At 69.7% G+C, this 42,630-nt stretch carries 40 protein-coding genes and 1 pseudogene (1 of these 41 cut by a window edge); 17 read left to right on the top strand and 24 right to left on the bottom strand.

What is annotated here, in order from left to right; translation table 11 throughout:
* The 3 genes in view from JW364_RS11495 to JW364_RS11505 are tightly spaced (at most 31 nt apart) and all read right to left on the bottom strand, a layout consistent with a single transcriptional unit that may run on beyond the window.
* Window positions 1-1,081, bottom strand: partial view of a hypothetical protein gene (locus tag JW364_RS11495; protein WP_205333595.1) — the 5' portion only. Its footprint begins 302 nt before the window's first position; only the first 1,081 of its 1,383 coding nucleotides appear in the window; the start codon lies at window positions 1,079-1,081; its stop codon lies beyond the left edge, outside the window.
* Window positions 1,082-1,112: 31 nt separating this feature from the next.
* Complete coding sequence (locus tag JW364_RS11500; protein ID WP_205333596.1) at window positions 1,113-2,582, bottom strand: hypothetical protein; 1,470 nt, start codon at window positions 2,580-2,582, stop codon at window positions 1,113-1,115.
* Window positions 2,579-3,931, bottom strand: a complete 1,353-nt coding sequence (locus JW364_RS11505) for a glycosyltransferase (protein ID WP_307814773.1) — start codon at window positions 3,929-3,931, stop codon at window positions 2,579-2,581. The genes JW364_RS11500 and JW364_RS11505 overlap by 4 nt, the downstream gene beginning before the upstream one ends.
* A gap of 179 nt (window positions 3,932-4,110) precedes the next feature.
* Between JW364_RS11505 and JW364_RS11510 the strand changes: the two genes are divergently transcribed.
* The gene (locus tag JW364_RS11510; RefSeq protein WP_242696985.1) at window positions 4,111-5,442 is read left to right on the top strand and encodes a glycosyltransferase; all 1,332 of its coding nucleotides are present in this window, start codon (window positions 4,111-4,113) and stop codon (window positions 5,440-5,442) included.
* Between the two features lie 28 nt (window positions 5,443-5,470).
* Here the strand turns inward: JW364_RS11510 and JW364_RS11515 are convergent, their stop codons facing one another.
* The 3 genes from JW364_RS11515 to JW364_RS11525 are packed head-to-tail and all read right to left on the bottom strand — an operon-like array spanning window position 5,471 to window position 8,217.
* Entirely contained in the window at window positions 5,471-6,349 is an 879-nt protein-coding gene (locus JW364_RS11515) for a glycosyltransferase family 2 protein (RefSeq protein WP_165630240.1), read from the bottom strand.
* 39 nt (window positions 6,350-6,388) lie between these two features.
* Window positions 6,389-7,219, bottom strand: a complete 831-nt coding sequence (locus JW364_RS11520) for an ABC transporter permease (RefSeq protein WP_159370558.1) — start codon at window positions 7,217-7,219, stop codon at window positions 6,389-6,391.
* Window positions 7,216-8,217, bottom strand: a complete 1,002-nt coding sequence (locus tag JW364_RS11525) for an ATP-binding cassette domain-containing protein (protein ID WP_165630241.1) — start codon at window positions 8,215-8,217, stop codon at window positions 7,216-7,218. Before JW364_RS11525 ends, JW364_RS11520 begins: the two co-directional genes overlap by 4 nt.
* A 600-nt stretch (window positions 8,218-8,817) precedes the next feature.
* On the opposite strand from JW364_RS11525, the gene JW364_RS11530 reads away from it, so the two are divergent.
* From JW364_RS11530 to JW364_RS11540, 3 genes are read left to right on the top strand one after another with little or no spacing between them, the layout of a single operon-like run.
* Window positions 8,818-10,275 (top strand): condensation domain-containing protein, encoded by a 1,458-nt coding sequence (locus tag JW364_RS11530; RefSeq protein WP_165630242.1) that lies wholly within the window; start codon window positions 8,818-8,820, stop codon window positions 10,273-10,275.
* Window positions 10,276-10,291: 16 nt separating this feature from the next.
* Complete coding sequence (locus JW364_RS11535) at window positions 10,292-11,788, top strand: condensation domain-containing protein (protein ID WP_205333598.1); 1,497 nt, start codon at window positions 10,292-10,294, stop codon at window positions 11,786-11,788.
* 6 nt (window positions 11,789-11,794) lie between these two features.
* The gene (locus JW364_RS11540) at window positions 11,795-13,213 is read left to right on the top strand and encodes a condensation domain-containing protein (RefSeq protein WP_137810060.1); all 1,419 of its coding nucleotides are present in this window, start codon (window positions 11,795-11,797) and stop codon (window positions 13,211-13,213) included.
* A gap of 130 nt (window positions 13,214-13,343) precedes the next feature.
* Here the strand turns inward: JW364_RS11540 and JW364_RS11545 are convergent, their stop codons facing one another.
* On the bottom strand, window positions 13,344-13,928 hold the full coding sequence (locus tag JW364_RS11545; protein WP_240198985.1) for a TetR/AcrR family transcriptional regulator: 585 nt from the start codon (window positions 13,926-13,928) through the stop codon (window positions 13,344-13,346).
* Window positions 13,929-14,119: 191 nt separating this feature from the next.
* Between JW364_RS11545 and JW364_RS11550 the strand changes: the two genes are divergently transcribed.
* Both JW364_RS11550 and JW364_RS11555 read left to right on the top strand, forming a co-directional pair.
* On the top strand, window positions 14,120-15,682 hold the full coding sequence (locus JW364_RS11550) for an NAD(P)/FAD-dependent oxidoreductase (protein WP_137810059.1): 1,563 nt from the start codon (window positions 14,120-14,122) through the stop codon (window positions 15,680-15,682).
* A gap of 26 nt (window positions 15,683-15,708) precedes the next feature.
* Complete coding sequence (locus JW364_RS11555) at window positions 15,709-16,536, top strand: SDR family oxidoreductase (protein ID WP_137810058.1); 828 nt, start codon at window positions 15,709-15,711, stop codon at window positions 16,534-16,536.
* Window positions 16,537-16,868: 332 nt separating this feature from the next.
* On the opposite strand, the gene JW364_RS11560 is transcribed toward JW364_RS11555, so the two are convergent.
* Complete coding sequence (locus JW364_RS11560; RefSeq protein WP_137810057.1) at window positions 16,869-17,819, bottom strand: glycine betaine ABC transporter substrate-binding protein; 951 nt, start codon at window positions 17,817-17,819, stop codon at window positions 16,869-16,871.
* A gap of 58 nt (window positions 17,820-17,877) precedes the next feature.
* Complete coding sequence (locus JW364_RS11565) at window positions 17,878-18,498, bottom strand: MarC family protein (RefSeq protein WP_058252719.1); 621 nt, start codon at window positions 18,496-18,498, stop codon at window positions 17,878-17,880.
* A gap of 42 nt (window positions 18,499-18,540) precedes the next feature.
* Here JW364_RS11565 and JW364_RS11570 point away from each other — a divergent pair, with 42 nt between their 5' ends.
* The 3 genes from JW364_RS11570 to JW364_RS11580 all read left to right on the top strand — a co-directional run bounded on the left by JW364_RS11570 (window position 18,541) and on the right by JW364_RS11580 (window position 21,510).
* Window positions 18,541-19,626 carry a magnesium and cobalt transport protein CorA gene (locus tag JW364_RS11570; RefSeq protein WP_058252770.1) on the top strand — a complete coding sequence of 362 codons (1,086 nt, stop codon included), beginning with the start codon at window positions 18,541-18,543 and terminating at the stop codon, window positions 19,624-19,626.
* A 46-nt stretch (window positions 19,627-19,672) separates the two neighbouring features.
* Window positions 19,673-20,332, top strand: a complete 660-nt coding sequence (locus JW364_RS11575; protein WP_065632810.1) for an endonuclease — start codon at window positions 19,673-19,675, stop codon at window positions 20,330-20,332.
* A gap of 140 nt (window positions 20,333-20,472) precedes the next feature.
* Window positions 20,473-21,510, top strand: coding sequence for an iron-containing redox enzyme family protein (locus JW364_RS11580; protein WP_137810086.1), 1,038 nt, complete (start codon window positions 20,473-20,475; stop codon window positions 21,508-21,510).
* A 39-nt stretch (window positions 21,511-21,549) separates the two neighbouring features.
* Here the strand turns inward: JW364_RS11580 and JW364_RS11585 are convergent, their stop codons facing one another.
* From JW364_RS11585 to JW364_RS11595, 3 genes are all read right to left on the bottom strand, one after another.
* Window positions 21,550-21,753 carry a CDGSH iron-sulfur domain-containing protein gene (locus JW364_RS11585; protein ID WP_058252716.1) on the bottom strand — a complete coding sequence of 68 codons (204 nt, stop codon included), beginning with the start codon at window positions 21,751-21,753 and terminating at the stop codon, window positions 21,550-21,552.
* Window positions 21,750-22,466, bottom strand: a complete 717-nt coding sequence (locus tag JW364_RS11590; RefSeq protein ID WP_137810056.1) for a HemK2/MTQ2 family protein methyltransferase — start codon at window positions 22,464-22,466, stop codon at window positions 21,750-21,752. Before JW364_RS11590 ends, JW364_RS11585 begins: the two co-directional genes overlap by 4 nt.
* A gap of 159 nt (window positions 22,467-22,625) precedes the next feature.
* A complete protein-coding gene (locus JW364_RS11595) occupies window positions 22,626-23,219 on the bottom strand; it encodes a suppressor of fused domain protein (protein WP_068969931.1) in 594 nt (197 codons plus the stop codon).
* A 58-nt stretch (window positions 23,220-23,277) separates the two neighbouring features.
* On the opposite strand from JW364_RS11595, the gene JW364_RS11600 reads away from it, so the two are divergent.
* A complete protein-coding gene (locus JW364_RS11600; protein WP_068969932.1) occupies window positions 23,278-23,967 on the top strand; it encodes a metallophosphoesterase in 690 nt (229 codons plus the stop codon).
* Window positions 23,957-24,814 carry a hypothetical protein gene (locus tag JW364_RS11605; RefSeq protein WP_055475023.1) on the top strand — a complete coding sequence of 286 codons (858 nt, stop codon included), beginning with the start codon at window positions 23,957-23,959 and terminating at the stop codon, window positions 24,812-24,814. The genes JW364_RS11600 and JW364_RS11605 overlap by 11 nt, the downstream gene beginning before the upstream one ends.
* 28 nt (window positions 24,815-24,842) lie before the next feature.
* Here the strand turns inward: JW364_RS11605 and JW364_RS11610 are convergent, their stop codons facing one another.
* The 5 genes from JW364_RS11610 to JW364_RS11630 all read right to left on the bottom strand — a co-directional run bounded on the left by JW364_RS11610 (window position 24,843) and on the right by JW364_RS11630 (window position 30,195).
* The gene (locus JW364_RS11610; protein WP_055475024.1) at window positions 24,843-26,018 is read right to left on the bottom strand and encodes an ABC transporter ATP-binding protein; all 1,176 of its coding nucleotides are present in this window, start codon (window positions 26,016-26,018) and stop codon (window positions 24,843-24,845) included.
* A 3-nt stretch (window positions 26,019-26,021) separates the two neighbouring features.
* On the bottom strand, window positions 26,022-26,852 hold the full coding sequence (locus JW364_RS11615; RefSeq protein ID WP_055475025.1) for a carbohydrate ABC transporter permease: 831 nt from the start codon (window positions 26,850-26,852) through the stop codon (window positions 26,022-26,024).
* 4 nt (window positions 26,853-26,856) lie between these two features.
* A complete protein-coding gene (locus tag JW364_RS11620; protein ID WP_078112022.1) occupies window positions 26,857-28,077 on the bottom strand; it encodes a sugar ABC transporter permease in 1,221 nt (406 codons plus the stop codon).
* Complete coding sequence (locus JW364_RS11625) at window positions 28,074-29,486, bottom strand: extracellular solute-binding protein (protein WP_176455882.1); 1,413 nt, start codon at window positions 29,484-29,486, stop codon at window positions 28,074-28,076. Before JW364_RS11625 ends, JW364_RS11620 begins: the two co-directional genes overlap by 4 nt.
* A 220-nt stretch (window positions 29,487-29,706) precedes the next feature.
* Window positions 29,707-30,195 carry a general stress protein gene (locus JW364_RS11630; RefSeq protein WP_055475026.1) on the bottom strand — a complete coding sequence of 163 codons (489 nt, stop codon included), beginning with the start codon at window positions 30,193-30,195 and terminating at the stop codon, window positions 29,707-29,709.
* Between the two features lie 135 nt (window positions 30,196-30,330).
* Between JW364_RS11630 and JW364_RS11635 the strand changes: the two genes are divergently transcribed.
* The 4 genes from JW364_RS11635 to JW364_RS11650 all read left to right on the top strand — a co-directional run bounded on the left by JW364_RS11635 (window position 30,331) and on the right by JW364_RS11650 (window position 34,762).
* Window positions 30,331-31,677, top strand: coding sequence for a magnesium transporter MgtE N-terminal domain-containing protein (locus tag JW364_RS11635; RefSeq protein WP_058252711.1), 1,347 nt, complete (start codon window positions 30,331-30,333; stop codon window positions 31,675-31,677).
* Window positions 31,674-32,189, top strand: coding sequence for a DUF1003 domain-containing protein (locus JW364_RS11640; RefSeq protein ID WP_055475028.1), 516 nt, complete (start codon window positions 31,674-31,676; stop codon window positions 32,187-32,189). Before JW364_RS11635 ends, JW364_RS11640 begins: the two co-directional genes overlap by 4 nt.
* A gap of 241 nt (window positions 32,190-32,430) precedes the next feature.
* A complete protein-coding gene (locus JW364_RS11645) occupies window positions 32,431-33,558 on the top strand; it encodes a lytic transglycosylase domain-containing protein (protein ID WP_058252710.1) in 1,128 nt (375 codons plus the stop codon).
* A gap of 58 nt (window positions 33,559-33,616) precedes the next feature.
* Window positions 33,617-34,762, top strand: coding sequence for an Mrp/NBP35 family ATP-binding protein (locus JW364_RS11650; protein ID WP_055475030.1), 1,146 nt, complete (start codon window positions 33,617-33,619; stop codon window positions 34,760-34,762).
* Window positions 34,763-34,766: 4 nt separating this feature from the next.
* On the opposite strand, the gene tatB is transcribed toward JW364_RS11650, so the two are convergent.
* From tatB to sigE, 4 genes are all read right to left on the bottom strand, one after another.
* A complete protein-coding gene (tatB, locus tag JW364_RS11655; RefSeq protein WP_058252709.1) occupies window positions 34,767-35,246 on the bottom strand; it encodes a Sec-independent protein translocase protein TatB in 480 nt (159 codons plus the stop codon).
* Between the two features lie 31 nt (window positions 35,247-35,277).
* Window positions 35,278-36,798, bottom strand: coding sequence for a S1C family serine protease (locus JW364_RS11660; RefSeq protein WP_205333599.1), 1,521 nt, complete (start codon window positions 36,796-36,798; stop codon window positions 35,278-35,280).
* Window positions 36,795-37,325 carry a hypothetical protein gene (locus JW364_RS11665; protein WP_055475033.1) on the bottom strand — a complete coding sequence of 177 codons (531 nt, stop codon included), beginning with the start codon at window positions 37,323-37,325 and terminating at the stop codon, window positions 36,795-36,797. The genes JW364_RS11660 and JW364_RS11665 overlap by 4 nt, the downstream gene beginning before the upstream one ends.
* A gap of 234 nt (window positions 37,326-37,559) precedes the next feature.
* Window positions 37,560-38,180, bottom strand: coding sequence for an RNA polymerase sigma factor SigE (sigE, locus tag JW364_RS11670; RefSeq protein WP_055475034.1), 621 nt, complete (start codon window positions 38,178-38,180; stop codon window positions 37,560-37,562).
* 292 nt (window positions 38,181-38,472) lie between these two features.
* Between sigE and JW364_RS11675 the strand changes: the two genes are divergently transcribed.
* Window positions 38,473-39,120 carry an O-methyltransferase gene (locus JW364_RS11675; RefSeq protein WP_055475035.1) on the top strand — a complete coding sequence of 216 codons (648 nt, stop codon included), beginning with the start codon at window positions 38,473-38,475 and terminating at the stop codon, window positions 39,118-39,120.
* 20 nt (window positions 39,121-39,140) lie between these two features.
* On the opposite strand, the gene JW364_RS11680 is transcribed toward JW364_RS11675, so the two are convergent.
* The 3 genes from JW364_RS11680 to rfbD are packed head-to-tail and all read right to left on the bottom strand — an operon-like array spanning window position 39,141 to window position 42,153.
* Complete coding sequence (locus JW364_RS11680; RefSeq protein WP_055475036.1) at window positions 39,141-40,274, bottom strand: sugar phosphate nucleotidyltransferase; 1,134 nt, start codon at window positions 40,272-40,274, stop codon at window positions 39,141-39,143.
* A gap of 44 nt (window positions 40,275-40,318) precedes the next feature.
* A complete protein-coding gene (locus tag JW364_RS11685) occupies window positions 40,319-41,197 on the bottom strand; it encodes a glycosyltransferase family 2 protein (protein WP_171011636.1) in 879 nt (292 codons plus the stop codon).
* Between the two features lie 5 nt (window positions 41,198-41,202).
* On the bottom strand, window positions 41,203-42,153 hold the full coding sequence (gene rfbD / locus JW364_RS11690; protein WP_055475038.1) for a dTDP-4-dehydrorhamnose reductase: 951 nt from the start codon (window positions 42,151-42,153) through the stop codon (window positions 41,203-41,205).
* Between the two features lie 201 nt (window positions 42,154-42,354).
* Between rfbD and JW364_RS11695 the strand changes: the two are divergent.
* Window positions 42,355-42,630, top strand: a pseudogene (locus tag JW364_RS11695) (hypothetical protein); the annotation flags it as partial.

Here is a 42,630-nt window from a genome sequence, read left to right on the forward strand (position 1 = left end):
TCAACCGACCGATGAGTCGTCTCGGCAGGATGCGCACGATCGGCTGCAGGTTGTCGGCGGCCTGATCGGCCCCGGACTCGGCGTAGTCGACGAAGGCCCGTTTGCTCGATGACCGGATGGCGGTGAGGTCGGTGTCCGGCTCGACGCGGTCGGCAAGGCGGATCCACACCCCGCCCGACGCATTGGCGCGGTTGTCGTCGTCGCCGTCCCGCTTGCTGACCGCTATGCACACCTTCATCGGACCGTCGAGCGGGCGACCCGAACGGTGCACGATACCGGCGAGCAAGGCGGTGAACAGGGAGTTGCCGGTGCCGCCGTGCTCGGTGGCGCGCGCCGCCCATTCGGTTGCCGAGACGTCGACCGTCGCCAGCGTGGTGTCCGGCTCGGGCGCGGACCGCGGTCTCGACGGACGCGTGGTGCGCGACGATCCCGGCGCGGATCGGGTGTCGGCGGACCCGGTGTCGGTGCCTCGCGCCGCCCGGGCCTCGCGGATCAGGATTCGCGCTGATCGGGCGGCTGCGCGCACCGACTCGGCGGCGTCGGCGGCGTCGGCGCGGACCGCCTCCCAGGAGTGTCCGCTGACGGGAGCGGGCAGACCGGCGGTGCGGCCCGCCGCGGCGTCGGCCACCAGCCGGTAGAGGCCGTGACCGTCGGTGATCATGTGGGAGGCGAGCAGGGACACCGCGCGCCCGCCGCCGCGGATCCGGGCCGAGTCGAGCTGCCAACCGGTTCCCCGCACGGGATCGAGACGGCTCGCGCGGAGGACGGCGTCGGCCCACTCCCCGACGGCGTCGGCCTCGACGACCGCCACCGGCCCGGGTCGGACCGGCATCGTCGATCGCACCCAGCGGTGCCGGGCGAACGGGACCCGACGGCGCGACACCGCACGATGCAGCGGCCCGGCCGCGAGTCCGGCGCACAACGACTCGATCGCCGCGTCCCCCGGGTCGTCGTCGAAGACCCAGGTGATCTGGATGGGCGCACCCATCCCGAACAGTTCCGCGACGAGCAGGTACGACTCGTCGGGGCCGGTCACGCGGAGTACCTCGGCGGGACGGGTGTCGGTTGCCGTTGCCGTCACGTGTGCTCCTCAGCTTCACGAGGTGTCATGATCACCAGATCTCATGGGGCAGACCCCAGGCCGTCAGTTCCCGGTCGAGCAGGTCCGCGACCACGGCATCGGAGGGAAAACTCGTCTCGTCGCAACCGAGCACGGTGAAGGTCACCTGATCACGGGTGCGGACCAGCCACGACTGGACGCCGTCACCGAAGCGCTGGCCGACCGAGGCGTCGACGCCCTGAGCCATGCCGCGGAATGCGACCTTGCGCGCCGACCGCCCGCCGAGCACCGTTGCCTCCGGGGGGATGTCGCCGAGGTTGGAGATCACCGCGTCGGGGATCCCGTTGCCCGCGCTGACCAGCTTCACGATGACCGCGGGCGGCAGGAACCAGGCCAACGGCCGCAGGTGGATGTGCGGTGCCCGGCGACCCTCCGACAGCCGGACGAAAGCCGCCTTGCACGCCGCCCGGATGCCGCCGAGATCGCCACCGGCGACCGGCTCGTCGGTGAGGTACACCGACACACCGGCGATCGGGTTGGACCGGGTGTCCGCCTCGCTCTCACGACGGTCGACGGGGACCCCGACCTTGATCGGATTCGGCAGCGGCGCATGGCCACTGGAGCGCAGCAAGCCGGTGACCACCGCGATGAACAGCGTGTTCGCGGTGCCGTCGTGCTCGGCGGCGACCCGGTCGAAGTCCGTCGCGGGGACCGTCGCGGTCGCCCAGGTGAAGTCGGCGGCCGGCGACCGTTCGGCTATCGGCGCGCGGACCGGACGCGGGTCGGGTTCGGGGCCACCGGCCTTGCGCTGCTCGAGTGCCGCCCGCACGAGCCCGGCGAGGACCGCGCCGGCCTGCGACCCGGCGTCGGCGAGGTCGCCGATCCGCTGCCGCCGCCACGAGACCGGCGGACGCGTCGTCGCCGCCGGATCGGCCCCGGACGCCCGGTCCGCGTCGCGAGCCAGTGGCACCTCCGACGCCGAGGCGGCCTCGGCGGCCGCCGCGAGCATGCCGCGACCGTCGGTGACGACGTGCAGGGCACAGAGGGACACCACCGTTCCACCCGACGCGGTGGGCGCCGACCGCAGGCGCCAGCACCGCCCGCCCTCGGCGTCGAGGGGAACCGAGGACATCTCGGCGGTCGCCCAGTCGTCGATCTCCGCCTCCGGCACCGGTCGGCTGTCGGCGGCCAGCCCGGGTGCGTCGGGCGCGGCAACCCACCGCGGGCGGGCTCCGACGACATCCGGTACGACGAGCATGCGGTTGAGGCGCCCTCGCGCGAACGCGGCGTTCATCGCGGTCAGCGTCTCGATCGAGACCTCCTCGTCGAACACCCACACGAGCTGGAGCACCACCGACCAGCCGAGTGCCGGCGTGACGAACCAGAACGGGGCGTCCTCGGAGGTCAGGCGCTCGCCTCGGATCGCCGCCCGCTCGTCGCGGAGCCGGGCTGCGAGGCCACGCAGACCCGGTACCCGCCCGGCGTCGGGTTGTTCGGCCATGGGCGACTTCGTCGTCGTCATACGTCCACCTTCGTTGCGCTGTGACTGTGTGGTCCCGGTGGGAGCCGTGGCCCCGTGCTCGAGCTTGTCACCGAACGCTCGATCTCGCGCACGGCGTCCCCGAGCGCCACATCCTCGGCCACCAGGGCGTCGCGGAGCCGTCCGGACCGCTCGGCGGCTGCGGGATCGAGCATCGACGCGACGGCGTCGGTCAACCGGTCCACGTCCAGGTCCCGTCCCGCGCGGGCCATGGGCATCGCCACGCCGACCCCCAGGCGTTCGAGTTCGACGCCCCAGAACGGCTGATCCGCGCCGTACCAGCAGACGACCGACGGCCGGCCCGCGCGCAGAACGGCCGCCGTGGTTCCGGCGCCGCCGTGGTGGACCACCACCGCGCATCGGCCGAAGACCGTGCGGTGATCGACCTGGGACTCGATCCGCACCGCCTCGGATGCGATCTCGGCCCGGACCTCGGCGTCCAGTTCGGTCCAGCCGGCGCACACCAGGACTCGTCGACCGAGCCGCCGACCGAGTTCGGTGACGACGCGCAAGGTGGCCGCCTCTCCCCGCAGCGGCATGCTCCCGAATCCGACATAGATCGGGGCGTCCCCGGCGTCGAGCCAGGACGTGAGCGCGTCGGACCCGGCGACGGGCTGGTCTGCCGGCGATCCGAGGAAACCGACCGTCGGACGACGACGAACCGCGGAGTCGGCGGTCCACCTGCGTTCGTGCTCCACGCCGAACATCGGGTCGTAGGCCTGCAATTCGAGGCCGGGCGCTGCCCGCAGTCGGGCGGCGTAGGACGCCGACGGCTCGGGCGACCCGAGGTGCATGCGCAGCCGGCGCTCTCGCCGTCGGGTGAGGACGGCGAACGCGGCGTCGTAGGCGGCCCATTGCGTCCGGACGGCACGCGGTCCGCCCGGGAGGTGACCGGGCACCGGTGCGACCCGACTGTTACGCCGCACCGGCGCGTGATGAAGGGAGATCAGGGGGACGCCGGCGGACTCGGCGAAGGCGAGAGCGGGCTGTTCGGTGATCAATCCCGTGACGATGACATCGGCACCGTCGACGACCTCGGCCATGTCGGAGACGAGCTGGTCCCACCCGGCGTTCCGGAGCGACAGCAGCACGCGCAGCCGTCGCAGCGGATGACGGCCGGCCTGCTTCCGGGCTCGCGCCACCGACTCGAGGTGGGCCCGGGTGTCCACGCCGAGACGCACGACCTCGAGCCCGGTGATGCCGTCTGCCCAGTCCAGAGCCGGCCCGATCATGTTGGGCGGCACCCCGAGACGTACGTCGTGTCCGCGCCGGGCGAGCGCGCAGGCCAGCACCGTCGCCGGTTGGACGTCCCCGCGGGTTCCGTTGATCACGAACGAGATCCTCATGCCGACCGCCCGGTGATCCTGGTTCCCGGCCGGGTGGTGATCCCGGTCTCCGGCCGCGCGCCGCGGTGGCCGACCGTGTTTAGAATCGGTCCCGATCCGCCACCGCCGGGCACGGGTCGCCCATCCGACCGCACCCAGACGTGAGGGGTTCGACGTTGAGGTTCGTGATCGCAGTCAACGGCAGTCGCGGCGATGCCCAGCCGGCCGTCGCCCTGGCCGCCGAGCTCGTGGGCCGGGGCCATATGGCGACTCTCGCGCTGCCACCCGACCTGGTCGACTTCGGCAGCGGCGCAGGGGTTCCCACAGAGTCGTACGGGTCGAGCACCCGTGCCCTGCTCGACTCGGAGATGGTCCGGGAGGACATGCGGTCGAAGAACCCCCGGACCCGGTTGCGTGCGGTGTCGGCGATGTCGGTGCGGGATGGCCGGGCGATGCAGCAGCGGTTGCTCGAACTCGCCGACGGCGCGGATGCGATCATCGCGAGCAGCGCCGGTCAGGAACGCGCCCACAATGTCTCGGCGGTCCTCGGCATCCCCCACATCCCGTTGCACTACTGCCCCATCCGGCGCAACAGCTCGGTGTCGTTGCTCGCGCACCTGGGCATCGACGCCCCGGCGATCGTCAACGACCTGAGCTGGCGCGTCGCCGAACGCGCCCTGTGGCTCGCCACCCGCTCGGCGGAGACCACGCTGCGGGCCGATCTCGGACTGTCGCCGCTGAACCACCCGTATTCCGAACTCATCGGCCGTACCGGCGTTCCCGAGATCCAGGCCTACGATCCGGCCCTCTTCGACGGACTCGCGACCCAGTGGGGCCGGCGCCGGCCGCTGGTCGGGTTCTTCACCCTTGCGGCCGCGCAACGCGCCGGGGTGGGCGACGCCGGACTCGACGGGGCCTCGGGAGCGGGGACGCTGGCCGACTGGCTCGACGCCGGCGACGCCCCGGTGTACGTCGGCTTCGGCAGCATGCTGCCCGCCGACCCCGACGGTCTGGCCGATGCATTCCGTACCGCAGCGCGGCGACTCGGGATCCGCCTGCTGGTGTCGGGCGGCTGGAGCGGTTTCATGTCGACCGAATCCGGCTCTGCCACATCTGAATCCGAGGCATCGGGACTCACGGATGCGATCCGCGTCGTCGGACACGTCGATCACGACACCGTGCTGCCGCGGTGTCGGGCCGCGGTCCACCACGGCGGCGCGGGTTCGGTGGCCGCCGGGTTGCGTGCCGGCCTGCCGACGCTGATCACGTGGGTCGGCGCCGATCAGCCGATCTGGGGCCGGGCGGTGAGCAAGGCCGCGGTCGGGGCCACGCTGCCGATGGCTCGGGTGACAGCGGAGTCGCTGATCGGCGCCCTCGACACGATCCTGGACACCGAGGTCCGGGGACGGTCCGCCGAGCTCCGCAGTCGACTCATCGCCCCCGACGAGGCCGTACACACGGCGGCCGACATCGTCGAGGACACGGTGCGCGTCACGACGGTGCGCGGCGCCGGCTGATCCCGGAACGCCGACCGACCGCCCGACCCTACGGGAGGACTCGATCGGAACCACCGCCCCGCAACAGGTTTCGCGGGTCGACGCGCCCGGTCCGGGAGTCGTAGGACCGCAACACGACAAGTCGTAGCGCATGCGCGACCGTGATAGCGGGCACGTACACCGCCGCCGAACCCGCTGCCAACCCGAAGCGACGGTGCAGCAGGAACGTTCGCGGCAGGAAACTCATGTAGCGGACGAACGGCACCATGCCGGTCTCCATCCGGCGCGGTGACACCCCGACGGTCAGCGAGCGGAGAAACGCGTTACGGCCCCCGGCGTCACCGACACACAGTCCCATGTCGACGTCTTCGAAGATGTTGCGTCGCATGCTGACACGGTCCCGGATCCGCACCCAGGTCGCACGGCGCAGCACCATGTTCGAGCCGTAAAGGACAGGCACCTCGGACACGGACTTATCGCTCCGCAACTTGTTCAGCGGGTGCAGCCGGGTCTTCCACCGGTCGAACCTGCCGGCGAGCGGCACGTCGTAGGCCTCCCCGCGCCCGCACAGGGCCGCCCAGTCACCGCGGACATCCGCGGTGAAGAACTCCACGATCGTCCGCGCCCAGTCCGGCGGCACCCGGGTGTCGGCGTCGATGCGGGCGATGAGATCACCGGTCGCGGCGTCGAGTCCGGCGTTGCGCGCGTAGACCAACCCCTGTCGTGCTTCGTCGATCACCCGGACACGGGGATCAGCCGAACACCAGGCATCGATCACCGCCCGGCCGCCGTCGGTCGAGTTGTTGTCCACCACCACGATCTCGGTGATCTGGTCGAACTGTGCGGCCAGGCGGGTCAGGCAGTCGCCGATCGTGTCCTCCTCGTCGAAGACCGGGACGACCACCGAGAAGGTGAGCGGCGTGCCCATGATGGCTACTCCTTGCGCTGATCGGTTCGGTGCGGACACTCAGGTCCGCCGCATGTAGGTCCGCAGGGTCACCGGCACCACGACGGCGAGGACGGCCGCCGCGCCCACGAGCGTGTAGGCGATGTCGGTTCCCACGTCCTCGCCCGCGGCCAGTCCGCGCGCTGCCGTGACGAGATGGGACACCGGATTCGCCGACGCACAGGCCTGCATCCATCCGGGCATGGTGTCGATCGGGACGAGGGCGTTCGACACGAAGGTGATCGGCATCAGCACGAGCATCGAGACGCCCTGGACGGTCGACGCCTTGTCGAGCAGGACGCCGAGCAGCGCGAAGATCCAGCTCAGCGAGAATGCCACCACCACGATCAGGACACAGGCGATGGCGACCCCCACGGGGCTCGCCGGCCGGTACCCCATGATCACCCCGACGCAGACCGTGATGGCCGAGGCCACCACGTACCGCAACGTGTTGGCCACCAGGGCGCCGGCCAGCGGCGCGATGCGCGCGATCGGCAGCGATTTGAACCGGTCGAACACCCCGCGATCGAGGTCCTCGCGCAGCTGGACGCCGGTGACCACCGACGCCGCGACACACACCTGAACCAGTACGCCGGGAATGAGCAGCGGCAGGTAGCCCACCACGTTCCCGGCGATCGCGCCGCCGAAGATCGAGGAGAACATGACCGTGAACACGATGGGCAGCACGATGACGTCGAACAGCTGCTGCGGGTTGTGTTTGATCTTCAGCAGGCCACGATGGGTCATGGTGAGTGACTGCATCACCGCGGCGGTCGGCCGAACCCGGTCGTGGGGTTCGGCCGGGGCGTCGCCGGCGGCGAGTGCGCTCGGCTGCAGGGAACCGGTGGTCATGCGCGGGCTCCAGCCGAATCCGCCTGTGCCGCCATCGGTGCCGATCGCGTGGGGTCGCCCCCGTCGGTCAGCGCGAAGAACACCTCGTCGAGGGTCGGGCGCACGACGTTGACCGACGTCAACCCGAGCCCGCGCGCGCGGAGCGCACCGAGGATGTCGGCGAGGGGGTCGATGTCGGACATGGGCAGTACGAGGATGCCCTCGCCGCGCGCGACCGTCGCCTCGCCGTTCGCGGTGAACGGCGCGCACACCTCTGCCGCGGCGATCAGATCGTCCGCATCGGCCAATTCGAGTTTCACACTCATGTCGCCGACTCCGGCTTTCAATTCGTCGGCGGTCCCGTCGGCGACCACCCGGCCGCGATCCATGACCGCGATGTGATCGGCGAGTTCATCGGCCTCGTCGAGATATTGGGTGGTCAGCAGCACGGTCGAACCGCGCGCCACCATCTCACGAACCGTCTGCCACATCTGCGCCCGCGTCCGTGGGTCGAGTCCGGTGGTCGGCTCGTCGAGGAACAGCAGGCGTGGCCGGGTGATCAGCGAAGCCGCGAGATCGAGGCGCCGGCGCATCCCGCCGGAGAAGTGCCCCACCCGGCGGGTGGCGACCGCCCCCAGCCCGAATTCCTCGAGCAGTTCGTCGGCACGCACCCGGGCGCGGCGGCGCGACGACCCGATCAGACGACCGAAGATCATCAGGTTCTCGCGAGCGGTGAGATCCTCGTCGACCGAGGCATATTGCCCCGTGACCCCGATGAGCGATCGAACCGCCGTCGCCTCCGCGACGACGTCGTGCCCGAAGATCCGAGCGTCCCCGGCATCCGGGCGCAGCAAGGTCGCGAGCATGCGCACGGTGGTGGTCTTGCCCGCACCGTTGGTTCCGAGCAGGGCGAACACCCCGCCCGCGGGTACGTGGAGGTCGACGGCGTCGACCGCACGCGTCCCGCCGTACTGCTTGGTCAGACCGTGGGCCTCGATGGCCGGGACGGTCGTGGACATGGCACCCCCGATGCGTGTGGTCGACTTCGAACGGGCCCGCTCGCTCCGCTGCCGGCACCCTTCTCGGCCCACGGTAGGTGAGCTCCCCGGGTGCCGCAACGTGACCTGTCCCGGCATACCGTGCTGCCCGGCAATGCATTTCGGCGCAACCCGGCCTGACCGCGCATTCCCTCCGATGCCACCCCTGTGCGGCAGCCGCTCGTCATGAGTTCTTTACATGAACGCAACGAAACGCCCTTGACCGCAAGGCCGAACACCCAGCACGGATCAGAACCCTCTGTCTCGCAGCGCGATTCCGAAACCGGCGGTGCGTCCGTGCACACCCGGATACCGTCCCCGTGATCAAGCTCACGGACTCCTGCCGCTGCACATGTCCGATGCGACCGCTTAGGCTCGGTTCAGACACAGGCGGCAGTGATGCGGTCCGTTCGACCGGAGAGACCTCCGGAACGTCGTCGGACAAGGTCGTGCGCGTGCATCGGGGTACGGGCGATTCCTGTTGTCTCAGATCAGAACTCATGGGCCGGGGGGCCATGCCGGCGAAGGCGTGGCATGGCGTCGCGGCCCGAGAACGGATGACCGACGCATGGACGACCGCGAATGAAGTTCACCGAACTGTCCGACTATCCCGTCCCGCCCGGGACGGTGACGATCTGGACACCGACCACACGCGCGGATTCCGCGGGCTGGCACACCGATCCGCGACCGTTCACCTACGACCAGTCCGCCTCGATACGACGGTCGACCGCCTACGACTCCGACGAGACCTCCTGGCTCGGGGCCATTTTCGAGATCGACGATGATCTCGACGACGAGCACTTCGATGCCTGCCTGCGGGGGTGGATCACCCGGCACGAAGCCCTCCGCTCGACCTCGGACCCGACAGCCGACGACCCGCACGACGGCCGCCGCACCTACCGCGGTGCGCATCTCGGCGTCGACGCCGAGGCGGTCGGCGGATTCGACTCGGGAGACGACGTCCGCGAGCTGCTCACCGCGGTCTTCGACACCAGGCTCGCGCCGACGCGGTGGCCGCACTGCATCGTGGCCACGATCGAGTCCGAGCGCGGCTTCACCGTCGCCTTCGCCGCCGACCACGTGGTGATGGATGCGTACTCGATCCTGTTGAGCATGAGCGAGATCCGCCGGCTCTACCTCTCCCCACGGCGCGGCTCGTCCACCGAGATGGCGGAGGTCGGCAGCCACCTCGACTTCAGCGTCCACGATCGGGCGGTGGGACTCGGACTCACCGTCGATCACCCCGTCGTCGCACAATGGCGCGCCTTCCTGGACAGCTCCGCCGAGACCCCGGGCTTCGACCTCCCGCTGGTCCGTCCGCACCTGCAGACCCGGGACCGTGCGCGCACCCCGCGCCAGCGCGGCATCTCCGAGTATGTCGCCACCGACAACCAGGCGACCTTCATGACCTCGGCGGCGCGTGCGCGCGGACACGGTACCCAGACCGCGGTGTTCGCCGCCCTCGCGGTCACCCTCCGCGCACTCACCGGCCGGGACACGCTGCGGCTCACGATGCCGATGCACACCCGATCCGAGGCACGGTATGCCGGGTCGGTCGGCTGGTATGTCGGTCTGGCGCCTCTGGAGGTCGACCTCACCGCCGCCCACACGTTCGACGACGCGCTCGACGCGACCGCGGCCGCCATCGACACCGTGCGCCATCTGCCGTCCTTCCCCTACCAGCGCATCGTCGAACTGCTCGGTACCGGCGGCGAACCCGAGTTCGTGGTGTCGTATCTCGACATCCGCCACGTCCCCGGGGCGGCCGAATGGGAGGCGGCCCGCGCGCAGATCCTGCGGGGCGGCTCACGGTCGGACCGCGAGGTCTACCTCTGGATCGCGCGTGTACCCGGCGGGATCACCCTGTCCGCCCGGCATCCCGGCCATGACCCCGCCGACGCGAGCATCCGCGACCTCCTCACGACCTACGCAACAGTGCTGCGAGCGCTCGCCACCACCGGCACCGGACTGCCCCTGTCCTCCTACACCCACGCGAACTTCGCCGGCGCCACCGCGATCGACGGCGCCCGCCCCGCATGACCGACGAGAGGACCCGATGAGAATCACGGCCATGGGCAACTGGCGCCCACAACCGGGGACCGCCGTGCGATTCGATCCGACCGAGGCGTGCCGCGCGGCCGCGGCGGCCACACCCGTCCACACCGCACCGGTGACCTTCCTGGCCCAGAACCACGTCCGCGGAGCTGCGGTGGCACGGGCCGCGGGCCGTACCCATCGCGGATACCTGGGATCGGGCACGGAGATCGACGGCGACCTCGACACCGCGGCACTCGGGACCGCCCTGACGCTCTTCGTCCGGCGACATGAGGTGCTGCGCACCTGGTTCGAATGCCGCGACGGAGAGGTCGCCGCCCATGTCGTCGACCCGTTCGACATCGAGTTCGAGGCACACGTCGACGGCGAACTGGCGAGCACCGAGGACATCCACCCCTATCTCGTCGACCGATTCGACCGCGAGACCCCGAGCGACTCCTTCCCCGGCTTCTCCTTCGGAGCCGTCCGCCGCCCGGGCGGCTTCGCAATCTTCCTGGCGTGCGATCACGCGCTTTCCGACGGCGCCTCACAGGCCCTCGCCCTCGACGAGATCGCGCAGATCTACGCCGAACTGATCCGGCCGAACGGGCACGGCCGCCCCGAGCCGGACCCCGCGACGCCGGCCGCCGGGAGTTACTTCGCCTACGCGGCCGCGGAAGCGGAGGTGACCGCCGAGCATCTGGCCGGGTCGCCCGAGACCAGGGCGTGGCAGGACATCTTCCGACGCCACGACCTGCAGATGCCGCGCTTCCCACTGGACCTCGGCCTGGGGCCGGGAGAGACGGCGCAGGTGGCCGGGGTCGAGGTCTCACTGCTCGATCGTGGCGGCATCGTCGCCTTCGACGCCGTCTGCCGGGCGGCGGGGGGTCGGTTCGTCGACGGCATCTACGCCGCCATCGCCGTCGCCGACCGCGAACTGGCCGGCGCCGACGACTACTACGGCATGACGGTGTTCAACACGCGTGCCGCGCTCGACGGGTACGCGACGTCGCAGGGATGGTTCTGCAACTTCGCCCCGGTCGAGTTCTCCCTCGCCGGCGCGTCGACGTTCTCCGAACTCATCCCGGCGGCCCATGCGGCCCGTCGCCGCGCTCGTGACCTGGCCGGCGTCCCGGTCGCCGCCGCACTGGCCGCCATCGCCGCCGCCGGGGCCACCCCGGACGCGATCATCACCGCACCGAACCTGTTGTCGTACATCGACTTTCGCTGGTTTCCCGGCTCCTCGCGCGAGGCCTTCCGGCGCGGTGCGCTGTTCACCGGGGAGGGGCGCACGGCCAACGCGTCGGCGTGGATCAATCGCGATCACGACGAGCTCTACCTGGGTAGTCAGATCCCGGGCACGCCCTTCGCCGAGTCGGTGGCCCGCCCCTACTACGAGCGGCTACGCGACATCATGACCGACATCGCCGCCACCGGCGACCGGCGGATCCAGGCGCCGGCGGCCGGTTCCGGGCGATCTGCCCCGCCCACCGACTCGGCGCTACGCAGAGGAGCGTGAGCGGGCGTGCACGTCACCACCATCGATCGCTACCACCCACCCGCCGGCGAGCTGCTGACCTGGACCGTGGACGTCTCGGCCGCCCGGCCCGAGATGTCCGACGTACCACCGTCGTTCAACCAGACCGTGCACCTGGCCACGGCCGGTGACTCGAGTACGTGGCTGGCCGCCGCGTTCACCGTCCGCGGGCGCGTGGACCGTGCGGCGCTCGGGTCCGCCTACCGGGCGCTCATCGCCCGGCACGGCACCCTGCGGTCGTCGTTCTCGGCGGGTCCCACGGGAATCCGGCGACACGCTTACGATCCGGACGACCTCGTCCTGCACCTCGGCAGCGTGGTCGACACGACCGCCGACACCGTCCTACGCGACCGGCTTCGCGACACCCTCGATCACGCGTGTCATCCCTTCGGTTACCCCGCGTTCCTGTTCGCGGCGATCGACCGCGACGACGCGTCGACGATCATCTGCGGATTCGACCACTGCCATGTGGATGCCTACTCGATCTCCATCGTCATCGACGACCTGCACCGGTTGTACGACGGATACCGTTGCCACGGAGAGCTTTTCGATCCCTCCACCCTGGCGATGAGCGGGAGTTTCGTCGACTTCTGCGCCGCGGAGTCAACAGCGCCCCCGGTCGCACTGTCCGACCCGCGGATGCGCCGGTGGCTCCGGTTCTTCGACGACCGGGACGGCACACTGCCCACCTTCCCGCTGGATCTCGGGGTCGAACCCGGCGCCACCGCGCCACAGGCCACCGAGGTGCGCGCACTCCTCGGCCGGCGGGAGACGGAGCAGTTCGCCGAGTTGTGCCGGCGCAGCGGCGCGAGCGTGTTCGGCGGGACGCTGGCCGCGATGGCCGACGCCGTGCGCCGCTGCGGCGGCGGACCCGAACTGCCCCTTCTGTTCCCGATGCACACGCGACGGGAAGAGAGATGGCGCAACGCAGTCGGATGGTTCACCACCAATGCCCCGCTGCGGGTCGTGGGCACCGGCGATCTGCTGGGGACGATCCGGCGTACCGGGCCCGAACTCCGTCGCGCGGTCACGCTCGGCGAGGTTCCCGTCCCACAGGTGATCGAGGCGATGGGCGGACTCCGTCGCACACGCTCGGACATCTTCATGGTGTCCTATGTCGACTACCGGCTGCTGCCCGGCGCCGACCGACACCGGACCATCGACGCCCATCACATCTCGAACGCGACCACCGCCGACGACGCGCAGTTCTGGATCTCGCGCACGGACGACGGACTCGCGCTGCGGGCCCGGCACCCCGACACGCTGACCGCGCACCGCACCATCCGCCGGTTCACCGACGAGCTGATCCGTACTCTGCGAGCGGGCGTCGAACTGGCGGCGGCCGGCGACACCGACATCGAGGAGCTGGACGGAGGCGCGGACACCGCGCACGTGGTCGGTCTCTGACCACCAGGTTTGCGAGGTCGCGAGGGGATGGTCGCTCTCGGCCTGCTCCTGCGCGGCCGATCGGTGCCGGCCGGTACCCGCGACACGGGACCGGTCGGCGGTCAGCGGATCTGAACCCGGTCCCCGGCCTCTACTGGATCGTCGCCGCCGCGAGGGCGGGAAGCGCGGCGGTGATCAGGGCGAGCAGTTCGTCCCGGGTGAGCGCTTCGGCGTCGACCGGCTCGGCGGTGAGCCAGCGGATCGTCGTCTCCTCGACGAACGCGATCCAGCCGTGCACGCTCATCACGACGACCGGGGTCACCTCGACCCCGAACACGGGTGCGTGGTCGAGCACGCGGGCGACCATCACCTCCCGGGTGCGGTCGAAGACCTCGCGCATCGCGGCGTCCGAACTCGAGGCCCCGCGGATCAGCGCGGTGTAGGCGGTGCGGTTCTCGCTCACGTAGTCGACGAACGCGGCCATCGATGCCGAGAGGATGGCGATCGGGTCGCCGAGGGACTCGTCCGGCTCGGTGCGGGCGAGCATCCGGTCGGCCTGGGCCTGTGCGATCGCGACGTGGAACTCCTGCTTCGACGCGAAGTAGTGGAACAGCAGGGCGCGCGACACCCCGGCGGCATCGGCGATTGCGTCGATCGTGATCTCCTCCAACGGCCGGTCCCTGACCATCGCGAGCCCGTAGTCGATGAGCTGGTCACGACGTGCCTCGGGACTCATGCGCGTGCGCTTGTGCGGCGCGCGCCGGTGGTCACCTCCGTCGTCGCCGGTCGTCTCGCCGCTGATCGTCTTGCCGTTGATCACCGACACCGCGCACATCCTCGTCTACTGGCCACGCGGCCAGCCTACCCTCTATTGAGGGTTGTTCAATAGCTATTGACACGTGTTCAGTACCACCTTATGGTGACACCATGACAACGAACGATGTAGAGATCGCCATCATCGGTGCCGGCTTCTCGGGTCTGGGCGCCGCGGTCCGTCTTAAGCAGAACGGTTTCGACGACTTCGTCCTCCTCGATCGCGGCAGCGACTTCGGCGGGACCTGGCGCGACAACACCTACCCGGGCGCGGCCTGCGACGTCCCCTCGCAGCTCTACTCATTCTCGTTCGCGAAGAACCCCACCTGGTCGCGGTCCTACTCTCACCAGCCCGAGATCCACGACTACATCAACGGGGTCGCCGACCGGTTCGGAATCGGCGCGAAGGCGCGCTTCGGCACCGAGGTGACGCGGACCGCATGGAACGAGGACGAGGGCCGTTGGATCATCGACACCCTGCAGGACGGCAAGACCGATCAAGTGCGGGCACGAGTCCTGGTCGGCGGTGTCGGCCCGCTCTGCGAGCCCAACCTCCCCGACATCGAGGGCATCGAGTCCTTCGAGGGCAAGATCGTGCACTCCGCGCGCTGGGACAACGACCACGACTTCGGCGGGCAGCGCGTCGCGGTGATCGGGACCGGTGCGTCGGCGATCCAGCTCGTTCCCGAGGTCGCGAAGGTCGCCGGGCGCCTCGACGTGTACCAGCGGACCGCACCGTGGATCGTCCCCCGCACCGAGCGCGCCTACAGCTCCGTCGAGCACTGGGCCTACAAGAACGTCCCCGGGTACCAGTCCGCGGTCCGCGGTGGCATCTACGCCGCCAACGAGGTCGTCGCGTTCGGTCTGACCTACTCCCCCAAGGCCCTCAAGCCGGTCGAGTTGCTCTGCCGCGCCAACATCCTGCGCGGCATCGGCCGCGACGCCGAGCTGCGGCGCAAGGCCACCCCGACCTTCCAGGTGGGCTGCAAGCGCATCCTGCGGTCCAACGACTGGTACCCGGCCCTCGCCCGCCCGAACGTCGATCTCGTGACCGACGGCATCGACCGCATCACCCCGACCGGGATCGTGTCGAAGGACGGCACCGTCCGCGAGGTGGACGTGATCGTCGTCGCCACCGGATTCCACGTCACCGACTCCCCCGTGTTCGAGAAGATCATCGGCAAGGACGGCCGCAGCCTCGCGCAGGTGTGGAACGAGATCGGTATGCAGGGCTACAAGGGCTCGTTCGTCCACGGCTTCCCGAACATGATGCTGATGGTGGGCCCGTCGACCGGGCTGGGCCACACCTCGATGGTGTACATGATCGAGTCGCAGCTGAACTACCTCGTCGATTATCTGAAAACCTCTCGCGCGCTGGGGATCACCCGGACCGAGGTGAAGCTGTCCGCCCAGCAGGAGTTCAACGCCGGAATCCAGCACAAGCTGCGCAACAGCGTGTGGGTGAACGGCGGGTGTGCCTCCTGGTACAAGGACGCCAACGGCAACATCACCACGCTGTGGCCGGGCTTCACCTTCGCGTTCCGGCAGACGACCCGTTCCTTCGACGTCGCCGCCTACGATGTGACCCGCGGTGCCCGGCGATCCGCCGCACCCGCGGTGCCGGCCGCTTCCGCCACCGGCGACGACATCGCGTCGCCCGCCACCGCCAACGCCTGACCGAACCCACCCACAGGAGACAAGACATGAAGGACTTTCGCGGCAAGGTCGTCGTGATCACCGGCGCCGGTTCGGGAATGGGCCGTGACATCGCCGTCAAGCTCGCGCGTCGCGGTGCGCGGCTGGCCATCTCCGACGTCACCCCCGACGGCCTGGCCGTCACCGAGAAGCTGGTGACAGAGGCCGGCGCCGAGGTGCATTCGCAGCTGCTGAACGTCGCCGAGCGCGAAGCGGTACTCACCTACGCCGACACCGTCGCCGAGCACTTCGGCGTGGTCAATGTCGTGTTCAACAACGCCGGCATCGCCCACCACGGTGAGATCGAGCGCACCGAGTTCAAGGACATCGAACGGGTGATGGACGTCGACTACTGGGGAGTCGTCAACGGCACCAAGGCGTTTCTGCCGCACGTGATCGCGTCCGGGGACGGGCACATCGTGAACACCTCGTCGTTGTTCGGCTTGCTGGCCGAACCGGGCCAGGCCGCCTACAACTCCGCCAAGTTCGCGGTGCGCGGATTCACCGAGGCGCTGCGGCAGGAGATGATCATCGCCAAGCACCCGGTGGAGGTGTCGTGTGTGCATCCCGGCGGGATCAAGACCGCGATCGCCCGCAACGCCACCGTGTCCGGGGACCATGACCAGAAGGCCACGGCCGCGTTCTTCGACCGCTACCTCGCCCGGATGACGAGTGAGGATGCGGCCGAGGTGATCATCGAGGGCGTCCGGAAGAACAAGGCACGCATCCTGGTCGGCACCGACGCCAAGATCCTCGACCTCGCAGTGCGCCTCGTCGCCTCGAAGTACCAGTGGGTGTCGGCGAAGCTCACCGGCTGGGCGCTGTCGAAGGCGTAATAGGTCCGTGTTCGCGCACGGGTCGTGACACCGACACGCGGTCGGGGCGTGTCGGTGTCACGGCGCCGGGAGCGAAGCGAGCGGGCCGAATGAGCACGGCGCCGGGAGCGAAGCGAGCGGGCCGAATGAGCACGGCGCCGGGAGCGAAGCGAGCGGGCCGAATGAGCACGGCGCCGGGAGCGAAGCGAGCGGGCCGAATGAGCACGGCGCCGGGAGCGAAGCGAGCGGGCCGAATGAGCACGGCGCCGGGAGCGAAGCGAGCGGGCCGAATGAGCACGGCGCCGGGAGCGAAGCGAGCGAGGCCGAATGAGCACCGCGTTGTCGTGTCTTCCCTACAGCCCGTGTTCGCCCAGCCAGGCCAGCGCGACGTCGCGCGGGTCCGCACCGCCGTCGACCTCGGCCGCCATGGTGGCGAGATCGGCGGTGGTGATCTCGCCCGCCACCTTGTTCATGGCCTTCACCTGATCGCGGTTCAGCGCCGCGGAACGGAACACCGGGACCAGCACCTCCGCCCGCGGACCCGACTCGTCCGCGGGTTCGGCAGCCGCGGCACCGTCCGCGGTGTCGCCGCCACCCGGTGATGTGCGGAGCGCCTGGACCTCCGACGACGCCCCGTCGGCGTCCTCGCCGGCGATCTCGAGGGGGGTCAGCAGTCCGACCGCGCCGCCGTCGGCGGCACGTCGGAGCACCTCCTCTCCGGTGGCGGTGACCTCGACCGGACCGAAGGCACAACCGGCGTCGGCGAAGGCACGCATCGTCGAGTCATCGGGTTCGGCGACGGCCACGACCGGCAGGCCCGCCGGCAGTCGGCCGCAGTCCTCGAGTCCGGTGGCGCCGACGTCCCCGGCGAGGGCCGTCGACACGAAGATCTGCGGCGCCGCCGATACCGGCGTCTCATCGCCGACCGAAACCCCTTGCGGGAGTGCGCGGTTCAGGTCGTTGTAGACGTCCTCGGCGCCGATCGCGGTAGACGACGGAGACAACAACGTCAGCAGTTCCCCGGTGAAGGCGGGGAAGAGATCGAGCGCAGCGCGGTCCATCTCGTCCAGCAGCGCCGGCGCGTCGCCACGGAGCTGGTCACCGGACACCACCGATCCGGAATTGCGCAACGCTCCCGCGTACACCTCGGCCATCACGCGCATCGCCGGGTCCTCCGACGAGCCGATCACCACCCCGCGCGGTGGAGACGACGAGTCGTCGGCGCACCCGGCGATGACCACCGCCAGGACGACGATCAGACCGGCCACCGTGATGAGACGTTTGCGGACACGACGTTCAGTCACCCCGCCACCGTATCCGCAGCACGTCCCACGTCCGAACGAGGCGGGTCCCCGGGTCGGCTCACGCTCCCTCGGCAATGAATCCCATGACGGAGTCGGCGATGAGCTGCACGGCGATCGCGGCGAGGAGCAGGCCCGCGATCTTGGCGAGTAGCGTGATGCCGCCGATGCCCAGGATGCGGATGAGCGCCGTCGAATAGCGCAGGACCAACATCACCACCAGGTGAACGCTGACGATGGCTGCCGCGATGGCCAGATAACCACCCGATCCGGCGTCGACGCCGCTCACACCGACGATGACCGCGGCGATGGCACCCGGTCCGGCGAGCAGCGGGGTGCCGAGCGGCACGAGCGCGACGTTGACGTCGTCGGCGGCCGTTGGCTTGCCGGCGTTGCCGAGGCCGGTGAGCAATTGCAGCGCCACGAGCAGCAACAACAAACCGCCGGCGCCCTGCAGCGCCGGGATCCCGATGTGGAGATAGTTCAGGATGGCTTTGCCGGCGACGGCGAACACACTGATCACCAGGAGGCTGACGAGCGGCGCCTGCCAGGCCGCGCGCCGCCGGTACTCCGGCGAGCGTTGACCGACCAGGCTGAGGAACAGCGGGATCTGGCCAGGCGGGTCCATGATGACGAGCAGCGTGATCAACGTCGTCGTGTACACCGTGACGTCGAAGGACACGTTCGGAGAGTGTACGGGGCCCGCCGGGTAGCATCGGCACTCGTGCCCTCGATCCCCCGGCCTGGTCCGCGCGGGTTGTCACCGCGCCGCGAGCGCCGCCCGCTCCCCGAGATCCGCGTCCCCGTGGCGCGGGCGATCGTCGATTGCGCGGTGTACGTCGACGGCCACCGGCAACCGGGACGGGTGAGCTACACCGAAGGTCTCGCCCGGGTGCGGGCCGCCGGCGAGGGCTTCGTATGGGTCGGACTCCACGCCCCCGACGACGCTCAGATGGCCGACGTCGGCGCCACGTTCGGCCTTCACGAACTCGTCGTCGAAGACGCGGTACACGCGCACCAGCGGCCGAAGCTCGAGGTCTACGACGACACCCAGTTCCTCGTCCTGCGCACCGTGCAGTACATCGAGCACGAGACGATGGCCAAGGCGAGCGAGGTCGTCGAGACCGGCGAGATCATGGTCTTCGCGGGGCCGGACTTCGTACTGACCGTGCGCCACGGCGAGCACACCGAACTGTCGGAACTGCGCCGTCGCCTGGAGACGCACCCCGAGCGTCTGGCCCTCGGCCCGACCGCGGTGCTGCACGCCGTCGCCGACAAGGTCGTCGACAGCTACCTCGCCGTCACCGACCGGATGGACGCCGATGTCGCGGCGATCGAGGAGGTCGTGTTCGGTCGGCAGGGTCACGCACTCGACATCGATCCCGTCTACCTCCTACGGCGCGAGGTGCTCGAACTCCGTCGTGCGGTGACACCGCTGGCGGCCCCGCTGCAGAGTCTCACGGCAAGCGGTAACCCGTTGGTGCCCAAAGAGATCCGACGCCAGTTCCGCGACGTCGCCGACCATCTCACCACCGTCATCGACCGAGTCCTCGAGTACGACGAGCTGCTCACCTCCCTCCTGCAGGCCGCGGCGGCGAAGGTCGGTATCCAGCAGTCGACCGACATGCGCAAGATCTCGGCATGGGTCGCGATCGCCGCGGTGCCGACCATGGTCGCCGGGATCTACGGCATGAACTTCGACCACATGCCCGAACTGCACCAGGAGTGGGGTTATCCCGTCGTGCTGGGCTGTCTGGTGGCCCTCTGCGCGACGCTGTTCGTCGTGTTCCGGCGCAGTCACTGGTTGTGACCCGCGACTGGGATTGCCCACGCACCGGCGTGGGTAACCGGCTTCGATGACCCGCACGGACCACGCCGAGGACACGGCGCGACAACTGATCGACCGCGCCGGCCGCACCTACGCGCAGGACGCCGGCATCACGCTGAAGAACACGCCGTCACCGCTCTTCGAGCTGTTGGTGCTCGCCCTGCTCCTCAGTACGCGGATCTCCGCGGACATCGCGGTGGCCGCCGCGCGCGAACTGTTCACCGCCGGTTACCGGACCCCGGAGAAGATGGCCCGCGCCGACTGGCAGAAGCTGGTCGACGCGCTCGGCCGCGGCCACTACGTCCGCTACGACGAGAGCACCGCCACCCGCCTCGGCGAGGCGGCGCAGAAGGTCCTCGACGACTACCACGGCGATCTCCGTCGGCTCGCCGACGACGCCGACTCCGACCCCACCCGCGCGGCGGAACTGCTCCAGGATTTCACCGGCATCGGTCCGGTCGGGGCCGACATCTTTTTGCGTGAGGTGCAGTCGGTGTGGGAGTGGGTCGCACCGCGTTTCGACAAACGCGCGCTCGCCGCCGCCCGGGACCTCGGACTACCCGAGGACCCGGCACGGCTCGCCGATCTCGCCGACGGCCGGCCCGAGGTGCTGGCAGCGGCGCTGGTGCGTGTCTCGCTCGACAAGCAGTTGCGCGCGGAGATCGCCGGATCCGACAACCGGGCCTAGGCTGGGACGACGGTCACAACCACCCGGTGATGGTTTGTGCCGTCCCCGATCCGGTTACCCAGGAGAGCCGGCGTCCGCCGCGCACCGCGGTGCCCGACGCCCGTACCCGACAGGAGGACTCCCAGGTGTCAGCTGACCCGATGGTCGACGATCCGAGGCCGCACGACACGGCCTTCCGACGCCCCCTGTTGCCCGGTGCGCGCGGATCGCTCTCGGCCATGGTGATCGATCTCCTCCGCGGTGACCCTGCGTCCGCGTCGGTCCTCGACCTGCCGGCCGACGACCCGAGGGTCGTCGACGCCGACCCCTACGGCGACGATCTGCAGCTCGCGCTGTACCTCTGCTACGAGATGCACTACGTCGGGTTCGTCGACGCCGACGCCGGTTGGGAATGGAGTCCGGCCCTGCTCACGGTTCGGGTCGCCCTCGAGCAGCGATTCCTCGCCGCTCTGCATCGCGACGTCCCGGCGATGACCGCCGACGATTCCGCCGAGCACGAGATGGAAGAACTGTGCATCGAGAACCCCGACGGTGACGGCGCCTCCTACCGGCTCCGCGACGCCGGGACGTGGGAGCAGTACCGGCAGCTGTTCGCCCTGCGCTCGCTGTACCACCTCAAGGAGGCCGACCCGCACGCCTTCGCGATCCCACGTCTGCGCGGGCACGCCAAGGCCGCCTACGTCGCCGTCGAGTTCGACGAATTCGGCGGCGGACGCGGCGACGCCGTGCATCAGGAGCTGTTCGCCGACCTGCTTCGCGCTTCCGATCTCAGCGCCGACTACCTGGGCTACCTCGACACCGTTCCCGGCGTCGCCCTCACGCCGGTCAATCTGATGTCGCTGTTCGGACTACACCGGCGCTACCGGGGCGCTGCGGTCGGGCATCTGGCCGCCACCGAGATCACCTCGCCGCCCGGTTCGCAGCGGCTGCTGGCCGGTTTGGAGCAGCTCGACGCACCGGAGGCGTGCCGGCGGTTCTATCGCGAACACGTCGAGGCCGATGCCGTGCACGAGCAGATCCTGCGTACCGATGTCGTCGGCGATCTCGTCCGCACCGAGCCGGACACCGAAGCCGATGTGATCTTCGGGATCCGCGCCTTCCTGTTCGTCGAGGACGCCCTCGACCGGCATGTGCTGTCCGCGTGGGACGACGGAAAGAGCGCCTTCCCGGGTATCTGATCCGGGCAAGGCGCTCGTTCGGGCGGCGCTCGTGAGCCGTCAGGTCGCGCGGCGGCGCTTCTTGCGATGGCTGGTGTCGCACAGGGGGTAGTTCTTGCTCCGACCGCACGCACACACCGCGACCATGAACCGGTCGGACTGCACCCGGGCGCCGTCGGGGAGTTCGATGTCGACCGGACCGGACACCAGGACGGGTCCGCCTCGGATCACCCGCACCGCATTGGGTTTCTTGTCCCCGCTCACCGCGACGCTCCGGCCGGGGCGAGACCATCCGAGGCGACGGCGACGATCGCGACGAGACGCTCGATGCGACGGTTGCGTTCGAGCATGCCGCACTCTTCCATCCAGCCCGCGCGTGCGGTGAGGACCGGACCGAACGGGATGACCCGCTCGGCCACCACCTCTGCGGTCAGTCCCCCGGCGCGCAGGGCGCGCAGCGAGGCGTCGGAGTCCGCGAATTCCGAGTGGACCAGCACGAAAGCTCCGCCGGGCACCAGCAACTCGGGAACGCGTGCGCACAGCGGGTCGAGGACGGCTCGGCCGTCGGGTCCGGCGTCCCACGCATGAGACGGGCCGGCCGGGTGCAGCTCCGACTCGGACTCCGGTGGGGTCGGAACATACGGGGGGTTGCAGGTGACGACGTCGTAGCGACCCTGATGGCGCCGGAGATCACCGTGCGCCACCTCGATCCGGACGCCGGTGTCGGCTGCCGCGCGCCGAGCGTAGGCAACCGCGTCCGCCGATGCGTCCACCGCGGTCACGTGCGACGCACCCGACCTTGCGGCCGCTATCGCGATGGCGCCGCTGCCGGTGCAGAGATCGAGCACGCGGGCCCCGGAGACGCCGCGGGATCGGAGAGTGTCGATCAACAGCTGAGTGTCCTGCTGTGGCAGGTAGACATCGAGCTCGGGTAGCGCTGCGGTCGCTGTGGGAAGCGACGATGAGGTGATGGTCACGCCGGGCACCGCCCGTTCGTCGTGCCGATGGTCCCTGCTCCCCGTGACTCCATGCACCCTCACTTCTCAGACGGACCGTGCTCAGTTGGTCAGATGTTCCCTCTGTCATACGTTCCGAAACCTCGATGCGGATGAGTGCGCCGGGAATTCGCCGGCCGGTCAGGCCGGTGTTGCCGAGGCCCGATCCGGCCGCCGTACATCGATACCCGCCTCACGCCAGGCCTCGCGGAGTGCGTCGGCACCCTTCAGTCGGACCCACGCGGCCTCGTTGGCGGTGATCGGCACCGCCCGGAGCATGCTGACCGGGTCCATGGGCGTGGGCAGCTCGACCGTCCCGAGTTCGTCCGCCTCGAGCAGGACCGCGGTGAACGGCGAACCGTCCCACAGGGGTTCGCCGAGGTCGACCAGCGCATCGGCGGCGATGACGAGGCCCTCGACCGCCGGCGCGGCCGCCAGCGTCGCCATGCGCTTGTGCAGACCGGGCAGCGGCGTTCCCGACGACACGCGCACGACGAGTTCGGCACGGGGTCCGCGGACCGGATCGGCGTGCAGGTCGGTGGGATCGGACATCGGGTGCCGCGCGCACCCCGACGTCACGTAGACCACCTCGTCCCGATCGCCGGCTTCGTCGGGCACGAACCGCAGGACGTCGATCGGTTCGACACCGAGGAACGTCACCGACGCACGTTGGGGAGTCGCCCCCAGCCGGTCTTCGAGAAATCGTCCGACGACCTCAGTCACGGCTTCGCTCACATCCGACAGGCTACCGACTCCGGCGCACGGACCCGGGGTGCTCCTCTAGCCTGGAGCAATGGTCCGGGTTCTGGCGGTCGCCGACGAGGTGGTGGACTCCCTCACCTTCGGGGTGGGGATCGAGTCCCGGCCCGACCTCATCCTCGGTGCGGGTGACCTCCCGTTCGAGTACCTCGAGATCCTGTCGTCGCTGTGCGACGCGCCGTGCGTGTTCGTGCCCGGCAATCACGACCGGGACCTGCGCGGGTACCGCCGCGGCCGCACCGGCTGGACGCGCGCCGGACTCCCCGTCGAGGACCCCGGACCGTGCGGTGCGGTCAACGCCGACGGCCGGACCGTGACGGTCGCCGGACTCCGCATCAGCGGCCTCGGCGGCAGCCGCCGCTACAACAACGGCACCAACCAGTACACCGACACCCAACAGCGGTTGCGGTCCCTCCGGTTGCGATGCACCACCGCCCTGTCACCTCCCCGCGGCGCCGACATCCTGCTCACGCACAGCCCGGCCCGCGGCGTCGGCGACCGCGACGATCTGCCCCACCGGGGTTTCGACTGCTTCCACCCGCTGGTCCGGTCGCTGCAACCGGCGCTGCTGGTCCATGGCCACGTCCATCCGTACGGCGAACGACCGGCTGATCTGCCCATCGGCTCCTCGACGACCTCGATGAACGTCGTCGGCTACTGCCAGTTCGACTTCGATCCCGCCACCCGGGAGGTCGAGATCGTGAGGCGCAGACATGGCGCGTGACACCGGATTTCCCGACGCCGACGCGGAGAACGACTTCGCCCGGATGCGACGCCAGGCCGAACGCGCGCGGCTCGCGCAGTGGTTCATGCGTCAGCCCGCCGACGTGAACACCATCCTCCCGTTCGACGAGGTCGTCGCCGCGCTCGGACGGACCGGGGAGACCTCACTCGGACTGCAGGTCGTCGAGGTGTCCTCGATCGTCGGAAGTGTCGACCGCACCAAGGATTTCGACCGCTACTTCCGGCCCACCTCGTCGCGCGGCCGGGAGCGCTGGCAGCGGCTGGCGGCCGCGCAACGCCGCGGCGAATCCGTCCCTCCGGTACAGCTGTACCGGATCGGATCGATGCACTTCGTCATCGACGGCCATCACCGCGTGTCCATCGCGATCGCGCGGAACTGGGTCACGATCGACGCCTACGTCACCCTGATCCACACGCGCATCTCCCCCGAGGGCATCACCGCGACCTCCGACCTGGTCCTCAAGGACCATCGTCGGATCTTCCTGTCACGCGTGCCGCTCGAGGGGTCCCAGGCCGAGGCCATCCGACTCAGCTTCCCGTTCGACTACGCCGAACTCGCCGAGAACGTCGAGGCGTGGGGATTTCGCCTGAGCCAGGAGATCGGCGAGTTCCTCAACCGCACCGAGACCGCTCGGCGCTGGTTCGGTGAGGAGTTCCTGCCGGTCGTGCGGATGGCGCGCCGGGCGGGCATCCGGCCCGACCTCGACAGCGACGCCGAGCTGTACATGTGGGTGGCCTGCGAACGGTATCGGCTTGTGCGCAGGCACATCTGGGACGAACACGTCTTCGACGAACTGCTCGACCACTCCCGCAGGCGCCGGCGCTGAGCCGACGCCTGCAGGGACAGGCGGGACACTAGCGGACGCGCAGGGACTGCCCCGAGCTCTGGTCGAACACCGCGATCTTCGACGCGTCGTAGAACAGCTCCGCCGAACCGCCGCGGCTCACCTTCGAGTCCGGGGACAGTCGGGCGATGAACTGGTTGCCGCCGAGATCGGTTCCGGAATCGGCGGACAACTCCGCGAGGGCGTCGCTCGACGCCCGGCTCGACCCGACGCCGAAGTAGGCGTAGATGTCGGAACCCATCGACTCGAGCACGTCGATGTTCGCGGCGAAGGTCCCGCCGTGTCCACGGGTCGTCGAGTCGACGAGCGACGCGTCTTCGAGGTGCTCGGGCCGGATGCCGATGAGCACGTCGCCGCCACTGCCGACGTCTCCGGCACGGGAGACCACCGCACGATGGTCGTCGAGGACGATGGTGCCGATCGCGGTCTCGATACCCTCGCTGCCGAGGCGACCGGACAGGAAGTTCATCGCCGGGGAGCCGATGAAACCGGCCACGAACACGTTGGTCGGATTGTTGTACAGCTCCTGCGGCGTACCGATCTGCTGCACATACCCGTTGCGCAGCACGACGACCCGGTCACCGAGGGTCATCGCCTCGGTCTGGTCGTGGGTCACGTAGACCGTGGTGGTCCCCAGGCGCTGCTGCAGCTGTGAGATCTCCGTACGCATCTGCACGCGCAGCTTCGCATCGAGGTTCGACAGCGGCTCGTCCATCAGGAACGCCTTCGGGGAGCGCACGATCGCCCGGCCCATCGCCACGCGCTGCCGCTGACCGCCGGAGAGATTGGCCGGCTTGCGGTCGAGGTACTGCCCGAGGTCGAGGATGCGCGCGGCCTCGTCGACCTTCGCGGCCACCTGATCCTTCGGCATCTTCGCGAGAGTCAGTGGGAAGGCGATGTTCTCGCGCACCGACATGTGCGGGTAGAGCGCGTAACTCTGGAACACCATCGCGATGTCGCGGTCCTTGGGTGCGCGCTCGTTGACCCGCTCCCCGCCGATCCGCAGCTCGCCGCCGGAGATGTCCTCAAGTCCGGCGATCATGTTGAGCGTCGTCGACTTACCGCATCCCGACGGGCCCACCAGGATCACGAACTCGCCGTCGGCGATCTCGATGTCGACCCCGTGTACGGCGGTGGAGCCGTCGGGATACTGCTTGGAGACGTTGTCCAGAACGATGTCTGCCATGGGTTATCCCTTCACGGCGCCGGAGGTCAGGCCGGCCACGATTCGACGTTGGAAGAAGAGCACGAAGATGATGATGGGGATGGTTATGACCACCGCGGCGGCCGAGATCGACCCGGTCGGTTCCTCGAACTGCGAACTGCCGGTGAAGTTCGCGATCGCCACCGGCGCGGTGATCGCCCGTTCGGTCGACGTCAGCGACAGTGCCAGGAGCAGGTCGTTCCAGGCGAAGATGAACACCAGGATCGCCGCCGTCACGACGCCCGGGGCGGCGAGCGGGGCGATGACCTTGCGGAAGGCCTGCCACGGGGTGGCGCCGTCCATCTTGGCGGCCTTCTCCAGCTCCCACGGGATCTCGCGGAAGAACGCGGACAAGGTGTAGATCGCCAGCGGCAGCGCGAAGGTGATGTAGGGCAGGATCAAGCCGGGCCAGGTGTCGAACAACCCGATGGCCCGCTCGATGTTGAACAACGGTGTCACCAGCGAGATCTGGGGGAACATCGCGATCAGCAGCGCGGCACCGATCAGGAGCTTCTTGCCCGGGAAGTCCAGGCGGGCCACCGCATAGGCCGCCATCGTCCCCAGGAGCACCGCGATCACCGTGGTGATCAGACCCACGCCGATCGAGTTGATCAGCGCCGAGGTGAAGGCGCTGGTCTCGAAGATGCTCTTGTAGTTGTCGAGGGTGAACTCACTCGGCCAGAACTTCCCGTCGGTCACGCTGCTCGCCGGCTTGAAGGACAGGCTGATGATCCACAGCAGCGGGATGAGTGCATACAGGATCACCAGGATGTTGGCGATCGACCACCAGGCCTTGGACTTTCCGCTCGCATTCAACGGCTTACCTCCCCTCGTCGTCGGAACCCGGTGCGGCGGTGCCGAACCCCTTGATGAACACGAACGCGATGATCGCGACACAGATGAAGATCAGAATCGAGATCGCCGAGCCGACGCCGAGATTGAAGGCGCCGAACAGATTGTCGTAACCCAGCATCGACACCGAGTAGGTGTTGTTGGACCCGCTGGTGAGGACGTAGATGTTGTCGAACACGCGGAACGCGTCGAGTGTGCGGAACAGCAGCGCCACCAGGATCGCCGGCTTCATCAGCGGAAGGATGATGCGCCACAGTCTCGTCCACGCCCCGGCGCCGTCGACCTGGGCCGCCTTGAGCAGATCGTCCGGGACGAGCGCGAGGCCGGCCAGCAGGAGCAGGGCCATGAACGGCGTCGTCTTCCAGACCTCGGCGAGGACGATGATCGCCAGCGACGGCCACTGCTCGGTGAGCGGTGCGGTGCCGTCGGGTAGCAGGTTGGCGAGATATCCGGTGCCCGGCGTCCACGCGTAGTACCAGGAGAACGCCGCCGCCACGGTGACGATGCCGTACGGGATCAGGACGACGGTGCGGATGGTGCCCCGCCCGAAGATCGTCCGGTGCATGACGAGCGCGATCGCCATGCCCAGCACGAGTTCGATGAGTACCGACACGACCGTGATGCCGACCGTGACGGCAAAGGCCGTCCACCAGTAGTTGTCGGTGAGGACGGTGGCGTAGTTGGCGAACCAGACGAACTCGCGTTCCCCCGGCGCCGAGAGGCTCATCTTGTTCAGCGACAGCCAGACCGCGTACACGATCGGGTATCCGGTGACCAAGAGCATCATCAGTGCGGCCGGCGCCACGAGCCAGAAGGCCAGCCGGCGCTCGGCGGTTTTGCCCTCGCTGCGCCTGCGCGGGGCGGCCGGCGGCGTGTCGGCCCGGGGCCGATCGATCACCGCGGTACCCCCGCCCGTCCCGGTCGCCGGCTTCGACAGCGAGGCGGGCGCGGGATCCGGGGTGGGCCGGTCGGTGTGCGACGACGCCGCGGTCACCTCGTGCCGACCTCCCGGCGGAGCGGTCCACACCTGATCGGACTGCACCGGGGGTGTGTCACCGACGATCGGGATCGGACCGGTTTGCGGTGGCGCATCCTCCGGGAGGGCGTGTCGCCCGGCACGGAACCCCGCGTCGTCGGGGTTGCCGCCCGCGTTCTCGGCGTCGTTACGCGGAGTGTCGTTGTCGCTCACGGGATTAGCCCTTCCCCGTCGATGGCCTTCTGGACCGCTTCGGCGAGCTCGTCGACCAGGGCCTCCGGCTCCCAGGCGCCGACCGGGCTCAACTTGGCCTGCAGCAGCGTCGAGATTGCTTGATAGTCGGGCGATTTCGGCCGCAGAGCAGCGTGCTCGGGTTCGAGCTGCCGCTTGATCTCGTCGGCCATCGGGTACGCGAGGCGGAAATCGGCGTCGTCGTAGATGGACTCGATGACCGGCGGCGGACCCGCACTGAACGAGAACGCCTTCTGCGATGCCTCACTGGTGATGCACTCGGCGGCCTGGTAGGCGAGGTCCTGCTGTTGCGAGGTGCTCGCGACGGCGATGTTGATGCCGCCCAGGGTCGTCTTGGTGGGAAGTCCCTCGAAGCCCGGATAGGGCGCGAAATCGAAGACCCGCCGCATCTCGCGGTTGAGCGGGACCACCTGCGCCGGGGTCGGCGGATTCGCGGTGTCCGCGTACAGGTTCGCGTATTCGGTGAGGTCGAGGAAGGCGACGCTGCCCGCCACGGCGTTCTCGCGCATCCCGGCGAAGACGAACGGCCAGTTCACCTGGTACAGGGCCTCACCGCTCTCCATGCCGAGCCGTGCGGCGCCCTCGTCGGAGTTGGTCAGCGACGGATCGGCACCGGGCGCGGTGGCGACCCGCTTCAGCGTCTCCAGGGCGCGGACCGTCGCGGCGCGGTGTTCGGGGGTGTCGTTGAGGGTGACCTTGTCGGGGTCGTCCGGGTCGACGATCTGCCCACCGGCGCTGGCGAGTACCGAGTTGAACCACACCATCAGGCCTTCGTACTGCCTGCCCTGCACCATGATGTAGGTCGGTCCGCCGTTGCGACCGCTGACGAGCGCGTCCTCGAGCATGCCGTTCCACGTCGACGCCGGGCGCCGGCGGTCGACGTCTTCGACGAGCACATCCGGTCGGTACCAGAGCAATTGGGTGTTCGTGGAGAACGGGATGGCGTAGAGCCGTTCCCGCTCGTCGTCGTCGGTCTTCCAGACCGCGGTGTCGAGCGGACCGCCCAGGGTGCGCGCCGACACCTCGGCGGCCATGGCGTCGGGGACCGGCACCATCCAACCCGCGTCGGCGAATTCGGCCGTCCACACCACGTCCATGCCCATCAGGTCCAGCCCGCTGTCGTTGCCCGCGAGGCGCCGTGCGAGCTGCAAACGCTGATCGTCGGCGCCCTTGGGCAACGGGGTGGTCACGACCTTGTACGCACCACCGGAATCGGCCGAGCATTTGTCGCCGATCTCGGCGAAGGTGTCCGCACCGTCGGCCGGCGGATAGAAATTGAGTACGCCCGCTTCATATCCCGAGCCACATGCGGACAGCACGGGCAGCATGGCCACCGCTGCCACCGCCGCGGCGAGGACCTTTCGTCTCACGCGCCTGGTAGATCCGTCGGTGCTGATGGATCCGTCCGTGCTGACCCTGCTCCGCACGCAGCCTCCTCGATGTCGTACGCGGCGCCGCAGCGGTGCTCCGCCGTGAGCGTCCGAAGAGCAACGCTATACGTGAGGATTCGTGACATGCAACACATTCGGCATGGGCGTGCCATTCCGCGGGCGATTGTGATCGCACCGTGTCCGACCGCGGGAGGCGGCGTCAGAAGGTGAGACGGGCGAGCATGTCGCGCGCCTTCTCTGCGCTTTTCGGGTCGCACAGCACGTCATAGCGGCCGGCGACCAGCTGCATGGTCGACGCGAAATCCCGCTGGCCCCGGGTCGCCGCGTACGGAATGGTCGCGGAGATCACACCGAAGACCATGCCGCCGACGATGCCCACCAGGATGGGCGCAATGGGCGAACCGGCGAAGACGAGCGCCACCAGACAGCCGAAGAAGAAGCCGAGCCAGGCACCCGAGACCAGCCCGCCGCCGATCACCTTGCCCCACGTCAGCCGGCCGATGACCCGCTCGACCTGCATCAGATCGACGCCCACGATGGTGACGTCCTGGACGGTGAAGTTCTCGTCGGAGAGGAAGTCCACCGCGCGCTGGGCCTCGGCGTAGGTTCCGTACGAACCGATCGGCCAGCCCTTGGGCGGGGTGGGGAGTCCCGGCGTCTCGCGGCTCGGGCGCATGGGATTGGTCATATCGGGGCCTTCCCTGTTGTCAGACTCCAGTGCTGAACGTCGCGGTGAGACCCGACAGTGGGACTGGTCTCCCACCGGTGGGCGTTCGTGTCTGCCGTCGGCCTCCGCTGCACCGATGGCACTACCCTTACTCCCATGTCGTCGGTGAGCAAGGTGTTCGTGGCCAGATTAGTCGGGTTGGCCGTCCTTGGTCCCGACGGCGAGTCCATCGGACGCGTCCGCGACGTGGTGATCTCGATCCGCATGTCCGGGCAGCAACCGCGCGTCCTCGGTCTCGCGGTCGAATTGACCACTCGGCGTAGAATTTTCGTGCCGATGCTGCGGGTGACCGCGATCGAGCCCCAGGCCGTGGCCCTCAACACCGGCACCGTGAGCCTCCGCCGGCTCCACCTGCGGCCCGGCGAGGCGCTCGCCATCGGACAGGTCCTCGACACCCACGTCCGGGTCGTCGATCCGGATCTCCCCGAGCTCGCCGACGCCGACGTGACGGTGATCGACCTCGGGATCGAGAAGACCCGGACCCGCGATTGGGTCGTCTCCCGCGTCGCGATCCGGGCGGGACGTCGCGGCCTGCGCCGGCGCCACGAGACACAGGTCGTGGAGTGGTCCAGCGTGCAGGGCATCACCCAGAGCTCGCTGAACCTGCCCGGACAAGGAGTCGCGCAGGCCCTCCTGCAGTTCGAGGGCATGCGCCCGGCCGACGTCGCCAACGCCCTGCGCGAACTGCCCGCGAAACGTCGCGACGAGATCGCAGCGGCCCTGGACGACGAACGGCTCGCCGACGTGCTGCAGGAGTTGCCGCCCGACGACCAGAAAGAGGTGCTGGCCGCGCTCGGACGCGACCGCGCCGTCGACATCCTCGAGGCGATGGACCCCGACGACGCCGCCGACCTCCTCGGCGAACTGCCCGACACCGAGGCCGAGGCCTTCCTCGAGGAGATGGACCCCGTGGAGTCCGAGCCCCTCCGCCGACTCCTGCTGCACTCCCCCGACACCGCGGGCGGCGTGATGACCTCGGAGCCGGTCGTGGTCACCGCATCGACCACCATCGCCGAGGCCCTCGCCCGGGTCCGCAACCCCGACCTGACGCCGGCCGCGGCGAGTCTGGTATTCGTCGTCCGCCCGCCCACCTCGACGCCGACCGGCAAGTATCTCGGATGCGTGCATCTGCAGGCCCTGCTCCGGGAACCGCCCGCGCACCTGGTCGGCGGCATCCTGGACACCGACCTCGCCCAACTCCATCCCGAGGACTCCCTGGAGACGATGACGAGATATTTCGCGACCTACAACCTGGTCTGCGGCCCCGTCGTGGACGAGGCCGGCCACCTGCTCGGCGCGGTGAGCGTCGACGACCTGCTCGACGAGATCCTGCCGCGCGACTGGCGTGAGACCGAACCCGAGGACGTCGTCGAGGCCGACGGGTACGGCGTCGGGAGCGGCCCGGAACCGGCATCGGGCGGCCCCCAGGTGCGGATCCGATGAGCGAGCCGGGACGCAAGCTCGACACCCCCAGCACCCGCCGCACGATCTCGTTCAATCTCGACTCCGACGTCGTCGGGATGTACAGCGAGCGGATCGCCCGGTTCCTGGGCACCGGACGATATCTGGCGATCCAGACGGTCATCGTCATCGTCTGGATCGTGCTGAACCTGGTCGCGGTGTCGATCCAGTGGGACCCGTACCCGTTCATCCTGCTGAACCTCGCGTTCTCCACGCAGGCGGCGTACGCGGCGCCGCTGATCCTGCTGGCCCAGAACCGGCAGGAGAACCGCGACCGGGTGTCGCTGGAAGAGGACCGGATGCGGTCCGCCCAGACGAAGGCCGACACCGAGTTCCTGGCCCGGGAGCTCGCCGCGGTCCGTCTCGCGGTCGGCGACACCGTCACGCGCGACTACCTGCGCAAAGAACTGGACGACCTGCTCGACGAACTCACCGAACGGCTCGGCGCCCCCGCCGGCGACGAATCCGGCCGCCGCGGTTCCAAGGATCACTGACACCAAAAGCCGGGTTCGTGTCTGGGACGTCAGACCCATATGTATGGTGGGTCACAGTTCGGACCGGATCCCGGCGTCTGTCACGGCGCGACGAGATTCTCCGACACATCCATGTGAGCGGCTCTGGACCTGGGCCGCGGGTGAGCATCGCCGCGTTCTCGGGGGCAGAAGTGTGTGTTGACAACGGAGTGAACAGGACCGGGCAGCGGCCCGGGGCCGCACGATGTGCAGGAGGCCTCCGGTGAGGCCCCTCGACCTCGTCCGCCGTCGCCGTGGTCCGCGCCGTCCGTCCTCGTTCCCACGACGCGCCGCGACGCTGGTCGTCGGCGGCGGTCTGGTCGGTGCACTGGTCCTGGGGACCGCGACGTCGAGCGCCTCCGGCGGCAACGTCGCGTCGGCCGTCGTCGAGCCCGATGCCCCCGTGATGGTGGCCGAACTCGTCGCGGGTTCGCCGGGCGCACTCCTCGGCTTCGCGCCGCCGCCGGAGAAGCCCGCGACCGCGCTGCCGGCGCCGCAGTTCCGGCTCGCGAGCGACCTCCCCTCGGGCCCGCTGGGGATCCCGGGCGTCGTACTCCAGGCCTACAAGCTGGCCGCCAACCGCGTCGCCGCCGAGAGCGCGGCCTGCAAACTGCCGTGGTTCCTGCTGGCCGGCATCGGACGCATCGAGTCCAATCATGCGAGCAACGGCTCGGTCGATCAGTACGGCACGACGATCAACCCGATCGCCGGGCCGGTCCTCGACGGCTCGCTGGCCGGCAACGCGGTCATCAAGGACACCGACGGCGGACGCATCGACGGCGACGCCGGACACGACCGCGCGATGGGCCCGATGCAGTTCATCCCGAGCACGTGGGCAGCGTGGGGCTCCGACGCCAACGGCGACGGAAAACCCGACCCCAACAACATCTTCGACGCCACGTACTCGGCCGGCCGGTATCTCTGCGCCGGCGTCACCGACATCATGAACGAGCGCACTCGCGTGTCGGCGGTGCTGCGGTACAACCGCTCGATGGAGTATGTCGCCAACGTACTCGGCTGGGCCGGGGCCTACGCGACGGGCGTGATGCCGACCGACCCCATCCCGGAGATGAAGCGCAAGCCGTCGAGCAGCTCGAGCTCGTCCAGCAAGCCCAGGCAGCCGGAGTCCGGGTCGTCCTCGTCGTCGTCGTCGTCCTCCACCACGCGGCGGCCGAGCCCTCCGCCGCCGCCGTGCATCATCGTCTGCCTGCCGTCGATCCCGCCGCTGTTCCCGGGCCAGCCCGCTCCCCCGCCCACCAAGAGGGAGGCCCCGGCGGTACAACAGGGACCGGCGGGGAACGCCGGTCCGAAGAGGCCCGGAGGGGCGAGCACCCCGGTTCCCGTCCGCTGACGGCGCCACCGGAGGACCTGCGCCCGGAACCGTCGGCGCCGCCGGTAGTCTGGGCCAGATGACAACAGGAGTCGCGCCCACGGAATCGGCAGTTCGCGCCGCTCTGGGCAAGGTCAAGGATCCCGAGATCGGCAAGCCCATCACCGACATCGGGATGGTCAAGTCGGTCACGATCAACGACGACGCGAGCGTCGACGTCGGGGTGTACCTCACGACATCGGGGTGCCCGATGCGCACCGAGATCTCGCAGCGCGTGGAAACAGCAGTCGCCGACGTCCCGGGCGTCGGCGCGATCCGCGTCGAACTCGACGTCATGGACGACGAGCAGCGCACCGAGCTGCGCAAGAAGCTCCGCGGGGACAAGGCCGAGCCGGTCATCCCGTTCGCCCAGCCCGGCTCACTGACCCGTGTCTACGCCGTCGCGTCGGGTAAGGGCGGCGTCGGCAAGTCGAGCGTGACCGTCAACCTCGCCACGGCGCTCGCCGAACGCGGGCTCACCGTCGGCGTTCTCGACGCCGACATCTACGGCCACTCGGTCCCCCGCATGCTCGGGAGCGACGCCAAACCCACGCAGGTCGAACGCATGATCATGCCGCCCAGCAACCACGGCGTCCGCTTCATCTCGATCGGACAGTTCACCGACGGCAACACGCCGGTGACCTGGCGCGGTCCCATGCTGCACCGAGCCCTGCAGCAGTTCCTCGCGGACGTCTACTGGGGCGATCTCGACGTCTTGCTCCTCGACCTGCCGCCGGGCACCGGTGACGTCGCGATTTCGATCGCGCAGCTCATCCCGGGCGCGGAGATCCTGGTGGTGACGACACCCCAGCAGGCCGCGGCCGAGGTCGCCGAGCGCGCCGGGGCCATCGCGCTGCAGACGCGGCAGAAGATCCTCGGCGTCGTCGAGAACATGTCGTGGCTGGAACTGCCCGACGGCAGCCGCATGGAACCGTTCGGGTCCGGCGGCGGCGAGCAGGTGGCGCAACGCCTCACGCGCGCGGTGGGCGCCCAGGTCGACCTGCTGGGTCAGGTACCGCTCGAGACGGCCTTACGCGAAGGCGGCGACGCCGGTGTCCCGGTGGTGCTGTCGGCACCCGAATCGGCGTCCGGTTCCGCCCTGCGCGCCATCGCGGGCAAGCTCGCGGCGCGTAAGCGCGGCCTGGCGGGTATGAGTCTGGGACTCGACACCATCCGGAATTCCTGACCGGTCAGGTCGCGTCCCAGTCGGCCGCGGCGGGACGCGACCCCGACCGCGACCGGCGGTCCGACGCCGCGGATCCCGCCGGGCCGGCGGAGTCCTGATTCCCGCTCTCCTGCTTCTCGAACGACAGGGGCGCCGACACGGGCTTGATCTCTGGCGCCGCCGGGGTGGTCTTCCGGTCGACCGTGGTGGCGCTCTCGTTCAGCCGGAACAGTGAATCATCGCCGTCGAGAAGGTGTTTCGTGACGATCGACCGCGGCGTCATACCCCGCAGTTCGTTGAGGTCGGCGAGCGGCTTGCGCAGGTCGTCGAATTCGGGACCCAGCTCGTCCTTCAGCTGATTGCTCGCACCGGTCGCGTAATCACGGACCTTCTTGGCCGACTGCATCGTCCAGGAGACGGCACCGGGGAGACGTTCGGGGCCGAGGATGACGAGTGCCGCGACCACCAGGATCGCTATCTCGCCCCATCCGATGCTGCTGAACATGTGCCTCGTCCTGACCTGTGCGGTGGTGTGGTTAGTCGCTCGCCGGAGTGATGGTACCGCTGAACGTGCGACCCGCCCGCCAGTACTGGAACGGGACCGACTCGCCGATGCTGGCGGTTCGGATCGCGACGTTCAGCTCGTCGGCGCTCTCGATCGGGCGATTGTTGAACGAGGTGATCACGTCGTTCTCCCGGATGCCCGCGCGTTCGGCGGGGCTGCCGGCGACGACGTTGCGGACCTGTGCGCCCAGCACGCGCTCGTTGCGCACCGAACTGGCGTTGACGCCGATCTGCGGGTGGTTCACGCGGCCGTCGCGGATCAGCGCCTCCGCGATGGGCTTGGCCTCGTCGATGGGGATCGCGAATCCGAGCCCGATGTTGCCGCCCCCGGCGCCGAGGCGCCCGGCGGTGTTGATGCCGACCACCTGGGCTTCGCCGTTGACCAGCGGACCGCCCGAGTTGCCCGGGTTGATCGCGGCATCGGTCTGGATCGCGTCGATCACCGCGTCGGTGTCGGACTCCGCGTCGGGCGTCAGCGCCACGGCACGGTCGGTCGCGCTGACGATGCCGCTTGTCACGGTTCGGTTGAGCCCCAATGGAGATCCGAAGGCGACCACCTCTTCGCCGATCTGCAGGTCGCCCGAGCTACCGAGCACCGAGACCGTCGGGTTCTCGACATTGTTGACCTTCAACACGGCGAGATCGGTCTTGGGATCGCGACCGACGATGCGCGCCGGGACCCGCTGACGGTCGAAGAACACGACCTCCAGTTTGGCGCTCTTGTCGTTCGCGGCCATCGAGATGACGTGGTTGTTGGTGAGGATGTAACCCTCTTTGTCGATGACGAATCCCGACCCGGTGGCGTAGGCGCCCGCCGCGCGGACGTCGATGGCGACGACCGACTTCTCCACCGCCCGGGCCACCTCGGCCACGGACGACCGCGGTCCGGCGTCGCCGCCGGTGTCCTCAGTGGACAACTCGACCGTGTCACTGGTGAGCGGCGCGGCCACCTCGGCGGTGTACCGGCCCATCAGCCCGCCGACGAGCCCGATCAGCAACGCGATCACCGCGAGCGTGGCCAGGGCGACCCAGCTCAGGCGATTGCCGAGCAGGATGTCGCGGACACCGAGCTTGGGGCCGGTCTCGGTCGGGATGTCCGACGATGCGGACGCCAGCGCGGGTGCGTCCAGCCGCGCCGGGCTCTCCGGGTCGCGCCACGGGTCGTCCGGCGCCTGCGGCTGCTCGGTGTGGCCGTAGGTCGCGAGCGGATCCCGCTGCAGGGTGTCGCTCGATCCGGCCGGCCGGCCGAAGGCCTCGGCGAGCACCGGGTCCGGGGGTGCGATCTGCGGCTCGGGCGGCCGCTTGTCGCCGTCTGAGGTGGCGAACGAGCCGCGCACACCCGACGGGCGGCCGAACACCTGCGCGGTGGACGGCGACACGGGCGAGTGCCGGGTCCGCGACGGCGTCAGACGTTGCGACTCGGGCGGTTCGGCGCGCCGCGCGAACTGTGCGTCACCGGTATCGGGAGAATCGGCGTCGGGGGCCACGGTCACCGGCCCCGGCGACGGAAGGCGCGGCCGCGGGCCGCGGGGATGCCGTCGGTCGGCGCATCGGGCGACACGGTCGGCCCGAACCCTGCCGGGCGGGGTGGCTCGGAGCTCAGATCGATCTCACGCGTGGGGATCTGGGAGAGCTGACCGAGGAGGGAGTCCGGGATCGACACGCGGCCGGACTCGCGGAGTCGGGTGCGGGCCAACGACTGCGCCTCGACCGCGGTGACGCACTCGGGGCACAGCGCCAGATGATGAGCGGCCCGCGCATGCGCGGACATCCCGAGCTCGCCGTCGACGAAGGCGGCGACCGCCTCGGGGGCCAGGTGCTCGGTGGGTGCGAAGCCGCGTCCGCCGGCCGTACCCGGCGCGCGGTAGCCGCGGTTGGGCAGGAACGACGAGGGAGCCGGACTCCAGGTGTTCGTATTCCACCTGGCTGGGGTCCAGGAGGACCGCCGGCGACGAAGGTTGGGAGTCGGCGGTTCGACACCGCCACTTCCGGTCGGACGCCCGCGATCGCCGTCCATCATCGTCGTTCACCCCTCTCCACGACGAAACCGCCGCACGATGAATCCTGTGTTGCCACTGGGCTCTGCTGCTGTCTGCCACGGTACCGACCGGCGGCATCCGATGCCGTCCCCCGAACGCGCGGGCGTCCGCGGGCTGCGGCCTCCGATCGCATCGTGTCCCGTGACACAGGCAACGTCTCAGCGTATCCGAGACTCTCAACGATGCTCGGCGGAGCAGGGTTCCCGGCAGCGACCTCAGGCGTGCGAGCCGAGCGCGACCGAACGGCTACTGGTGTGTCCTTGGGCCGCGAGTGCGTCGCGGATGCTCTGCCGACCGCGATGGATGCGGCTGCGGACGGTACCCAGCTTGACACCGAGGGTGGCGGAGATCTCCTCGTAGGACAGGCCCTCGATGTCACACAGCACCACGGCCGCGCGGAAGTCGGGAGCCAGCGAGTCCAGGGCGCGCTGCAGGTCGGGGTCGAGGTTCGTCGCGTCGAAGACCTGCTGCGGATCCGGGGTGTCGGCCGGCACCCGGTCGTACTCCTCGGGCAGGGCTTCCATCCGGATCTTGCTGCGGCGACGGACCATGTCGAGGAACAGGTTGGTGGTGATGCGGTGCAACCAGCCCTCGAAGGTGCCGGGACGGTAGTTCGACAACGAGCGGAAGACCCGGATGAAGGTCTCCTGCGTGAGGTCCTCGGCGTCGTGCTGATTCCCCGACAGACGGTAGGCCAGACGGTAGACGCGGTCGGCGTGTTCGCGGACCAGGTCGTCCCAGGACGGCATGAGCAGTTCGTCGCCGGTGGCGTCGAAACCTGCGGTGCCCGCCGGAACGGCGGGCACGGCGTCGGCGGGATCGCGGGGATCGGTCATGGTCGGTGGTCGGTTCCTCTCTCGTGAAACACGCACCCGGTGACCCAAGCACTCACCGAAGACGAACGGATGATTCCGGCTGGGTATTCCCGAGCTGCCAGGAAGTTCTCACCGACCTCCCGGGACCTGTCCCAACCGGAACAGCTCTCACCCTCTCCTATCGGAGTGTGGCCGCCGTATGAGGCGCCTGAGTGTTGCCTGAGGATGCATCGTCGGTCTCGCCGCGAGCGGATTCGCCCAGGTCTGGCGCGCCGGGTCGGGTTCCGCCGCGGGGCCGGACTAACCTCGACGCGTGACCGAGTCAACGCCGTCCACACGCCCCGACCTGATCGCCTACGCCGAGTCGGCCATCGTCGAGGACGACGCCGTCATCGCCGCCCGCGCTCGCGCCGAGGAGCTCGGCGCGACACCGGTCAGCCCGGCGGTCGGCGCGCTACTGGCTCTGCTGGCCCGCGCGGCCGATGCGCGCGCCGTCGTGGAGATCGGGACCGGCACCGGGGTGAGCGGCCTCTGGCTGCTCAACGGCATGTCGGCCGACGGCGTGCTGACCACGATCGATCCCGAGCCCGAACATCACCGGGCCGCACGGGCGTCGTTCGCCGGCGCCGACATCGCCCCGGGCCGCACCCGGCTGATCAACGGCACGCCGGTCGAGGTGCTGCCGCGGTTGTCCGACGCGTCCTATGACCTGGTCTTCGTGGACGGACCACTGCTGGACCTGCCCCGGTTCGTGCGTGAGGCCGTCCGGATGTTGCGACCGGGAGGTGTCGTGGTCGTCCACAACGCGACCGCGCACGGAACGGTCGGCGACCCGGCCCGCACCGAACCGCCGACGGCGGCGGCCCGCGAGGCGGCCCTGCTGATCGCCGACGACGAGCAGCTGCTTCCCGTGGTCATCCCGCTCGGGCCCGGCGTGCTCGCCGCCGCGAAGATCCGCTAGTCGGCCGCGCTCCTGCTGGACTAGACGTCCGTCGAGAATCGAATCCCGTTGTCGGGGATCTCGATTCCCGGCCACACCCGGGCGCCGCGCAGCAACTCGCAACGGGCGCCGATGTCAGCACCGTCGCCGATGACCGTGTCCCGGACCAGCGCACGCGGCCCGATGCGGGCACCGAAGCCGATGATCGACCGTTCCACGACCGCGCCGGCCTCGATCACGGCGCCGTCGAAGACGACCGCGCCGTCGAGACGGGCGCGCGGGCCGACCTCGGCGCCACGGCCGACCACCGTGCCGCCGATCAGAAGGGCACCCGGGCCCACTCCCGCGCCTTCGTGCACGAGGGACTCGCCGCGACGGTCCCCCAGGGCGGGCGACGGCGCGATCCCGCGGACGAGGTCGGCCGAGCCGCGGACGAAGTCCTCGGGCGTACCCATGTCCCGCCAGTACGCGTGATCGACGTGTGCGTGGACGTGACTGCCCTCGGCGAGCAGCCGGGGGAACACCTCGCGCTCGACCGACACCGGCAGGCCGGCCGGGATGGATTCGATGACCTCGCGCTTGAACACATAGGTGCCGGCATTGATCTGGTCGGTCGGCGGGTCCTGGGTCTTCTCCAGGAACGCGGTGACCCGGCCGTCGGCGTCGGTCGGGACGCAGCCGAACGCGCGTGGGTCGCTGACCCGCACGAGGTGGATGGTGACGTCGGCGTCGGCGGCGCGGTGACTGTCGATGACGTCGCCGACATCGGTGCCACCGAGGACGTCGCCGTTGAACACCACGATCGTGCTCGCGGTCAGTTCGTCGAGGACGTTGCGGATACCGCCGCCGGTGCCCAGCGGCTCGTCTTCGGTGACATAGCGCATGCGCAGGCCCAGCTTCGAACCGTCGCCGTAGTACTCGCTGAAGACCTCGGCCTTGAACGAGGTGCTGAGCACGATGTCGCGGATACCGGCCGCCCGGATACGGGACAGCAGATGGGTCAGGAACGGCAGCCCGGCGGTGGGCAGCATCGGTTTCGGCGCCGACAGGGTGAGTGGGCGCAGGCGGGTTCCCTTCCCGCCGACGAGGACGACGGCCTCGACGTCCTCCCTGATGTTGTCCGATCCCCCCACGGACGGTCTTTCCACCGACTCACGCACGGTGTAGTTGTCCACTGGATCGGGTCCTTCCTCGAGGTGACTGGTGTTCACTTCAGCATTCATCGGGAGTTCTCGCTCGCCGACGCGCGTCGCGCCGCGCGCACGGCGAGCCGGGATCGGACCTCCAGGCCGATGCGCAACGCCAGGCGCAGCGGCGCCCGCCACGGTCCCGGATTGCGGTCGGCCTGGAACCGGTAGGCACTGCGGTGGTGGGCGGGCAGCATCTTCTCCGGATGCCGGCCGGCGCTGTGCCCCTTGGTGTGCACGACCTCCGCGCTCGGCACATAGACGTTCTGCCACCCGGCCTTGCCGAGGCGGTCGCCGAGATCGACGTCCTCCATGTACATGAAGTAGCGGGCGTCGAAGCCGCCGATGGCGTCGAAGGCCTCGCGCCGCACGAGCAGGCAGGAGCCCGACAGCCACCCCACCGGACGTTCCGACGGTGTCTCGTCGTCCGCGCGGTAGGCCGCAGTCCACGGATTGGACTTCCACACCGTGCCGAGGATCGCGTGTCCGGTGCCCGACACGAGGTCGGGAACGCGCCGCGCCGAGGGGTAGATCGAGCCGTCCGGTTCGCGGATGAGCGGGCCGAGCGAACCCGCTCGCGGCCAGCGCTGGGCGGCGGCCATCAGCTCGTCGATGGCACCGGGCTTCCATTCGACATCCGGATTGGAGATGAGCACGAACTCGACATCCGGGTCGAGTTCGGCGACACCGCGGTTCATGGCACCGCCGTAGCCGATGTTGCCGCCGGTGCGGACCAGCCTGACCGTGTCGTACTCCTGCTCGGCCCGTTCGGGCGCGCCGTCGTCGGACCCGTTGTCGGCGATGATGACCTGCGGCATGACGTCGGTGACGGCGTCGAGGCTGCGCAGGAAGGTCACGAGGTGATCGCCGGAGAAATAGGTCACCGTCACCACGGCTGGCTGAACTGGCACGCCGCTCAGGGTAACGAACCGGGGTCGGCGTCCGACGCGGCGATCGCCGCGTGCAGCGCGGGTCGCCACGGCCGGAGCGGGGTGAGACCGGCGGCCTCCCAGGAGTGGCCGGAGAGCACCGAGAACGCCGGCCGCGGGGCCGGGCGCGGGAACTCGGCGGTCGTCGTGGGCAGGACCCGGTCGGGCTGCGCCCCGACCTCTTCGAAGACCCCGCGGGCGACGTCGAACCAGGTGGCGGTGCCCGAGTTCGTCGCATGCAGAACCGCGCCACAGACCTCGTCGCGGGGGCCCGCGACGACGAGTTCCCAGAGCCCGTCGGCGAGGTCGTACGAGTAGGTCGGGGACCCGAGTTGGTCGTCGACGACCGACACCGTCTCCCGTGACTGTTCGAGCCGCCGCATCGTGCCGACGAAGTCGCGGCTGTCGGGTCCGCCGGTGTAGACCCATGCCGTCCGCACGACGGTGGCCCGCGGGTCCGCCGACAGCGCGGCGCGTTCGCCGTCGAGCTTGGTGCGGCCGTACACGGTCGCGGGCGTTCCGCTCACGTCGTCGGGTTCGTATCCGTTCCGCTCGACCGGCCGGGAACCCTCCGCGGCGCCCCCGGGGAACACGTAGTCGGTCGACACGTGCACGAACCACGCGCCGGCGTCGGCGGTCCGGCGCGCGAGCACCTCGGGCCCGGTGGTGTTGACCCGCCGCGAGCCTTCCGAGTCGGCCTCGGCTCCGTCGACGTCGGTGTAGGCCGCGCAGTTCACCACGATGTCGTCGGGGCCGAGGTCGCCCAGTGCGGCGGCCACCGAGGTCGGGTCGGCGATGTCGACGTCGGCTGAGGTGAGCGGCCGCACGACGACGTCGGGAACCTCGCTCGACCGTGCTTGCAGGGCAGTCCCCAGCTGCCCGCCGGCGCCGACGATGTACACGGTGGGGTTGCTCGGCGTCACACGCATGAGCACCATCGTGCCGGAGTCCGGCGGTACCCACGCGACGACGCGCTCGCCGGAACACGTGACGACGGCTACTCACACGACCGGCGTTGCGTTCTCGAATTCGCGAATCACTTCAGTAGCCTGGCGACAGCACACAACAGCCGACCCGCCTTGCACATCAGCATCGACATCCTCAGGCGTAACGCTCGCCGCGTCGACCCCGGACCCGATGTGCCGACCTCGAAAGGGACCGCTCACCAGTGGATTCACCATCCGACGGCCCGCGTCGGCGCGCGCAGCCGCGCCGTCCGGCACGGCCGGGTCCCGACGGGCGTCAGCCGATGCCCGGCGATCGGCGCGCCCCGGAGCCCGGTGCGCGCAGGCGCCCGGCCCGGCCCCCGTACGACGGTGGACCAGATGGACGCGAATCCCCGCGGCGCGCGGCACCGCTCCCCGGTGAACCGGGCAATCCCCCACCCCGAGCGCGACGCCAGCCCCCGCCGGACC

It is taken from the genome of Gordonia sp. BP-119 (assembly GCF_016924115.1).
GTDB classification, from domain to species: Bacteria; Actinomycetota; Actinomycetes; order Mycobacteriales; family Mycobacteriaceae; genus Gordonia; species Gordonia hongkongensis.

Bases quoted from the DNA above. Each gene is read 5' to 3' on its own strand.
- JW364_RS11500 (WP_205333596.1), bottom strand. From the start codon at position 2,582: ATGACGACGACGAAGTCGCCCATGGCCGAACAACCCGACGCCGGGCGG.
- JW364_RS11515 (WP_165630240.1), bottom strand. From the start codon at position 6,349: ATGGGCACGCCGCTCACCTTCTCGGTGGTCGTCCCGGTCTTCGACGAG.
- JW364_RS11520 (WP_159370558.1), bottom strand. From the start codon at position 7,219: ATGACCACCGGTTCCCTGCAGCCGAGCGCACTCGCCGCCGGCGACGCC.
- JW364_RS11525 (WP_165630241.1), bottom strand. From the start codon at position 8,217: ATGTCCACGACCGTCCCGGCCATCGAGGCCCACGGTCTGACCAAGCAG.
- JW364_RS11530 (WP_165630242.1), top strand. From the start codon at position 8,818: ATGAAGTTCACCGAACTGTCCGACTATCCCGTCCCGCCCGGGACGGTG.
- JW364_RS11535 (WP_205333598.1), top strand. From the start codon at position 10,292: ATGAGAATCACGGCCATGGGCAACTGGCGCCCACAACCGGGGACCGCC.
- JW364_RS11545 (WP_240198985.1), bottom strand. From the start codon at position 13,928: ATGAGTCCCGAGGCACGTCGTGACCAGCTCATCGACTACGGGCTCGCG.
- JW364_RS11550 (WP_137810059.1), top strand. From the start codon at position 14,120: ATGACAACGAACGATGTAGAGATCGCCATCATCGGTGCCGGCTTCTCG.
- JW364_RS11555 (WP_137810058.1), top strand. From the start codon at position 15,709: ATGAAGGACTTTCGCGGCAAGGTCGTCGTGATCACCGGCGCCGGTTCG.
- JW364_RS11575 (WP_065632810.1), top strand. From the start codon at position 19,673: ATGACCCGCACGGACCACGCCGAGGACACGGCGCGACAACTGATCGAC.
- JW364_RS11580 (WP_137810086.1), top strand. From the start codon at position 20,473: ATGGTCGACGATCCGAGGCCGCACGACACGGCCTTCCGACGCCCCCTG.
- JW364_RS11600 (WP_068969932.1), top strand. From the start codon at position 23,278: ATGGTCCGGGTTCTGGCGGTCGCCGACGAGGTGGTGGACTCCCTCACC.
- JW364_RS11605 (WP_055475023.1), top strand. From the start codon at position 23,957: ATGGCGCGTGACACCGGATTTCCCGACGCCGACGCGGAGAACGACTTC.
- JW364_RS11610 (WP_055475024.1), bottom strand. From the start codon at position 26,018: ATGGCAGACATCGTTCTGGACAACGTCTCCAAGCAGTATCCCGACGGC.
- JW364_RS11630 (WP_055475026.1), bottom strand. From the start codon at position 30,195: ATGACCAATCCCATGCGCCCGAGCCGCGAGACGCCGGGACTCCCCACC.
- JW364_RS11635 (WP_058252711.1), top strand. From the start codon at position 30,331: ATGTCGTCGGTGAGCAAGGTGTTCGTGGCCAGATTAGTCGGGTTGGCC.
- JW364_RS11640 (WP_055475028.1), top strand. From the start codon at position 31,674: ATGAGCGAGCCGGGACGCAAGCTCGACACCCCCAGCACCCGCCGCACG.
- JW364_RS11650 (WP_055475030.1), top strand. From the start codon at position 33,617: ATGACAACAGGAGTCGCGCCCACGGAATCGGCAGTTCGCGCCGCTCTG.
- tatB (WP_058252709.1), bottom strand. From the start codon at position 35,246: ATGTTCAGCAGCATCGGATGGGGCGAGATAGCGATCCTGGTGGTCGCG.
- JW364_RS11665 (WP_055475033.1), bottom strand. From the start codon at position 37,325: ATGATGGACGGCGATCGCGGGCGTCCGACCGGAAGTGGCGGTGTCGAA.
- sigE (WP_055475034.1), bottom strand. From the start codon at position 38,180: ATGACCGATCCCCGCGATCCCGCCGACGCCGTGCCCGCCGTTCCGGCG.
- rfbD (WP_055475038.1), bottom strand. From the start codon at position 42,153: ATGGTGCTCATGCGTGTGACGCCGAGCAACCCCACCGTGTACATCGTC.